This window comes from Streptomyces sp. NPDC101160 (assembly GCF_044768205.1).
GTDB lineage: Bacteria > Actinomycetota > Actinomycetes > Streptomycetales > Streptomycetaceae > Streptomyces.
Window position 1 is genome coordinate 576,608 of the sequence record NZ_JBIWPJ010000003.1, and the last position, 55,471, is coordinate 632,078.

Annotated in this window: 52 protein-coding genes and 3 pseudogenes (1 of these 55 only partly in view); 23 read left to right on the forward strand and 32 right to left on the reverse strand. The window is 73.4% G+C overall.

Going from position 1 to position 55,471, the window contains the following annotated elements; all coding sequences use genetic code 11:
* Positions 1–128: 128 nt before the first annotated feature.
* The 3 genes from ACIRSU_RS12095 to ACIRSU_RS12105 form a co-directional block, all read right to left on the reverse strand.
* Positions 129–1,142: an NADP-dependent oxidoreductase gene (locus ACIRSU_RS12095; RefSeq protein ID WP_403791151.1), complete on the reverse strand. Its 1,014-nt coding sequence runs from the start codon at positions 1,140–1,142 to the stop codon at positions 129–131.
* A gap of 81 nt (positions 1,143–1,223) precedes the next feature.
* Positions 1,224–1,865 carry a TetR/AcrR family transcriptional regulator gene (locus tag ACIRSU_RS12100; RefSeq protein ID WP_403791152.1) on the reverse strand — a complete coding sequence of 214 codons (642 nt, stop codon included), beginning with the start codon at positions 1,863–1,865 and terminating at the stop codon, positions 1,224–1,226.
* A 2-nt stretch (positions 1,866–1,867) separates the two neighbouring features.
* Complete coding sequence (locus ACIRSU_RS12105) at positions 1,868–2,563, reverse strand: type 1 glutamine amidotransferase domain-containing protein (RefSeq protein ID WP_403791154.1); 696 nt, start codon at positions 2,561–2,563, stop codon at positions 1,868–1,870.
* Between the two features lie 186 nt (positions 2,564–2,749).
* On the opposite strand from ACIRSU_RS12105, the gene ACIRSU_RS12110 reads away from it, so the two are divergent.
* Complete coding sequence (locus tag ACIRSU_RS12110) at positions 2,750–3,724, forward strand: LysR family transcriptional regulator (protein WP_403791156.1); 975 nt, start codon at positions 2,750–2,752, stop codon at positions 3,722–3,724.
* A gap of 126 nt (positions 3,725–3,850) precedes the next feature.
* Positions 3,851–4,936: a chitinase gene (locus ACIRSU_RS12115; protein WP_403791158.1), complete on the forward strand. Its 1,086-nt coding sequence runs from the start codon at positions 3,851–3,853 to the stop codon at positions 4,934–4,936.
* Between the two features lie 53 nt (positions 4,937–4,989).
* On the opposite strand, the gene ACIRSU_RS12120 is transcribed toward ACIRSU_RS12115, so the two are convergent.
* From ACIRSU_RS12120 to ACIRSU_RS12150, 7 genes and pseudogenes are all read right to left on the reverse strand, one after another.
* Positions 4,990–5,415, reverse strand: a complete 426-nt coding sequence (locus tag ACIRSU_RS12120; RefSeq protein WP_403791496.1) for an NPCBM/NEW2 domain-containing protein — start codon at positions 5,413–5,415, stop codon at positions 4,990–4,992.
* A gap of 30 nt (positions 5,416–5,445) precedes the next feature.
* A pseudogene (locus ACIRSU_RS12125) lies at positions 5,446–7,071 on the reverse strand (NPCBM/NEW2 domain-containing protein); the annotation flags it as partial.
* A gap of 157 nt (positions 7,072–7,228) precedes the next feature.
* Entirely contained in the window at positions 7,229–8,272 is a 1,044-nt protein-coding gene (locus ACIRSU_RS12130; RefSeq protein WP_403791159.1) for an ABC transporter permease, read from the reverse strand.
* Positions 8,269–9,954 (reverse strand): sugar ABC transporter ATP-binding protein, encoded by a 1,686-nt coding sequence (locus ACIRSU_RS12135; RefSeq protein WP_403791160.1) that lies wholly within the window; start codon positions 9,952–9,954, stop codon positions 8,269–8,271. Before ACIRSU_RS12135 ends, ACIRSU_RS12130 begins: the two co-directional genes overlap by 4 nt.
* 46 nt (positions 9,955–10,000) lie before the next feature.
* A complete protein-coding gene (locus tag ACIRSU_RS12140; protein WP_403791162.1) occupies positions 10,001–11,047 on the reverse strand; it encodes a substrate-binding domain-containing protein in 1,047 nt (348 codons plus the stop codon).
* A 302-nt stretch (positions 11,048–11,349) separates the two neighbouring features.
* Positions 11,350–12,417, reverse strand: a complete 1,068-nt coding sequence (locus ACIRSU_RS12145; RefSeq protein ID WP_403791163.1) for a PhlD — start codon at positions 12,415–12,417, stop codon at positions 11,350–11,352.
* A 75-nt stretch (positions 12,418–12,492) separates the two neighbouring features.
* A complete protein-coding gene (locus ACIRSU_RS12150; RefSeq protein WP_403791165.1) occupies positions 12,493–13,209 on the reverse strand; it encodes an XRE family transcriptional regulator in 717 nt (238 codons plus the stop codon).
* Positions 13,210–13,524: 315 nt separating this feature from the next.
* Between ACIRSU_RS12150 and ACIRSU_RS12155 the strand changes: the two genes are divergently transcribed.
* From ACIRSU_RS12155 to ACIRSU_RS12165, 3 genes are all read left to right on the forward strand, one after another.
* Positions 13,525–14,055: a hypothetical protein gene (locus ACIRSU_RS12155; protein WP_403791166.1), complete on the forward strand. Its 531-nt coding sequence runs from the start codon at positions 13,525–13,527 to the stop codon at positions 14,053–14,055.
* 108 nt (positions 14,056–14,163) lie between these two features.
* Positions 14,164–14,526 (forward strand): MerR family transcriptional regulator, encoded by a 363-nt coding sequence (locus ACIRSU_RS12160; protein WP_403791168.1) that lies wholly within the window; start codon positions 14,164–14,166, stop codon positions 14,524–14,526.
* A gap of 182 nt (positions 14,527–14,708) precedes the next feature.
* On the forward strand, positions 14,709–15,545 hold the full coding sequence (locus ACIRSU_RS12165) for a DUF4389 domain-containing protein (RefSeq protein WP_403791170.1): 837 nt from the start codon (positions 14,709–14,711) through the stop codon (positions 15,543–15,545).
* Between the two features lie 39 nt (positions 15,546–15,584).
* Here the strand turns inward: ACIRSU_RS12165 and ACIRSU_RS12170 are convergent, their stop codons facing one another.
* Positions 15,585–17,279: a mucoidy inhibitor MuiA family protein gene (locus tag ACIRSU_RS12170; RefSeq protein ID WP_403791172.1), complete on the reverse strand. Its 1,695-nt coding sequence runs from the start codon at positions 17,277–17,279 to the stop codon at positions 15,585–15,587.
* A 6-nt stretch (positions 17,280–17,285) separates the two neighbouring features.
* Positions 17,286–19,373, reverse strand: a complete 2,088-nt coding sequence (locus ACIRSU_RS12175) for a DUF4139 domain-containing protein (RefSeq protein WP_403791174.1) — start codon at positions 19,371–19,373, stop codon at positions 17,286–17,288.
* Positions 19,374–19,460: 87 nt separating this feature from the next.
* Between ACIRSU_RS12175 and ACIRSU_RS12180 the strand changes: the two genes are divergently transcribed.
* The 6 genes from ACIRSU_RS12180 (at position 19,461) to ACIRSU_RS12205 (ending at position 25,149) form a co-directional block, all read left to right on the forward strand.
* Positions 19,461–19,814 (forward strand): MmcQ/YjbR family DNA-binding protein, encoded by a 354-nt coding sequence (locus tag ACIRSU_RS12180; protein ID WP_403791176.1) that lies wholly within the window; start codon positions 19,461–19,463, stop codon positions 19,812–19,814.
* Positions 19,815–19,952: 138 nt separating this feature from the next.
* Positions 19,953–20,636, forward strand: a complete 684-nt coding sequence (locus ACIRSU_RS12185; protein WP_403791178.1) for a TetR/AcrR family transcriptional regulator — start codon at positions 19,953–19,955, stop codon at positions 20,634–20,636.
* A gap of 99 nt (positions 20,637–20,735) precedes the next feature.
* Positions 20,736–22,103, forward strand: a complete 1,368-nt coding sequence (locus tag ACIRSU_RS12190) for a GH1 family beta-glucosidase (RefSeq protein WP_403791180.1) — start codon at positions 20,736–20,738, stop codon at positions 22,101–22,103.
* A gap of 113 nt (positions 22,104–22,216) precedes the next feature.
* Complete coding sequence (locus tag ACIRSU_RS12195) at positions 22,217–23,470, forward strand: MFS transporter (protein WP_403791497.1); 1,254 nt, start codon at positions 22,217–22,219, stop codon at positions 23,468–23,470.
* Between the two features lie 24 nt (positions 23,471–23,494).
* The gene (locus ACIRSU_RS12200; RefSeq protein WP_403791181.1) at positions 23,495–24,166 is read left to right on the forward strand and encodes a hypothetical protein; all 672 of its coding nucleotides are present in this window, start codon (positions 23,495–23,497) and stop codon (positions 24,164–24,166) included.
* Between the two features lie 155 nt (positions 24,167–24,321).
* Positions 24,322–25,149 carry a DUF1826 domain-containing protein gene (locus ACIRSU_RS12205; protein ID WP_403791183.1) on the forward strand — a complete coding sequence of 276 codons (828 nt, stop codon included), beginning with the start codon at positions 24,322–24,324 and terminating at the stop codon, positions 25,147–25,149.
* Here the strand turns inward: ACIRSU_RS12205 and ACIRSU_RS12210 are convergent.
* On the reverse strand, positions 25,085–26,026 hold the full coding sequence (locus tag ACIRSU_RS12210) for a hypothetical protein (protein WP_403791185.1): 942 nt from the start codon (positions 26,024–26,026) through the stop codon (positions 25,085–25,087). The two genes, ACIRSU_RS12205 and ACIRSU_RS12210, sit on opposite strands and share 65 nt — an antisense overlap.
* A 104-nt stretch (positions 26,027–26,130) precedes the next feature.
* Between ACIRSU_RS12210 and ACIRSU_RS12215 the strand changes: the two genes are divergently transcribed.
* On the forward strand, positions 26,131–27,492 hold the full coding sequence (locus tag ACIRSU_RS12215) for a 2OG-Fe(II) oxygenase (RefSeq protein WP_403791187.1): 1,362 nt from the start codon (positions 26,131–26,133) through the stop codon (positions 27,490–27,492).
* The gene (locus ACIRSU_RS12220; protein ID WP_403791189.1) at positions 27,489–29,792 is read left to right on the forward strand and encodes a sulfotransferase; all 2,304 of its coding nucleotides are present in this window, start codon (positions 27,489–27,491) and stop codon (positions 29,790–29,792) included. The genes ACIRSU_RS12215 and ACIRSU_RS12220 overlap by 4 nt, the downstream gene beginning before the upstream one ends.
* Before the next feature lie 17 nt (positions 29,793–29,809).
* Here ACIRSU_RS12220 and ACIRSU_RS12225 read toward each other — a convergent pair whose 3' ends face one another.
* Both ACIRSU_RS12225 and ACIRSU_RS12230 read right to left on the reverse strand, forming a co-directional pair.
* Positions 29,810–30,700 carry an aspartyl/asparaginyl beta-hydroxylase domain-containing protein gene (locus ACIRSU_RS12225; protein WP_403791191.1) on the reverse strand — a complete coding sequence of 297 codons (891 nt, stop codon included), beginning with the start codon at positions 30,698–30,700 and terminating at the stop codon, positions 29,810–29,812.
* Entirely contained in the window at positions 30,697–31,461 is a 765-nt protein-coding gene (locus ACIRSU_RS12230) for a polysaccharide pyruvyl transferase family protein (protein WP_403791194.1), read from the reverse strand. Before ACIRSU_RS12230 ends, ACIRSU_RS12225 begins: the two co-directional genes overlap by 4 nt.
* A 120-nt stretch (positions 31,462–31,581) precedes the next feature.
* On the opposite strand from ACIRSU_RS12230, the gene ACIRSU_RS12235 reads away from it, so the two are divergent.
* Both ACIRSU_RS12235 and ACIRSU_RS12240 read left to right on the forward strand, forming a co-directional pair.
* Positions 31,582–32,295, forward strand: coding sequence for a hypothetical protein (locus ACIRSU_RS12235; RefSeq protein WP_403791195.1), 714 nt, complete (start codon positions 31,582–31,584; stop codon positions 32,293–32,295).
* A gap of 71 nt (positions 32,296–32,366) precedes the next feature.
* On the forward strand, positions 32,367–35,741 hold the full coding sequence (locus tag ACIRSU_RS12240) for a pyruvate carboxylase (protein ID WP_403791197.1): 3,375 nt from the start codon (positions 32,367–32,369) through the stop codon (positions 35,739–35,741).
* 117 nt (positions 35,742–35,858) lie between these two features.
* Here the strand turns inward: ACIRSU_RS12240 and ACIRSU_RS12245 are convergent, their stop codons facing one another.
* The 4 genes from ACIRSU_RS12245 to ACIRSU_RS12260 form a co-directional block, all read right to left on the reverse strand.
* Entirely contained in the window at positions 35,859–36,536 is a 678-nt protein-coding gene (locus tag ACIRSU_RS12245) for a class I SAM-dependent methyltransferase (RefSeq protein ID WP_403791198.1), read from the reverse strand.
* A gap of 66 nt (positions 36,537–36,602) precedes the next feature.
* Positions 36,603–37,571 carry an MBL fold metallo-hydrolase gene (locus ACIRSU_RS12250; protein WP_403791201.1) on the reverse strand — a complete coding sequence of 323 codons (969 nt, stop codon included), beginning with the start codon at positions 37,569–37,571 and terminating at the stop codon, positions 36,603–36,605.
* Complete coding sequence (locus ACIRSU_RS12255; protein WP_403791203.1) at positions 37,568–37,690, reverse strand: hypothetical protein; 123 nt, start codon at positions 37,688–37,690, stop codon at positions 37,568–37,570. Before ACIRSU_RS12255 ends, ACIRSU_RS12250 begins: the two co-directional genes overlap by 4 nt.
* A 50-nt stretch (positions 37,691–37,740) precedes the next feature.
* Positions 37,741–38,421: a LysE family translocator gene (locus ACIRSU_RS12260; RefSeq protein ID WP_403791205.1), complete on the reverse strand. Its 681-nt coding sequence runs from the start codon at positions 38,419–38,421 to the stop codon at positions 37,741–37,743.
* A 113-nt stretch (positions 38,422–38,534) separates the two neighbouring features.
* Here ACIRSU_RS12260 and ACIRSU_RS12265 point away from each other — a divergent pair, with 113 nt between their 5' ends.
* The gene (locus ACIRSU_RS12265) at positions 38,535–38,987 is read left to right on the forward strand and encodes an Lrp/AsnC family transcriptional regulator (RefSeq protein ID WP_403791206.1); all 453 of its coding nucleotides are present in this window, start codon (positions 38,535–38,537) and stop codon (positions 38,985–38,987) included.
* A 56-nt stretch (positions 38,988–39,043) separates the two neighbouring features.
* Here the strand turns inward: ACIRSU_RS12265 and ACIRSU_RS12270 are convergent.
* From ACIRSU_RS12270 to ACIRSU_RS12290, 5 genes and pseudogenes are all read right to left on the reverse strand, one after another.
* Positions 39,044–39,545 (reverse strand): annotated as a pseudogene (locus ACIRSU_RS12270) (DUF6596 domain-containing protein); the annotation flags it as partial.
* Positions 39,546–39,551: 6 nt separating this feature from the next.
* Positions 39,552–40,238, reverse strand: coding sequence for a GNAT family N-acetyltransferase (locus tag ACIRSU_RS12275; RefSeq protein WP_403791208.1), 687 nt, complete (start codon positions 40,236–40,238; stop codon positions 39,552–39,554).
* Between the two features lie 11 nt (positions 40,239–40,249).
* The gene (locus tag ACIRSU_RS12280; RefSeq protein ID WP_403791210.1) at positions 40,250–40,999 is read right to left on the reverse strand and encodes a 2OG-Fe dioxygenase family protein; all 750 of its coding nucleotides are present in this window, start codon (positions 40,997–40,999) and stop codon (positions 40,250–40,252) included.
* A gap of 4 nt (positions 41,000–41,003) precedes the next feature.
* Positions 41,004–41,513 carry a hypothetical protein gene (locus ACIRSU_RS12285; RefSeq protein WP_403791212.1) on the reverse strand — a complete coding sequence of 170 codons (510 nt, stop codon included), beginning with the start codon at positions 41,511–41,513 and terminating at the stop codon, positions 41,004–41,006.
* 103 nt (positions 41,514–41,616) lie between these two features.
* Complete coding sequence (locus ACIRSU_RS12290) at positions 41,617–43,029, reverse strand: glutamine synthetase (protein ID WP_403791214.1); 1,413 nt, start codon at positions 43,027–43,029, stop codon at positions 41,617–41,619.
* A 337-nt stretch (positions 43,030–43,366) separates the two neighbouring features.
* Here ACIRSU_RS12290 and ACIRSU_RS12295 point away from each other — a divergent pair, with 337 nt between their 5' ends.
* Both ACIRSU_RS12295 and ACIRSU_RS12300 read left to right on the forward strand, forming a co-directional pair.
* Positions 43,367–43,801 carry a hypothetical protein gene (locus ACIRSU_RS12295; protein WP_403791217.1) on the forward strand — a complete coding sequence of 145 codons (435 nt, stop codon included), beginning with the start codon at positions 43,367–43,369 and terminating at the stop codon, positions 43,799–43,801.
* Positions 43,802–43,919: 118 nt separating this feature from the next.
* Positions 43,920–44,591 carry a DUF6766 family protein gene (locus ACIRSU_RS12300; protein ID WP_403791219.1) on the forward strand — a complete coding sequence of 224 codons (672 nt, stop codon included), beginning with the start codon at positions 43,920–43,922 and terminating at the stop codon, positions 44,589–44,591.
* A 46-nt stretch (positions 44,592–44,637) separates the two neighbouring features.
* Here the strand turns inward: ACIRSU_RS12300 and ACIRSU_RS12305 are convergent, their stop codons facing one another.
* Both ACIRSU_RS12305 and ACIRSU_RS12310 read right to left on the reverse strand, forming a co-directional pair.
* A complete protein-coding gene (locus tag ACIRSU_RS12305) occupies positions 44,638–45,564 on the reverse strand; it encodes a hypothetical protein (protein ID WP_403791221.1) in 927 nt (308 codons plus the stop codon).
* Positions 45,565–45,673: 109 nt separating this feature from the next.
* Positions 45,674–46,072: a hypothetical protein gene (locus ACIRSU_RS12310; protein ID WP_403791223.1), complete on the reverse strand. Its 399-nt coding sequence runs from the start codon at positions 46,070–46,072 to the stop codon at positions 45,674–45,676.
* 135 nt (positions 46,073–46,207) lie between these two features.
* Between ACIRSU_RS12310 and ACIRSU_RS12315 the strand changes: the two genes are divergently transcribed.
* Positions 46,208–46,855, forward strand: a complete 648-nt coding sequence (locus ACIRSU_RS12315) for an HAD family hydrolase (protein ID WP_403791225.1) — start codon at positions 46,208–46,210, stop codon at positions 46,853–46,855.
* A 39-nt stretch (positions 46,856–46,894) separates the two neighbouring features.
* Here ACIRSU_RS12315 and ACIRSU_RS12320 read toward each other — a convergent pair whose 3' ends face one another.
* The 4 genes from ACIRSU_RS12320 to ACIRSU_RS12335 all read right to left on the reverse strand — a co-directional run bounded on the left by ACIRSU_RS12320 (position 46,895) and on the right by ACIRSU_RS12335 (position 50,223).
* The gene (locus tag ACIRSU_RS12320; protein ID WP_403791511.1) at positions 46,895–47,020 is read right to left on the reverse strand and encodes a hypothetical protein; all 126 of its coding nucleotides are present in this window, start codon (positions 47,018–47,020) and stop codon (positions 46,895–46,897) included.
* Positions 47,021–47,066: 46 nt separating this feature from the next.
* Positions 47,067–47,711 carry a dihydrofolate reductase family protein gene (locus ACIRSU_RS12325; RefSeq protein ID WP_403791227.1) on the reverse strand — a complete coding sequence of 215 codons (645 nt, stop codon included), beginning with the start codon at positions 47,709–47,711 and terminating at the stop codon, positions 47,067–47,069.
* Between the two features lie 201 nt (positions 47,712–47,912).
* Positions 47,913–49,166: a DUF2254 family protein gene (locus ACIRSU_RS12330; protein WP_403791228.1), complete on the reverse strand. Its 1,254-nt coding sequence runs from the start codon at positions 49,164–49,166 to the stop codon at positions 47,913–47,915.
* A gap of 196 nt (positions 49,167–49,362) precedes the next feature.
* A complete protein-coding gene (locus tag ACIRSU_RS12335; protein WP_403791230.1) occupies positions 49,363–50,223 on the reverse strand; it encodes a universal stress protein in 861 nt (286 codons plus the stop codon).
* A gap of 260 nt (positions 50,224–50,483) precedes the next feature.
* On the opposite strand from ACIRSU_RS12335, the pseudogene ACIRSU_RS12340 reads away from it, so the two are divergent.
* Both ACIRSU_RS12340 and ACIRSU_RS12345 read left to right on the forward strand, forming a co-directional pair.
* Positions 50,484–50,597, forward strand: a pseudogene (locus ACIRSU_RS12340) (DNA-binding protein); the annotation flags it as partial.
* A gap of 316 nt (positions 50,598–50,913) precedes the next feature.
* The gene (locus ACIRSU_RS12345; RefSeq protein WP_403791232.1) at positions 50,914–51,825 is read left to right on the forward strand and encodes a universal stress protein; all 912 of its coding nucleotides are present in this window, start codon (positions 50,914–50,916) and stop codon (positions 51,823–51,825) included.
* Between the two features lie 193 nt (positions 51,826–52,018).
* Here ACIRSU_RS12345 and ACIRSU_RS12350 read toward each other — a convergent pair whose 3' ends face one another.
* On the reverse strand, positions 52,019–52,471 hold the full coding sequence (locus ACIRSU_RS12350) for an iron chaperone (RefSeq protein ID WP_403791234.1): 453 nt from the start codon (positions 52,469–52,471) through the stop codon (positions 52,019–52,021).
* A 278-nt stretch (positions 52,472–52,749) separates the two neighbouring features.
* On the opposite strand from ACIRSU_RS12350, the gene ACIRSU_RS12355 reads away from it, so the two are divergent.
* Positions 52,750–53,694: a universal stress protein gene (locus ACIRSU_RS12355; protein ID WP_403791236.1), complete on the forward strand. Its 945-nt coding sequence runs from the start codon at positions 52,750–52,752 to the stop codon at positions 53,692–53,694.
* A 15-nt stretch (positions 53,695–53,709) separates the two neighbouring features.
* Here the strand turns inward: ACIRSU_RS12355 and ACIRSU_RS12360 are convergent, their stop codons facing one another.
* The gene (locus ACIRSU_RS12360) at positions 53,710–54,078 is read right to left on the reverse strand and encodes a DUF3040 domain-containing protein (RefSeq protein WP_403791238.1); all 369 of its coding nucleotides are present in this window, start codon (positions 54,076–54,078) and stop codon (positions 53,710–53,712) included.
* A gap of 220 nt (positions 54,079–54,298) precedes the next feature.
* Between ACIRSU_RS12360 and ACIRSU_RS12365 the strand changes: the two genes are divergently transcribed.
* Positions 54,299–55,471: the 5' portion of a SpoIIE family protein phosphatase gene (locus tag ACIRSU_RS12365; protein ID WP_403791499.1), read on the forward strand. It continues 897 nt past the right edge of the window; 1,173 of the gene's 2,070 nt are visible here — the first part of the coding sequence; it begins with the start codon at positions 54,299–54,301; its stop codon lies beyond the right edge, outside the window.

Here is a 55,471-nt window from a genome sequence, read left to right on the forward strand (position 1 = left end):
TGGGGTTTGGGGGGGGGCGTGTGGGGGGCAGGGGCCCCTTTGGTGTGGCCGGGGGGGGGGGTTGCGGGGGGGGGGTTTGGGGGGGGGGGGGCCCCCCCCCCCGCGGGGGGCCCCCCCCACGAAGGCGTCTAGTGGTGCGCGAGGCGGACGAGCATCTTGCCCGTGTTGCCGCCGCGCATCATCGACTGGAAGGCGTCGAGCGTGTTCTCGATGCCGTCGACGACCGTCTGGTCGGCGACCAGCGAGCCGTCCTTCAGCCAGCCGCCCGCCTGCTTGGCGTAGTCGGGCACCAGGTGCAGGTGGTCGCCCACGTTCATGCCGCGCAGGGTGATGCGCTTGCCGATGGCGAGCGGCAGGTTCGCCGGGCCGGGCGGCAGTTCCGTCGCGTTGTACGCGGAGATGGCGCCGACCAGGCCGATCCGGCCGTTCAGGTTCATCGCCGCGAGGGCCGCGTCCAGGTGCTCGCCGCCCACATTGTCGAGGTAGACGTCGATGCCCTCGGGCGCGGCGGCCGCGAGCTGACCGGCGACGTCGCCCGCGCGGTAGTCGAGCGCCGCGTCGTAGCCGTACTGCTCCACCAGCCGGCCGGCCTTCTCGGCCCCGCCCGCCGAACCGATCACCTTCGAGGCGCCCAGCTTGCGGGCGAACTGACCGGCCACCGAGCCGACCGCGCCCGCCGCCCCGGACACGAAGACGACATCGCCCTCGCGCACCGGCGCGATCTCCGTCAGCGTGGCCCACGCGGTCAGACCCGTGGTGCCGAGCACGCCCAGGTACGCCTCGGCGGGCGCGAGCGCGGTGTCGACGAGCTGCACAGCGGCGGCGTCCACGAGGGCGTACTCCCGCCAGCCGAGGAAGTGCGTGACGGTGGCCCCGACCGGCACCTCCGGCGCCTGCGAGGCGACGACGGTGCCGACGGCCGTGCCCGTCATGGTCTCGCCGAGCTCGAACTGCGGGATGTAGGACTTGCCCTCGTTCATCCGGCCGCGCATGTACGGGTCGACGGAGAGGAAGTCGTTGCGGACGACGACCTGACCGGGGCCCGGGTCGGGCACGGTGGTGGTCACGAAGGCGAAGTCGGTGGACCGGGGCTCGCCGACGGGCCGGGCGACGAGCTGCCATTCACGGCTGGAAAAAGGCATGACAAAGCTCCACGTAAGAGGGGGAGGAAGGAGGGAGGAGGAAAGGAAAGGAGGTGGGGGAACGGAAAGGAGGGGGCGGACTCAGGGGGCGGTCGGCAACGGTGCCGTTTCCCGCCCCGGCTCCGGTGTCTGCACCGGCTCCGGCTCCGGAATCTGCACCGGTACGCCCAGCAGCCCCGCGAGCAGCGCGTCCGTCGCCGGGGCGAAGAGCGCCCGGCTGTCCGTCGTCGCGGCCTCGGCCACCGACTCCAGTCCGAGGACGAGCGCCAGGGCGATGTCCGCCGCCTGGGCGGGCTCGACGCCCGCGGTGGTGCCGGCCTCGGCGAACAGCTCGGTGAGCAGGCTCCGCAGATCGGTCGTGAACGAGGCGCAGATCCCGGTGAAGAGCCGGGCCTTGGCGTCCACCAGTTCGGCGGTGTGCGGGGAGGGGCCGCTCAGCTCGGCGACGAGGTCGAGCTTGGCGGCGAGGACGCCGCGGATCCGTACGGTGTACGAGGCGTCACGGTCGGCCGCCGCCTGCCGGGCCCGCTCCAGGGCGCGGGCGTGCAGCCGGGCGGCGAGGCGGCGGAAGGCGTCGTCCTTGTTGCGCACGTACTGGTAGACGGCGGACCGGGACACGCCCATGGTGGCGGCGATGTCGTCCATCGTGGTGCGCCGTACGCCGTACCGGGTCAGGCAGTCGTAGGCGGCGTCGAGGACCTCGTCGAGCCGGTCGGTACCCATGGTCAGGCCAGCTTCTTGAGCAGCTCGGCGGCGAGCGGGGTGGAGGAGGCCGGGTTCTGGCCGGTGACGAGGTTGCGGTCGACGACCACGTTCGGCGCCCACGGCTCGCCGACGCGGACATCGACGCCGGCCTCGACGAGCCGGGTCTCGAGCAGCCACTTCGCCTTGTCGGCGAAGCCCGCCTGGGTCTCCTCGGCGTTGCTGAAGGCAGCCACCCGGTACCCGGCGAAGGCGTTGCCGCCGTCCGCCTCGACCGCCGCGAGCAGCGCGGCCGGCGCGTGGCAGACGACACCGAGCGGCTTGCCCGACGCCAGCGTGTCGATCAGGAGGCGCCCGGAGACGGCGTCGACGGCGAGGTCCTCCATGGGGCCGTGGCCGCCGGGGTAGAAGACGGCGTCGTAGTCGTCGAGCCGCACGTCCTCGAGCCGGACCGGGCGGCGGAGCTCGGCCATCGCGTCGAGGGTCGCGGCGATCCGGTCGGCACCCTCCTGCCCGCCGTTCACCTCGGGCGCCAGACTGCCCCGGTCGACGGTCGGGACGACGCCGCCGGGCGTGGCGACGGTGATCTCGTGACCGGCGGCCGTGAACGCCTCGTACGGCGCGGCGGCCTCCTCGGCCCAGAAGCCGGTGGGGTGCTCGGTGCCGTCGGCGAGGGTCCAGTGGTCGACGCCGGTCATCACGAAAAGGATCTTCGACATGCGTGTCTCTCCAGGCTGACGCAGTGGGGTTCTGACACCGCGGACGCAGATCGTCAGTGCGGCGATGTCCTCGACCGTAGGAGGCAGGACCCATCCGAATCCAATAGGCTCGGACATATGGCAGATAGGAAATCCGATGGCACGGCGGGAATGCCGACAGGTGTGCCGACAGATGTGCCGGCCGGTATGCCCGGGGGAGGACCGGCAGCAGCGGCCGCGGGAGCGCCGACGGGCGTGCCGGCGGCCCCCGCGCACGGTCCCGGACTGCCCGACCTGAACCTGCTGCGCACCTTCCTCGCCGTCTACCGGGCCGGATCCTTCACCACCGGCGCCCGTATGCTCGGCCTCTCCCAGCCCACGGTCACCACCCAGATCCGCACCCTGGAGAGCCGGCTCGGCCGGGAGCTGTTCGAGCGTCTGCCGCGCGGCGTCGCCCCGACCCCCTTCGCCGACGAGCTGGCCGGCCGTGTCGTGGAGCCGCTTGACGCGCTCGGCGCGGTCCACGGCCCCGGCGGGCTGCTCGGCGCGGGCGAGGCGGAGCCCGTGCACATCGCCGGCCCGGCCGAGTACCTCTCGCACTGCGTCCTGCCCACCCTCGCCGGTCTCGTCGACAAGGGCGTACGGCTCCGCGTCACCTTCGGCCTCACCGACGACCTCCTGGAGGCGCTACGGTCCGGTCGCCACGACCTCGTGGTGGCGACCGTCCGCCCCCGGGGCCGTAACCTCGCCTCCGTCCCGCTCGCCGACGAGGAGTTCGTCCTGGTCGCCGCACCGGCGTGGGCCGAACGCCTCAGCGCGCGCGTCGCCACCGACGGGGCCGCCGCCCTGCACGGCGTGCCCCTCGTCTCGTACGCCGAGGACCTGCCCATCCTGCGCCGCTACTGGCGGCACGTCTTCGGCACCCGCCTCGCGGCCACCCCCGCGGTCACCGTCCCCGACCTGCGCGCGGTCCTCGCCGCCGTCGTCGGCGGCGCCGGGGCCAGCGTCCTGCCGCGCTATCTCTGCGCGGCCGAGCTGGCCTCCGGGGCCCTGGTCCTGCTGTACCAGCCCGAGGACCCGCCGATCAACACCGGCTTCCTCGTCCAGCGCCCCGGCTCCGCCACCAACCCGCACGTGGCCGTCGTGCGCGACCACCTGATCCGCGTGTCACACGAGGCGTGAGACCTGGGGCGTGAGAGTCGAGGTGGGGGGCCCGGCGCACAGTATTGACGAAAGGTATGGACCAATCTACGGTCTGCGGGAGCGCGCGCCATGCCCAGGACCACCCCCACGTCCCAAGGAGCACGCATGCCCGGCCGTCGAACCGCACGCGCCCTTTTATCGACCCTCGCCGCCCTGCTCGCCGCCGCCGCGCTCACCGCTCCCGCCCGGGCCGCCGGCTCCGTCCCCGCCGGAACCGCCGGCACGGCCTCCGCCGACACCTGCGCCCTCAAACCGCGGCCCGCCGGCAAGGTCCTCCAGGGATACTGGGAGAACTGGGACGGCGCCGCCAACGGCGTCCACCCGCCCTTCGGATGGGCCCCCATCGACGACCCGCGCTTCGCCGCCCACGGCTACAACGTGGTCAACGCCGCCTTCCCGGTGATCCGTTCCGACGGCACGGTCCTGTGGGAGGACGGCATGGACAGCACCGTCCGCGTCGCCACCCCCGCCGAGATGTGCCGCGCCAAGGCGGCGGGTGCCACGATCCTCATGTCGATCGGCGGCGCCGCCGCGGGCATCGACCTGAGCTCGCGCGCGGTGGCCGACCGGTTCGTCGAGACGATCGTGCCGATCCTGCGGACGTACAACTTCGACGGCATCGACATCGACATCGAGACCGGCCTGGTCGGCAGCGGCAGCATCACCACCCTGTCCGCCTCGCAGGCCAACCTCGTGCACATCATCGACGGCATCCTCGCCCGCATGCCCGCCGGCTTCGGCCTGACCATGGCGCCCGAGACCGCCTACGTCACCGGCGGCAGCGTGGCGTACGGATCGATCTGGGGCGCCTACCTGCCGATCGTCAAGAAGTACGCCGACAACGGACGCCTGTGGTGGCTCAACATGCAGTACTACAACGGCAGCATGTACGGCTGCTCCGGCGACTCGTACTCCGCCGGAACCGTCGCCGGGTTCGTCGCCCAGACCGACTGCCTGAACAAGGGCCTCGTCGTCCAGGGCACCACGATCCGGGTGCCGTACGACAAGCAGGTCCCCGGCCTGCCCGCGCAACCCGGTGCGGGCGGCGGCCACATGGCGCCCTCGGCCGTCGCCCAGGCGTGGAACCACTACGCCGGGTCCCTCAAGGGCCTGATGACCTGGTCGGCCAACTGGGACGGCGCCAAGGGCTGGACCTTCGGTGACAACGTGAAGGCCCTCCAGGGCCGGTAGCCGGTCCCGGCAGGCCGGCGCCGAGTGCGCGCCGGCCTGCCGGGCCGTCTCGATCAGACGCAGGTGAGGGTGGGGCCGCCCCAGTCGGCGTGGTCGTAGGTGTTGCCGTCGCCGGCGTCGGCGACCTGGAGCGTGAGCTCGTAGGCACCGGTGAGCGGGGCGTCGAGGTGGGCGGCGGCCGCGCTGCCGGTCAGGGTGGCGCTCTCGGCCACCTTCACACCGTCCGCGTACACCCGGAAGACCACCGAGCCGCTGTTGCCGACCTCGTCGTCGACGCCCACGTCGGTGCTCAGGCCGGTGCAGGAGCCGCCCAGGTAGTACGTGACGGTGGCGGCGGCGTGGGTGCCGAGGCCCTTGGCGTACTGCGTGCCGCCGATGGTCAGGGTGCGCCCGTCGCCGGCCGCCTGCTCGCCGTTGCTGCGGTCGCGCTCGGCCGGACCCCAGCCGTTGGCGGCACTCGTCCACGCGAGGTCGCTCAGGGCGTGGCGGCCGGCCGACGGGCCGTCACCGCAGGCGAGACGCGCACCCGCCCAGTCGGCGTGGTCGTAGTTCTTGCCGTCCCCGGCGTCGGTGACCACCAGCCGCAGGTCGTTCGTACCGGTGAGGTCGACGCTGAGGCGCTTCGCGGGATCGCTGCCCCGCAGCACCCCGCTGTCGGCGGCCAGGCTCTGGTCGCGGTACACCTGGAAGACCACCGAGCCGCTGTTGCCGACCTCGTCGTCGACGCCGACGTCCACGGTGAGGTTCCGGCACGTCCCGCCCAGGTGGTAGCGGACGTCGGAGGAGGCATGGACGCCCAGGCCCCTGGCGTACGCGGTGCCGCCGACGGTCAGGGCGCGCCCGTCGCCCGAGCCGCTCTCGCCGTTGCTCCTGTTGCGCTCCACCGGGCCCCAGCCGTTGGTGGCGGAGGTCCACGCCAGGTCACCGAGCTGGTACACGCCCGCGGGCAGCGCGACCGGCGCGCTCGGGGTCACCCGGTACATCACCGTGCCGTGCGGCGGCACCGAGGCGCTGACCGCGCCGGTCGTGGTGGTGGTCTGCCCGGACCACAGGTCCTTGAGCGTGTACGAGGGCGCGCCGCCGATCCCGGCGGCCTCCGCGGTGGTGGCGACGGTCCGGGCCAGGCTGGTCTCGTTGGTGAGCGTGATCGCGCGGCTGCCGTCGGCGAGCGGCTTGCTCATGACGACCAGGCCGCCGCTGCTGGACAGCACGGTGCCCTGCACGCCCAGCGGGTCCTGGTCGACCGCGATCACGTCGGTGTTCTTCAGGATCGCCAGCGTCGCCGCACTCGCGGTCCGCAGGTCGCTGCCGATCAGCAGCGGCGCGGACATCTCGGCCCAGAGGCTGAAGTGGGTGCGGTACTCGGTGTCGGTCATGCCGCCGTTGCCGACCTCCAGCATGTCCGGGTCGTTCCAGCCGCCGGGCCCGGCGTACGGGGCGAGCGGCTGGTTGGCGTGCGCGATGCCGATCATGCTGGACCAGGAGTCGGTGATGTCTCCGGTGGTGCGCCAGGAGTTGCCGACGTCCTGCGCCCAGGTCCACGGCTGGTTCTGGCCCCATTCGCAGATGCTGTAGAGGATGGGGCGGCCGGTGGCCTTCAGCGCGTCGCCCATCGCCCGGTAGCGCTGCCGGGCGTCGACACCCTGGTTGTTGCAGTTGTCGTACTTGAGGTAGTCGACGCCCCAGGAAGCCCAGAGGTTGGCGTCCTGCTGCTCGTGGCCGAGTCCGCCGGGGAAGCCGAGGGTGTCGCAGGTCTTGGTGCCGGCACTGGAGTAGAGGCCGAACTTCAGGCCCTTGGCGTGGACGTAGTCGGCCAGCGCCTTGATCCCGTGCGGGAAGCGGACCGGGTCGGGCACCAGGTTGCCGGAGGCGTCGCGGTTCGGCAGGGCCCAGCAGTCGTCGAGGTTGACGTACTGGTAGCCGGCGTCCTTGAGCCCCTGGGTGACGAAGATGTCCGCGATGCCCTTGACCATCGACTCGTTGAACTCCGCCCGGCAGTGGGTGGAGTTCCAGTTGTTGAAGCCCATGGCGGGAGTGCGGGCCAGTGTGTTCTCCACGGCCGCCGCCGGTGGCGCGGCGGCCAGTTGGAGGCCGGCGGCGGCCGTGGCGGCGAGGGCGCCACCGCCGAACAGCATGGCCAGTGTGGTGGTCGTCGCGGTGAGGACGTGCCTGATGCCGCGTCCGGTCCCGCGTGTGGAGGGAGTCAAATGAGCTCTCCTGTCTGGGAGGTTGATCGGCCGACAAGGAGGTGCAGGTGCAGGTAAAGGAACAGGAGCAGGAGCAGGAGCGGAGCTACGCGGGCAGGCCGACGGCGCGGCCGCGGTGGCGGCGCTGCTGGATGACGACGGCGGTCACCAGGAGCAGCCCCTGGGCGACGTTCTGCCAGAAGGTGTTGATGCCCTGGACGGTGAGCCCGTTCTGCAGGGCGCCGAGCAGGGCGACCGCGAGCAGGGTGCCGCCGATGGTGCCCTTGCCGCCCTTGAGGGCGCAGCCGCCGAGCGCGGCCGCGGTGATCGACTGGAGTTCCAGGCCCTCGCTGCCGGAGACCGGCTGCCCGGAGCCGGTGCGCGCGGTGAGCAGCACACCGGCGAGGGCGGCGACGGTGCCGGTCAGCGCGTACGCCGAGATCAGGTACTTGTTGAGGTTGATGCCGGCCAGCCGGGCGGCGGTGTCGTTGCCGCCGAGCGCGTAGATGTTGCGGCCGATGTCGGTGTACGTGAGCAGGACGTGCACCGCGGCCGCGACCAGCGCCAGGATCCAGACCATGGTCGGCAGCCCGGCGATCCTTCCCCGGCTGAGGAAGACGAACACGGGGTCACCGAGCACGTAGCCCTGCGCCCGTCCGTCGGAGACCAGCTGGGCGAGTCCCTTGTACGCGGCGAGGCCGGCCAGCGTGGCGATCGTGGGGTTGACCCTGCCGTGGATGATCACGACGCCGTTGAGCAGGCCGACGGCGGCGCCCCCGAGCAGGGCGGCGCCGATGCCGAGCGGGGCGCTGGAGCCGGTGGCGGTGAAGACCATCGCGCTGATGACGGAGGCGAGGCCGGCCTGGGAGCCGACGGAGATGTCGAGGCCGCCGCAGATGATGACGACGGTCTGTACGACGGCGAGCAGCCCGGCGATGGTGGCCGCCTCGCCGATCACCCGGATGTTGTCCCAGCCGAGGAAGTTGGGGTCGAGCGTGCCGAACAGGGCGACCACGACGACGAGGGCGCCGAGGAGTCCGACGTTCTGCCCGCCGATCGAGGCGAGGAGTGCGCGCGGGCCGCGCGGGCGCGGCTCGGGTCCGGTCCCGCTCGGCTGGCGCTGGGTGCTCGGGGCGGTGGCGGCGCTCATCGGGCGGCTCCCGTCGCGGTGGTCGGGTCGGTCGGGGTGGTTGGGGCGGTCGGAGTGGTCGGGGCCGCCGGACTGGTCGAAGCGGTCGGACTGGTCGGTGCGGCCGGTGCGGGGGAGCCGGTCGGAGCGCACGCGTCGGGGTCCGTGCCGGCGCCGCCCTGGGGTGCGGCGGTGAGGTCGTCGGCCATGGCGAGGGCGAGGATCGCCTCCTCGGAGGCCTCGGACCGGCCGAGTTCGCCGGTGATGCGGCCGTTCTGCAGCACGAGGACGCGGTCGGCGAGGCCGAGGACCTCGGGCAGTTCGGAGGAGACCACCAGGATGGCCACGCCCTCGCGGGCCAGGTCGGCGATGATCTGGTAGATCTCCGCCTTGGCACCGATGTCCACGCCACGGGTGGGCTCGTCGAGGATCAGCAGCGCGGGCCTGCGGGCCAGCCAGCGGGCGAGCACGACCTTCTGCTGGTTGCCGCCGGAAAGGGCGTGGACCTCGGTCTCGACGGAGGGTGCGCGCACCCGCAGCCGGTCGGCGAACTCCTGGGCGAGGGCGCGCTCCCCGGACTTGCTGACGAAGCGCCGGCGGCGCAGCCGGCCGAGGCTGACCAGCGCGGTGTTGTCGCGGATGGTGCGGTGCAGGAACAGGGCCTGGGCCTTGCGCTCCTCCGGGGCCAGACCGATGCCGGCGGCGACGGCGTCGCGCGGGCTGCGCAGGTCGAGACGTCTGCCGTCGAGCGTCACGGTGCCGGAGCGGATCGGGGTGTCCCCGGCGAGGGCGAGGGCGAGTTCGGAGCGGCCGGCGCCGATCAGTCCGGCCAGGGCGACCACCTCCCCGGCCCGGACCTGCAGCGTGATGTCGCGTACGTCGTCGGTGGTGAGGCCGCGGACGTCGAGCACGACGCGGTCGGTGGCGACCTCCTGTCGGGCGAACAGGCCGGCCAGGTCGCGGCCGACCATCAGGCGCACGACCTCCGCCTCGGTGGTGGCGGAGGCGTCGACGACGCCCGCGACCCGGCCGTCGCGCAGGACGGCGATGCGGTCGGCGAGGCGGAAGATCTCCTTCATCCGGTGCGACACGTAGACGACGGCGACGCCCTGGTCGCGCAGCCGCCCGATCAGGGTGAACAGGGCCTCGGTCTCGTGCTCGGAGAGGGAGGAGGTCGGCTCGTCGAAGGCGATCGCGCGGGGCGGGGTGCCGCCGGTGAAGGCGCGGAGGATCTCCACCAACTGGCGCTGGGCGGCGGTCAGCCGGGAGCCGGGCAGGTCGGGGTCGAGGACCTTGGCGAAGCCGAGCGCCGCCAGGTCGGCGGTGATCCGGCGGCGCAGTTCGGCCCGGTCGAGGCGGCGCCCGGCGCGGCGGGGCAGCGAGCCGGCGTACACGTTCTCGGCGACGGAGACGTGCGGGATGATCTCCGGCTCCTGCGGGATGATCCGGATCCCGGCCCGGCGCGCGTCGATCGGCGAGGCGAGGTCGAGCGGCGTCCCGTCCAGCAGGACCCGCCCCCGGCTCGGCCGGTGGTCGCCGGTCAGGATGCGCAGGAGGGTGGACTTGCCGGCGCCGTTCTCGCCCATCAGGGCGGTGACCTGGCCGGGCGGGAAGTGCAGGGTGACGTCCTGGAGCGCGTGGACGGCGCCGAAGTGCTTGGAGACGTTCTCGGCGGACAGGCCGGCGGGTGCGGTGCTGGTCATGGGACCTCACTCACGCGTGGCGGGGCGGGACGGGAGCCGGGGCGCGTCAGCTGCAGGAGACGCCGGCCGCCTGCCAGCTCGCGGCGTCGACCATCTTGGTCGGGGCGAACGCCTCGGCGGGGAAGTCCTTGCCGTTCTTGAGGCGGTCGTACATGGTCTGGACGGCGAGCGCGCCGACGTCCTTGCCGTTGATGAACAGCGCCGCCTTCATGCCGGACGGCTTGCCCGACTGCCAGTCCTTGCAGGCGAGGTAGGCGCCGAGGCCGACGCCGATGATGTCGTTCGCGCCGACGCCCGCGTTCTGCAGGGCGGTGACACCGCCCTGGACGTTCTCGTCGTTGCAGCCCCAGACGACCCAGTGCCTGACTCCCGGGTTGGCGGTGAGGGTGGCCGCGACCTTGTCCTGGGCACCGGTCGGGGTGTTGTCGGTGGCGACGTCGATGTTCTGGACGGTGGCACCGGCGGCCGAGGCGAACGCAGCCTTCGCCGCCTTGACCCGGTCGCCGCAGACGGTGACGTCCTGCTTCCAGGTGGAGACGGTCCGGGTGTCGGCCGCGTTCCAGCCGGCCTTGGTGAACTCCGCGGCGGCCCGCTTGCCGACCTCGCCGCCCATCTGCTCGCCGCTGAAGCCGATCCGCGGCACCAGATCGCCCTTCGCACAGGACGCGGGTGCCGGGCCGGTGGTGCAGATCTGGTCGTCGGAGGTGAGCAGGGCGACCTTGGCGTCCCGGGCGGCCTGGACGACCTGTGGTCCGACCGCGGGGTCGGGGACGACGACGATCAGGCCGTTGCTCTTCTGCGCGATCGCGGACTGGACCTCGCTGACGGTCTTGTTGGCGTCGTTGCCGAGGTTGACCACCTTCAGGTCGACCCCGAGCTCGGCCGCCTTCGCCTTCGCGCCGGCTGCCTCGCCGATGAAGTACTCCTGGTCGCCCTGCTTCTGAAGGTACGTCAGGGAGATCTTGCCCTCCACCGTGCGGACGTCACCGGACGAGCCGGACGGCGCCTGCCCGCTCGAACACGCGGTGAGACCGAGGGCGGCGACGAGAACCGTGGCGGCGACGGGGGCGAGGCGGGAGCGCGGGGTGGGCATGTGGGGGCTCCTGGGGGTGGGAAGTGACCTGCGAGTGCGACACAATCGACCAGAATCACGCGCAATCAAACGTTGCGGATCACAGGAAACGCGGTGATCATGTAACCGTCAATCCCCTGCGCTCAAATAGGCTCAAGTAGCGTGGCGGCAGGGGAAGTTGAGGCCCCCGTGCGACGACGCGGCGGTACACCACGCCGACGGCGTGGTGTCCGGTGTCGGGCGTCGGATGCTGCCAGGCGGCGGGCGGCGGGCGGCGGGCGGCGGGCGTCGGACGCCGGGCGTCGGACGCCGGACGCCGGGCGTCAGGCGGCGGGGTGGTGCCAGCGCCCGTACGCCGCGGCCAGGATGAAACCGGGGCCGAAGCCGACGAGCAGGCCCTCGCTGTCGTGCGCCGGAGGGGCGTCGAACGTCCGGGCCAGCACGTCGAGGACGGCCGAGCCCCCGAGGTTTCCGCACTCCGCGAGGCTCGTCCAGGAGTGTGTGAGGTCGCCCGTCGTCTTGTCGGGATCGAGTCCGAGGCCGGCGGCGGCGTCGAGGATGATGCGGGGCCCGCCGGGGTGCACCACGACGAAATCGGTCGGCCGCCCGTCCAGCCACTTGTGGATCTCCGGGAGGGAGTCGCTCAGCGCGCGGGTGGCGGCGTCGGTGGAGTCGAAGTGCAGCCCCTCGGCCGTCAGCCGCCCCTTGTAGCGGCTGATGCTCTCCGGCAGCACGTACTGGAACGTGTCGCTGATCTCCATGCTCGGGCCGTCCCACCGCGGGGTGTCCGACACGACCACGGCACCGGAGCCGTCCCCGAACAGCACCTTGTAGATCATGGACTCACGGCTGGTGTCGACATGGTTGTACGTCGCCGCCGACAGGCATTCGGCGACGACGATCAGCACGTTCGCGCCGGGATGCGCCCTGATGTCGTCCCGCGCGTACACGATCGCCTGGGCGCCGCCCGCGCAGCCGACGCTGGCCATCGGGATCCGCCGTACGTCGGCCCGCAGCCCGAGTTCGCACACGAGCGACACGTCGAGCGAGGGCACCGCCCACGAGGTCGTGTGACTGGTGATGACACAGTCCACGTCCTCGGGCGCGAGCCCGGCGTTCGCCAGGGCCTGGCGGCCCGACGCGACGGCGAGCCGCAGCGCGTCCTCGAACGCCGCGCCGTTGCGCTCCTCGATCGGCGCGGTGCCGGACACCGTCGGCGCGGACAGCGGACGCGTGAAGTACCGCTTCTCCACGGTCGTCGCCCGGGCGATCCGCAGATAGGCCTCCAGCCGGGGCAGCTCGGGGTGGGCGGCACGGATGTCCGCGCACAGCTCGTCGGTGGTGACCAGGTTCGGTGGCAGGGCTATGGCAGGGCGGGCTATGTGAGCCACGGCTGAGACTCCTCGGGTCGGGATAGGGGAAAACGTACGTGATGGGTGCCGGTTGTTCCCCCGTCCGGTACCGCCTCAGGACCTCAGCGGCGCCGACAGCACCGGATGCCGCTCGGCGAGCGACCTGCCCGGCGTGTAGACCAGCAGCATGACCCGCGAACCGGGCGAGGTGACCGGCTCGGCCACGCACGTCGTCACCCAGCCGGGACCGTGCACGGCATGGTGGATCGGCCGCTCGGACCCGTCCGGGTACGGGATCGGCGCGGTCGCCGCCTCCCGGTAGATCGGCCCCGCGACCGCGTCCGCCAGAACCTCCGCCTCGATCCGCGCCAGCGTCCCGTTGTCCGGCCGCATCTCCCTGGCGTGCCGCAACTGGGGCATCACCAGGGGCGCCCACCGGCTCTCCCAGTCGGTCAGCACCTCCGTACGCGCCTCCTCGTCGAGCAGCATCCACCGCATCGTGTTCGCCGGCGCCTCACCGCGCGGGAACAGGCGCCGGTAGTCCTCGTTGTGCGCCAGCACGTTCCACTCGGCGTCGGTCACATACGCCATCGCCCCGTTGATCCGCTCCATCACGCCCCGCCACACCCCGGGCACCGTCATCCCGGAGTCCTCGTGCAGGGCATACGGCGGGTTCTCCCGCCGTGCCAGCCGCCACAGGATCGTCCACTCCTGCTCGTTGAGCCGCAGCGCCTTCGCCACGGCGGTCAGGAACTCGTTCGACACCTTGGCCAGCTGCCCGTTCTCGAACCGGTTGTACGTACCGGGCGCACGGTGCAGCAGACAGTCCATCTGCTCCTGACTCAACCCGACGGCCCGGCGCCCACGCCCGGACACCCGCCGCGGAAACCCGGCGGATTCGGGACTTATGGCCGCGCGGCGTTCCTGGAGGAGCCCTTTCAGCGAGAGCCGATTGCTGTCGGCGAGTTGCACGTTCACACCTGTCGTTCGAGCGGGGAGGGAAGTGCAAGTAGAGCACTGCGCCCGGAACGAGTGCCGGGGCGGGGTGTGGGAACTTTCCGTCCGCTTGTCGCGTTGCCGAAGGTGACCTGATCGTTTGAAGTGCGGGACGGCGGCGCTGCCGCCGTCGGGGGAAGTGGGCAACACATGGCCATGGTGGGCCTGTTCTGGATCGTCGAGGGCGATGTGTACGTGGGCGCGAAGCCGTCCGGGCACGCCCCCGGCGTGCGGCTGACCTCCGAGGGGGTCGTGGGGCTCGGCGACGGGCAGTCCGGCCTGCATCTGTGGGAGGACGTGCGGGCCCTGACGGTGGGGGGAGTGCCCGTGACGTCGCTGATGCGGCAGGTCGGCGCCGTCGCGGAGGTGGCCCTGGTGACGGTGAAGGAGCTGGCCCTGCCCATGGGGATGGGCCCGGAGGTCGAGGCGCCTCCGCTGATGACGGTGTGCGTGGACGCGGCCGACGGCGAGTACGAGTTGGGGGCCTACGCCGCCGCGGCCGTCGGCTACACCCAGACCGAGGCCGACCTCTCCCGCGCGCTGCTGTCCCGGCTCACCGAGGGCGCCGCGACGATGCAGACGACGCTGGCGGCGATGTCGGAGTGGGGCCGCGCGTGGGAGGGCGGGTCGGCGCCCAGGAAGGCCGAGCGGGAGGAGCTGCTGCGGGGCTGGCTCGGCTAGGACCGGTTTCCGGGCGTACGGCCCGGCCGGTACGGCTCCCCGCCAGTGCTCGTGCCGCTGCCGGTGCGGCCGGACCCGTACCGCTCTCGACGAAACGAGGATGGTCATATGCGCATCGGCGAACTTGCCCGGCTGACGGACACCCCTCCGCGCCTCCTGCGCTACTACGAGGAGCAGGGCCTGCTCACTCCGCGCCGCGAGGCGAACGGCTACCGCGAGTACGACGAGAGCCTCGTCGACCGCGTGCTGCAGATCCGCGGGCTCCTCGACGCGGGGTTGCCCACGCGGATCATCAAGCAGATCCTGCCCTGCCTGGACAGCCCGCGGAAGATCCACTTCGCCGACGCCACGCCCGAGATGATCGCCACCCTGGAGTGCGAGACCGAACGGATGGAACGCCGGATCCGTTGCCTGACCCGCAACCGCGACGCCGTCCTGGAGTACCTGGCGGCGGTCAAGGAGCTCGCCTGACGAGGGGCCGGTACGAGTCCGGTCCCGGGTGGCGGCGCAGGCCGGGACCGGGCCCGCGGTAACCCCTGTGGCCCCGGTGGCGGTGCGGCGGCCGTGCCGCCGCGCCACGATCGAGGTGCACGGGCGCAGCGGGGGAGCACCGGGCGAACACCGGGACACGCGGGACACGGAGGAGGCAGCCGATGGCAGCAGGATGGGAACCCCGGCCTCCGGAGTACACCGACGAGGACGAGTTCCGGCCGCCCCTCGACATCCCCCCGCCGGGGCGGCAGCGCCGCTGGACGGTGCTGCTGCGCTGGCTGCTGCTCCTGCCGCAGTTCGTCGTGGTCGTCGTCCTTTCCATCGCCGCGTTCTTCGTCACCGTGGCGGGCTGGTTCAGCGCCCTGGTCCTGGGCCGTCTGCCCGACGCGATCGGGTCGTTCCTCGGCTCGGTGCTCGCCTACCAGACCCGGGTCCTGGCGAGCTCCGCACTGCTCGTCGACCGCTATCCGCCGTTCGCCTTCGACGCACCCGACTACCCGGTCCGCATCGAGCTCCGCGGCACCCCGCTCAACCGCCTCGCCGTGCTGTTCCGGCTGTTCCTGATGATCCCGGCACAGATCGTCAGCGGCCTCGCGCAGTCCGGCTGGTTCGCGGTCGGCTGGGTGTTCTGGCTGATCGGGATCGTCCTGGGGCGCCTCCCCGAGCCCGTCTTCGGCGCGACGGCGGCCGTCGTCCGCTACCGGATGCGGCTGTCGGCGTACGCGATGATGCTGACGCCGGTCTACCCCAAGGGCATCCTGGGCGACGAGGCCACCGCCCCCGCCCCGGCCCCCGCCCCGGTCCCGGCCCCCGCCTCGGCTGCCGCCGCGCCCGAGCAGCGCTCCGCCACGCGCCCGCTGCTCCTGGACACCCCGGCGAAGATCCTGGTCTGGCTCTTCCTCCTGCTGGGGCTCATCGGCCAGATCACGTCCGGGACGGTCGACTACGACGACCACGACGACGACCACCACCCGAACGCGGCCGTGACGGCCCGCTGACCCGCAGGGCCCCGCGGCCGGTGGACCTCTGCCATCCGCTCAGATCCCGCTGACCTTCGCCTTCGCCGCGATCTCGTACGCCAGGGTCACCGTCCGCCGGCCGCCCGGCGCGAGCGCCACGTCCCAGCGGACGATGCCGTCGGCGTCGACCGCGTCGGGCACCGGCGAACAGAGGTCCTTCAGGAGGCGTACCTCCACGGCCGCCACCTCGGAGACCGGGATCCGCTCCCGTACGGCGATCACGCGGTCGCCTTGTTCGCCGGGCGCCGAGAACCGGGACAGGTGCAGCCGTACCGTACGGGTGACGACGGTCCGCTGGGACAGGCCCGCGGTGTCGCGCGACTCCTCGGCGCGGCGGACCACCCGGTGGTCGTCGCGACTGCCGAAGGCGAGCTCGACGGGGGCGCCGGGAGGAGTGAAGTCCAGGGTGCCGCGGCCGCTGAAGCCGTGGTCGCGCACCAGGTCGACCGGCCCGGCGAGCAGCGCGTGGCCCGACTGGTTGTCGAACCGTACGACCTGGGTGACCAGCGGCGACAGCTCCGGCGCGCACGCGTACTCGCTGCGCGCGGGCGTGGTGAAGGCGGAGAGCCGCACCCGGTGGGCACGCCCGTCCGAGGGCACGGAGACGGGCGCGGGCGATTGCAGCACGCGCGTCTCGCCGCCGTCGTCCACGCCCGGCAGGCCGAGCACCGGCAGCGGGCCGAGGTCCGCGGTCCGCTCCTCACGCAGTTCGACGTCGACGGTACGGCGCTCCGCCGCCGTACGGTCCTTGAGGGTCAGCCGGTCCTCGACGAGCCGCGGCGGCTCACCGGCCAGCGCCGAGCGGGCCGTCGACAGCGTCAGGCGTACGTCCGACCAGTCCTCGCCCGTCCGCTGCCAGACCACCGCGTCGGTCTCCAGCGTCAGTGCCTCCCCGTCGAGGACGGCACGGTAGGCGGGCCGCCACAGCGCGCACGGCGTGAGGTGGGTCAGCCGCAGCCGGGCGGGTCCGGCCGCCGCGGCGCGGACGGTCAGCTCGACATGTCCGAGCAGCTCGGCGGGTTCCTCCTCGGCGGCTTCCAGGGCGCGCTCGGTGTCCGCGTGCTCCTCGCCCAGCGCCACGAGCCGGGCCTCGACGGCGCGGAGCCGCTCGGCGTACGTGTCGCGCTCCTCGTCCACCCGGTCCAGCTCGTGGGCCCAGCGCGCCGTGTCGGTCTCACCGGCCCCGGCGCCCTCGCCGATCTCCCGCAGCAGATCGGCGGCGAGCCGGCCGAGCAGCTCCAGCCGGGTCCGCAAGCGGTCGCGTCGCCCTTCGAGCGCGAACCGCTCCTCCGTCAGGGCGTGCAGACGCCGGCGCAGCGCGGAGTCCTCGTCGGCGTCCGGCAGCGGACCGCGCGGAGCCCAGGTGCGCACGATCCGGACGTCGAGCACGGCGGCGGGGTGATCGGCGGTCAGTTCCGCGTGCAGCGTACGGTCGACGGCCAGCGCGCCGACCGGCCCGAGCCGCAGCCGCTGCACCCCCTCACGCAGGTCGAGGACGGCGGCGCGCTCGATGTGCGCGCGGTCCTCCAGACAGGTGACGGCGGTGACGGGCAGCGCGACGGGGCCGGCCGGGGTGACCGATGCGATCGGGCCGAGCGGGCCGGCCGGGTCGTCCGGGCGGACGGTGCCGGCCGGGTCGGCAGGGCGGATCCGGTCGACCGGGCCGAGCGGGCCGGCCGGGTCGTCCGGCGTGGGCGTGTGCATCGTGGACATGAAGGCTCAGCTCCTGCGGTTGCCGTCGACGAGGGCCTTGCCGGCCGGGATGCGGATCTCGTAGCCGCCTTCGAGGGCGGTGGTGCCGCCGGCGGGCAGGTCCACCCGCCAGACGCGGGTGCCCGGGGCGTACTGCTCGGGCCCGGCCCCGTCGTCGGGCGCCGCCCAGCCGGCCCGTTCCTCGATCCGTACGTCCGGTTCGGACGTGACCGGCACCCGCTCGCGCACCTCCACGGTGACCGGCCGCGGCAGCCGGTTGGCCAGCTCCACATGGAGGCGGTGGTCGAGGACGGTCGTGTTGTTGCGCAGACCCGCGGCCGACTCGTTCATGTGCGTACGGCGGACCACCCGGATGCCCTCGGCGGGCCCGAGCCCCACCCGCCGCGCTCCGCCGGGCGCCAGCGTGGGCAGCGCGGCGGTCAGCAGGAAGTCGTCGTCGACGGTGACCTCCACCGGGCCGGCGAGCAGCGCCTGGTCGGAGGCGTTGGACAGCACGAGCGTCGCGTACACGGTCGGCTCCACGGACGGCACGCACAGGTACTCGGTACGCAGACCGACCGCGATCTCGCCCACGGTGACCGTGTGCCAGGTGCCGTCCGACGGGATGTCCGCGCGGGCGGCGGCGTCGAAACGGTGGTCGAAGGAACCCGCCGACTCCCGCGGCCGTACGGCGTGTCCGGGCAGCGGCAGGGCCGCCACCGTCTCGGCGCGCCGCCGGAACTCGGCCGCCACCGGGTCGAACGGCGCACCGGGAAACAGCCGGCCGCGGCGGGTCCCCGGCTCGTCCGGGCCGCACAGTTCGAGGGCGGCGTAGTCCAGCTCGGCGCCGCTCGGCTGTGGCGGACCGGCCGGCGGCGGCGCGGCGGGGGCCGGGGCAGGGGCCGCGACGGGGGTCGGTCCTGCCGGCGGCGGGGGAGCCGCGCCGGGAGCCGCCGGGCCGAAGGGAGCGGCGCGGTACGCACTGCCGGGCGCGGGTGGCCCGCCGTACCCCTGCGGCACCGGTGCCGATACCGGTACGGGTGCGGCTGCGGGTACAGGTGCCTGCGCGGCCAACGGCGGCGGAGGCGGGGGCGGCGGGGGCGGGACGGGCATGGCGGGGCCACCCGCGGCACCGCCGACGGACACCGGCGCGGCGGCGGCCGCACCCGGGCGGCCGCGGCCCAACGGGCGGGGGCCCTGCGCGTCGTACGCCGTGAACAGATCGGCGAGCCCCGCCGGCGGCTCCCGCCAGCCGGCCGGCGCCGGAGCGGGCTGACTGCGCCCGATCCGCAGCGAGCCGAGCCTGGGCAGGTCGGTGCGGCGCCGCAGGTCGGCGGTGGCGAACGCGACGCGCACGCCCGTCCAGTCCTCGCCGGTCCGCTGGGCGACCGACGCGCGCAGCACCAGACGGCCGCTGCCGTCGCCCTGACGGTGGCTCAGACGGTAGGCCGGCACCCAGACCGCGCCCGGCACGCCGTACTCGACCTCCAGCTCCACCTCTTCGCCCGCCGTCCCGGCCAGGGTGAGCACCGCGCAGACGGTGGCGTCGACGTGTGCGGACGGCGCGTCGGTCGAGGCGCGGGCGAGCCGGTCCTCGGCGACGCCCAGTTCGTGCTCGGTGCGTCGCAGCGCCTCCTCCAGCTCGGCCAGCCGGGCGTGCAGGGCCGCCAGCCGCTCGTCGACGAAGTCCGCGAGCTCCAGCCACGCCTCGACGGGCGTACGCCGGTGCGGATCCTCGCGCTTGCGGCCCGGCGGCACCGGCCGCAGCCCGCCGACCTCCTCGATCAGCCCCAACTGGCGGTCCCTGCGGGCCCGCGCCGCCGCGCACGCGTCACGCAGCCGCTCCACCTCACGCCGTCCCGCGCCGTCCCGTTCACCGCCGCCCGGTCCGGCCTCCACCTCCACCCGCGCCTCGGTGACCCGCGCCCCCGATCCGCCGAGCACCCGCGCCCGCAGCGAGCCGGGATCCAGCGCCCGCGGCAGCCCCGCGACCCGCACCCGCTGTCCGTCAGCCGGTACGACACCGCGCGCGAGGCGCCGGCACAACGCGCCCTGCGCGTACACCACCACCGCGTCCAGGACCGAATCCCACCGCCGCGCCGACTCCACCGTCATCTCCCCGTCCCGCCGCCGTGTCCGTGCCGATCCCACCCTATGCCGCCACGGCGCGTCGATGTCAGTGGCCCGTCGTACGGTCTGACCATGAGCACCTCCGACGAAGTCCGCGCGCTCGCGCTCGCCCTGCCCGAGACGACCGAGAAGGAGGCCTGGTCCATGCCCACGTTCCGCGTCGCCGGCAAGATGTTCCTGACCCTCCCCGAGAACGAGACCTCGATGGCGGTCCGCTGCCCCAAGGAAGAACGCGACGAACTGGTCCTCGCCGAGCCGGACAAGTTCTGGATCGCCGACCACGAGGCCGCCTTCGCCTGGGTACGGGTACGCCTGGCCGCCGTCGACGACGCGGACGAACTCCGCGCGATCGTCCTCGACTCCTGGCAACAGGCCGCCCCGCCCCGCTTGCTGAGGGAGCACCCGGACCTCACGCCGCCGGCGTAGTGCGGGCCGGGCTCGTGCTCTACGAAGACCTGAGCGAGTACGACGGGCGCAGGCGGGCCGGGCGCCCCGGAGGCAACCCCGGGGGTGTGTCCGCGGTCGCGTGTTACGTTCGCGGCATCGGACGACCGGGAGCGTGTGGTGACGGAAGCGACGAGTCCGCGGGCGAAGCCCAGTGCCGAGCCCGAGCCCGAGGCCAGGCCCCGGCGGCGGAGGCAGCCGCAGCAGGCGCGGAGCCGGGCTCGGGTCGAGGCGATTCTCGGTGCGGCCGACCGGATCCTGGCGCGCGAGGGGTACGACGCGCTGACGATGCGGCGGGTCGCCGAGGAGGCGGGGGCGCCGGTCGGGAGTATCTATCAGTTCTATCCGGACAAGGGCGCTGTCGTGGACGCGCTCGGTCAGCAGTATCTGGAAGGGTTCCGGACGGCCGTCGACGGGCTCGTCGAGCAAGCCGTCAGGGGTGAACTGACCGACCTGGTGGGCACGGTGGTCGACGTCTACGCGGAGCTCTTCCGGTCCCAGCCGGGCGGCATGGCGCTGTGGGCCGGGCGGCATCTCAGCCCCGAGCTGGCCCGGGCCGACGAGGCCAGCAACGCGCTCGTCGCCGAGGGCCTGGAGCGCATCGTCGAGCAGCTGACCGGCGGGCCCGGCGGGGAGCCGGTGCGGCGGGCGGCGCGGATGGTGGTGTGGGCGGCCAACGCCGTCCTGCACGAGGTGTTCAAGAACGACGGCGAGCCTGACCTGGAGACCGTGGACGAGCTCAAGCGGATGCTGAACTCCTACTGGGAGGACCTGCGCGGCCGACTGGCGACCGCGGGCGGCTGAGGGCCGCCGAGCCCCGTCGGGCCGGCGCCCTCGCACCCATAGAACGTGAACAGTTGTTCATGTTATGGTGCGGCCCGCCCCGGACGGAAGGCTGCGCCCATGACCACCGGCTCCACCGAACCGACCCGACTCCCGCGATTCCCCGCCGACTTCGTCTGGGGCGCCTCCACCGCCGCCTACCAGATCGAGGGCGCCGCCGACGAGGACGGCAAGGGCGCCTCGATCTGGGACACCTTCGTCCGCCGCCCCGGCGCCGTCCGGGACGGGCACACCGGCGACACCGCCTGCGACCACTACCACCGGTTCGACGAGGACGTCGCACTGATGCGGCGGCTCGGCCTCGACGCGTACCGCTTCTCGCTCTCCTGGCCGCGCATCCTGCCGACCGGCTCGGGCAAGGTCGAGCCGCGCGGCCTCGACTTCTACGACCGCCTCGTCGACGCACTGCTCCACGCCGGGATCGAACCGACCCCGACCCTCTTCCACTGGGACCTGCCGCAGGCGCTCGAGGACGAGGGCGGCTGGCTGAACCGTGAGACCGCCCACCGGTTCGGCGAGTACGCTGCCGTGGCCGCCGAGCGGCTCGGTGACCGGGTCAAACGGTGGATCACCCTGAACGAGCCCTTCGTGCACATGTCGTTCGGCTACGGCTTCGGCGTCCACGCCCCGGGCCGCGCCCTGATGCTGGACGCCCTGCCCGTCGCGCACCACCAGCTCCTCGCCCACGGCCTCGCGACCGCGGCGCTGCGGGCCGCGGTGCCGGACGTGCAGGTGCTGGTCGCCAACAACTGCACGCCCGTCCGCCTCCGCTCCGACGCGCGGTCGGACGAGGACCGCGCCGCGGCCTCGGCGTACGACATCCTGCACAACCGTCTCTTCAACGACCCGGTCCTGACCGGGAGTTACCCCGACCTGTCGGCGTACGGGACGGCCGACCCGACCTGGGGAGGGGTGATCCGCGACGGCGACCTCGCCACCATCGCCACCCCGCTCGACGGCCTCGGCGTCAACTACTACAACCCGACCTGGGTCACCGCCCCCGTCGACCCGGCCGCCGGGCTGCCCTTCGACCTCGCCGAGCCGGAACAGGCGTACCCGCGCACCGCGTTCGGCTGGCCGGTCGTCCCCGACGGACTCACGGAACTGCTCACGGGCCTCAAGGCCCGCTACGGCGACGCGCTCCCGCCGGTATGGATCACAGAGAACGGCTGCTCGCAGCCCTCCGGGACCCAGGACCAGGCACGGATCGACTACCTCGCGGGACACATCGACGCGATCGCCGGGGCCATGGCCCGAGGTGTCGACGTGCGCGGCTACTTCACCTGGTCGCTGCTCGACAACTTCGAATGGGCCGAGGGCTACCACCAGAGGTTCGGGCTGGTCGAGGTCGACTTCGCCACCCAACTGCGCACACCCCGGGCGAGTTTCGAGTGGTACCGCAATCTGATCGCCGCCCAGCGGCCCTGACCGACGGAGTCACCATGGCCCACGCCCTCGCGGGGGACCCGGCGGATCCGGCGGGCTCGACGGGCTCGGCCGACTCGTCGGGCTCGGCGGATCAGACGGACTCGGTGGACCGGATGGACTCGGCCCGCGAAGACGGTGCCGCCGTCTTCGCCGAGCCCGGTCTTCCGGTCACACCCGGCTGGACGGCAGGCCTCTCGCTGGCCACGCTCGCCGTCTTCATGGCCTTCATGACGCCCATCCAGATTCTCCTGCCGCTCCAACTGGAGCACATCGACCCGCACGACAAGAACGCCGCGCTCTCGCTCGTCACCGGCCTCGGCGCACTCGTCGCGGTGGTGGCCAATCCGCTCGCCGGCGCCTGGTCGGACCGGACCACGAGCCGCTTCGGCCGCCGCAGGCCCTGGATCCTCGGCGGCGCCCTCGCCGGGGCGGCGGGCCTGGCGGTCACCGCCGCGCAGCACACCGTCGCCGGGGTCGCCGTCGGCTGGTGCCTCGCGCAGGCCGGCCTGAACGCGATGCTCGCCGGCGTCACCACCCCCGTCGCCGACCGCGTGCCCCTCGCCCAGCGCGCGCAGGTCTCCGGCTGGACCGGCCTCATGCAGTCCTTCGGCCTGGTCCTCGGCGCGCTGATCACCGCCCTGCTGATCACCGGCGTGCGCTCCGGCTACGCCACCCTCGCCGTGCTCACCGTCGCCCTCGCCCTCCCGTTCGTGCTGCGCCACGGCGAGCCCGCGCTGCCCCGCGAGCTGCGCCCCGCCTTCGACGCCCGCGCCTTCGCCCGCTCGTTCTGGGTCAGCCCCCGCCGGCACCCCGACTTCGGCTGGGCCTGGCTCACCCGCTTCATGATCAACCTCGGCAACGCCCTCGGCACCCTCTACCTCTTCTACTTCCTCGCCGACGCCGTCCACTACGGCGACCCGGGCACCGGCGTGCTGATCCTCACCGTGGTCTACACGCTCTGCGCCGCGGCCACGGCGATCCCCGTCGGCGTCCTCTCGGACCGGGCCGGCCGCCGCAAGACCTTCGTCGTCGCCTGCTCCCTGGTCATGGCCGCCGCCGCGCTGCTGCTCGCCCTGCTCCACACCTGGCCGTCCGCCCTCGCCGCCGCGGCGGTCCTGGGCGCCGGCTACGGGATCTACCTCGCCGTCGACCAGGCCCTGGTCACCCAGGTCCTGCCGGAGGCCGCGGACCGCGCCAAGGACCTGGGCGTCATCAACATCGCCAACTCCGGCCCCCAGGTCCTCGCTCCCGCCCTCGCCTCCCCGCTCATCGCCCACCTCGGCGGCTACACCGGCCTCTACACCGCGGCCGCCCTGGTCACCCTCGCCGGCGGTCTCCTCGTCCGCCGCATCCGCGGGGTCGCCTGAGCCGGGGCGGCTAAGGTGATGATCATGGAATCCACCGTCCACGCTCTCGCGCATCGCCCGCTGACCGCCGCAGCCGTCGCCGAGTTCCTGGGGCTGCCGGCCGCCCCGCCGGTTCCCGAAGACGCGGACGCCGTCGAGGAGGAGGCGCGGCGGCGGGGATGGGAGTGGGAGGACGGGCTGGTCTGCGAGTCCTACCGCACCGCCCACGGGCATGTGATGTGCAGCGACGTGTTCAGCCCGTTCGGTGACCCGGACGCCCGCGCCTTCCTCGTCTTCGGCGAGCTGTACCCGGTCGACCCGCACGACGAGCGCATGGCCAACGGACCATGGCTCAACGGCCTGCTCGACGCCTGGGAGAAGCAGCCCGGCTGGACCGGCCGCCGGCCCTGCACCGAGCAGGACTGCGAGAACGTCCTCGCCCAAGCCGCCCAGGTCGTCAGCGCCCATCTCGGCGCGCCTCCCGAGCGCACGGTGCTGTCCTCGGCGGCCGTCGCGGCCGGCCCGGACCTGACCCAGCGCATCTGGCGCACCGCCACCCACGCCGTCGTCCTGGGCCCGGCCGCCGACAACGGACCGTACGGCTACCTCACCCACCTCCAACTGTCGTGCACCCCGCTCACCGCCGGGCCCGAACTGCCGCCCGCCGACGACGAGGACGGCCTGGTCGCCTGGATCACCGCACACGTCGACTGGTGACCACGACGCGGTGACGGGACGGTGTCGGGCATGCGCCGCTCGGACGCCGTGCCGCCGCCGTGCCGCGGCCCGCGTCTCGGCCGAACGGGTTCTCGCGCTCCCGGCCCCGCCTGTCGGGCCGGGATCCGGTCCGGGCCGCGACTACGGTCCCGTCCGTGGTCCCCATCGACGAGGAGACGTTTCCCGGCGGTGTCCTCCGCGGGGAGACGGCGCAGGACATCGCACGACTGTCGGACCCCGGCCCGACCGCCGTGATCCTGGCCCGGGACGAACGTCCGGGCTGGCTGGACGAGTTGGCCGAGCTGGTCGTCGCGCGGCGGCTCGTCATCGCCCGTACGACACTGACCGCCGTCTCCCGCGACGAGTTCGCCGACTGGGCCCGCACGGCCCTGGCCCGTACGGACGGGGCGGTCGCCCGTGCGCTGCTCGACGACATGGCGGGGATCGTGGAGCAGGTGATGGCCACGACGCGGGTGCGGCGCGTGATGGTCCGGGTGTTCACGGAGGCACCCACCCGCCGCTGCGGGTTCCACGTCGACACGGTTCCGCCGCAGGCGCCCACGACCGGTGCCGTACGGGTCTACAACGGGCCGACGACCGAGTACGTGGCGTGCGACGACGTCCTGAGCATGAAGGACTTCTACGCCTATCTGTCCCGCCGGGAGCGGATCGCGCGGGAGGCGGGGGCCGGGGCTTGCGGTTCCTGCGACGGTACGGCGGCCGGTACGGCGTCCGGGCCGCTGGTCGCCATGGACGAGACGCCGTCGTTCCTGCGGCCGCAGGCCGCTGTGCACCGGGTGCCGCCGGACGCGACCGTCTACTTCCGGCACATCGACGTGCGACGGCACTGGTCGCCGCATCCCGTGACGGACGCGTGGATCCACCGGTCGCCCATGGCGGGCCCGCCACGGCTGGTCCTCAACGTGTCCCCGGCGCAGCGGATCGCGGCAGGTCCCGGTCGGGGGCCAGCAGCACATGGCTGAGGGCCGGCAGCGAGGGGTCGAGGGCGCGCAGCAGCCGGAAGACACGGGCGCCCGCGCGGGCCGGCCCGTGATGGGCCATGAACCAGGACCGCGGCCGGCCCGTGCCGCCCATCGCCTCAAGCACGGCGGGCACCACGTCGTCCTCTCCGTCGAAGAAGACCCCGGTGAACGGGTTGACGTACTGCCAGCCGCCGAGGATCGCCCGGTTGACGACGACGGGCACGTCCAGGCAGAGCGCCTCGGCGAGCACCCTCGGCGACGCGTCGAGAACGGCCGGTACGAACAGGCAACGCGCGGCCGAGATCACGGCGAGCAGCAGGGGCCACTCCAGCGGCCCTGTCAGCGTGACGCCGGGCGGCGGCTCCGCACCGGGCGGGGCGTCGACGACCAGGATCCGCAGGCCGGTCTCCTCGGCCAGCCGGCGCAGGCAGCGGGCGGCGAGCGGCCAGTTCTTGGCCCGCTGGCGCCAGGGCTCCGCACCCGACACGTGAACCACGTCCGCGACCGGTTCCGGCGACAGCGCCCCCGGGGCCGGGCCGAGGCCGACGCGGCGCGGGTCGACGCGCAGCGGGTCGGTGAAGTCGGACTCGCTCACCAGGAGCCGCGGCCCGTTCGGCGGCAGGAAGCGGTCCGGGTCCCGGAAGCAGTGCAGCCACGCCTCGCAGAGCAGCCCGTAGTCGCGCTCGTCACGGAACTCCGCCCCCGGGAAACCCAGGTAGCTCGTGGCACCGACGAAGCGACAGCCCTCGCCGGCGAGCCGGCTCAGGCGCGCGTGCTGGGCGTGTGTGACGACGGGAGCCCGGACCACCACCCATGGCAGCGCCTCGCCACCCGGCCCGGTCACCCGCAGAAACGGCGCCCCCGAGGCGAGGTCCACCCGTCGTCCTTCCACACAGGCCGCACGGGCCTCACCAGCCGCACAGGCCACGCCGGCCAGGCCGGCCCCGCCGGAACCGACACAGCGACACGACAGGAGAGGCCATGACCCAGCCCATCAGACGCGACTTCTACACGGATCGCAACGGCGCCACGCGGATCGAGATCTTCGACGAGCTCAGTGACGCCGCGAAGGCCGCCCTGTACGCCTTCTTCCGGCGGACGGGCGCACCGCACCTGATGGAGGAGGTGGTCCTGCCGCAGTTCTACGACGGCGATTCGCAGATCTTCGCCGCGGTCCGCGACCGGCCGTGGCCGCCGTGGGGCCTCGGCGCGCGCAACATCGTCGCGGTCCTGCAGACGCACCTCGTCTCCGACGGATGCTGGGGGCTGAGCCCGGTGCACGTCGCCGACGAGGACCTGACGAACACGGGGCTGCACGCCGCCCTGTACAAGGAGGCGCTCGAGACACTGGCCGTCGACCCCGGCGCCCAGGTGCACTACCTCGTCGCCGAGGAATCGAGGCTCGTGGACCTGGCCATGCGCCGCGCCGGCTTCGAGCGCACGGAGGACGTCTTCCTCACCGAGGCGGCGCGCTATCTGACGTACCGCGCACCGGCCCGCGAACTGCTGAAGAACCTGGGCCTGGCCGGCGCCGACTCGGTCGACGTCCTCGCGGGTGCGGTCGACGACGACGTGTACGAGCGCAACGCGGCCTTCCACGGGACGGTCTACATGGGATCGCGGGCGGAGTGGACGGTGGACCGGGTCTCCGTCGCGTCGGAGATCGCCCGACTGGTGCGCGGCGGCCATTACAGCAAGCCGGCGGGCGTGCCGACGGGCACCGGACGGTACGAGAGGGACGTGATCGACGAGGTCGCCCAAGGCGTACGGGAGTTCCTCACCGCCGCGGAGCAGGACGACCTCCTCCGGTACGTCCTCGACCGGGAGTCCGAGTTCAAGGCGGCCACGATCCAGCCGCGCGGGCCGGGCTCGGCGGTGGTGGACGAGCGCGTCCGCAGCAGCTCCGTCCTCCACGATCTCGGCGGATTCAAGGCACTGTTCACGGAGCGCATCAAGGAGCAGCTGGAGGCGGTGCGTTCCCGTCTCGGCTTCCCGGCGTTCCCGCTGGGTCCCATCGAGCTCCAGGTGACGGCCAACGGCGACCGCGACTACTTCGGCATGCACCGTGACAGCGACGACGGGGACACCCGCGAGCTCACGTTCGTCTACTTCTTCTCCACCGAGCCGCGCCAGTTCTCCGGCGGGGAGCTGCGGGTCTTCGAGACGGTCGTCGAGGACGGGCGGATCGTCCCCACGGACCGCAGCCAGACGATCGTGCCGCGCGCGAACCTCGCCGTCTTCTTCCCGAGCCGGCACGACCACGAGGTGCTGCCGGTCCGCGTGCCGAGCAAGGCGTTCGCCGACAGCCGCTTCAGCGTGACCGGCTGGATCCACCGGGCGTGAGCGGCCGACCGGACGGGCGGGGCGAGGTCACGGCCTGGTCCGTGGTGGGCCACGTGGCGCTCCCGTCCGGCACGGCGAGACGGGCCGCGCGCGAGACCCACCACGGCCCCTTCCCCGACGTGCCGGAGCTGCTGGCCCGCGCCGTGCGGGCCGACGCCCGAGGAGTGCGCGCCCGCTACCTCTTCGCCTCGGCGGCTGCGGCCGCGGAGTTCTCCGCGTGCTCCGCGAGCCGGGACACCGCGCTGACCCGGCTGGGAACACCGGTCACCGGACCGGTACGAGCCGTCCCGGCGGCCTCGTTCCCGGCGGCTTCGTTCCCGGCGGCTTCGTTCCCGGCGGCTTCGTTCCCGGCGGCTTCGTTCCCGGCGGCTTCGTTCCCGACGCCCCCGTTCCCGGCGGCTGCGCTCCCCGCCGCCTCGTTCCAGGCGGCCTCGTTCCAGGCGGCCGCGCTCCCCGCCGACCCGCTCGTGGCGCCCGTCATCATCGTCTCCCCGCCCCGTTCGGGCAGTACCGCGCTGTTCGACGCCCTGGCCCGCAACCCCGCCGTGTGGACGGTCGGTGGCGAGAGCGAAGGGGTGATCGAGGGCGTGCCCGGGCTTCATCCGGCGGCCCGCGGCTACGCCTCGCACGCGCTGGACGCCCAGGACGCCGTGGCCTGGGGAGGGGCCGTGCGGGCCGGGTTCCTGGCCGAACTGCGCGACGGAGGAGGAGGCCGAAGTCCCGGGAACGGCGGTCCTGGGGCCCAGCCGCCGCCCCGGCTCCTGGAGAAGACCCCGGAGAACAGCCTGCGGCTTCCCTTCCTGCTGCGGCTGTTCCCGGATGCCACCGTCGTCCATCTGCGCCGCGACGCCCGTGACACGGTGGCCAGCATGGTGCGGGCCTGGACCCATCCGGGCTTCGTCAACATCCCTGACCTGCCCGGCTGGCCACATCGGGCCTGGCACCTGCTGCTGCCACCCGGCTGGCGCGGCTGGGCCGGCGAGGACCTCGCGCGGATCGCGGCCCGGCAGTGGGCCGCCGCCGTGGAGGCGATCCTCGACGCCCGCGACCTCTGGCCCGCCGGCCGTTGGGTGGACGTCGACTACGCCGAGCTGCGCGGCGCACCCGCCCGTACGCTGCGGTGGCTGGAGTCGGTCCTGGGCCTGCCCGCCGGGGCCCAGGGCCGGGACCTTCCGCTGTCGGCCACGACGATCAGCCCGCCGCGCCCCGGCAAGTGGCGCACCACACCCGGCTTCGACCCGGCGGCGCTCGACGCAGTGACGCACACCCTGCGCCGCCTCACGAACGGACGCACCACGATGCCCCAGAGATCCCGGACGGCCCGCCCCACCCCCGCCTCCTCCCCGGAGGCTCCCCGCCAAAGCCACTCCTTCGCCTGCTGGCTTCACGAGACGGACCCCGGCGAACTCCCGGACCTCCTCGGTGACGGCGAGGGCGACGGAGACCGCACGGTGCTCGATCCGGCGGTGGTGCTCCAGACAGGCGTCACCATCCCCCTGGGCATGGCGCGCCGGACCCGCTTCCGCGACCGCTTCCTGCCCGGCCGCCCGATCCTGTGGACCGACGAGCCCGAGACCGGCGCCCTCGTCCCGTACTGGGTGCGGTTCGAGGACTTCTGGGCGCTGCGCGGGCTCACCCCCGGCCGCCCCCTGCCGCCCGGCTTCCCGGACGCGCTGCGCGCCGCCCTCGCCGGAGCCGGTGCGCTCGGGACGGCGGAGACGCGCGTGCGGCGGACGGCGCGGGCCGAGGCGGTTCAGGCCGAAGCCGCCGAGGAGTTCGCGCGCACGGACGTCTGCGGGATGGGTCGCCTCGTACGCCCCGGGCACCGCGAGGCGCTGCTCGACTACTACGAGCGGCTCATCGCGGAGGGCTCGTGGCCGCTCGGCGACGCGCAGGTGAAGGGCCGCTACGGCTGGTTCAACGAGTCGTTGTCGCGCTTCTTCCACCATCAGTTCGGCGCCCTGGTGGGCCGCCTCGCCGGCCGGCCGGTGCGTCCGTCGTACGCCTACGTCTCCGCGTACCGCGGCGGCGCCGTCCTCGACCGGCACGTCGACCGCGAGCAGTGCGAGTACACGGTGTCCCTGCTGCTCGGGGAGTCCGGACCGGGAATCCCGGGCGGCTGGCCGCTGCTCCTCGACAGCGCCCACGGACGGCTGTCCCTGGTGCAACGCCCCGGCGAGGCCGTGCTCTTCAGGGGCACCCAGGTGCCGCATTCGCGCCCGCCCCTCCCGGACGGGAGCACCCACACCTCCCTGTTGTTCCACTACGTCCCGGCCGAGTTCTCCAGGACCCTGTACTGAAGCGGCTGCTGACCCGGCTACTGCGGGTCGAGGAGGCCGACATGCCGGGCCTCGGCCTCTCCGACCTGCGGCGCGATCCGCTCCCAGCGGGTGACCGTGCGCCGGCCCGTCGGCCGCACCGCCCGTGCCGGGGTACGGCTGAAGCCGTCGGGCACCGCTCCCGTACCGAACATCACCTCCGCCGCAGCGGCGGTCACCAGCATGTCCCACACGAGGTGGACGCGGTCCGTCGCCCCGGTGTTCGCGGCCGCGTGCACACAGCCGTGGTTGACGAGGTAGACGGTTCCGGCCTCCAGATGGTGCATGTCGCCGTCGAGCAGCAGCGTGGCCTCCGGGCCGGTGACCAGCGGCAGATGGAAGCGGGCCCGCACGCCCACGGTCCCGGTCCGCGACCGCACCACGCTGTGCTCCTCGTGCGGTTCGAGGGCGGCACCCGGACCGAGCACGTTGACCCGGAAGTTGACCAGGTGCGGCAGCGCCCCGGCGAGCGCGGACAGGGCGGGGTACCGCGTGCGGTCGTGGAAGCGTTTGCCGAAGCAGGACAGGTCGTGGTCCCGGGAGAAGTCGTCGCAGCGGCCCGACGCGTTGAGCAGACTGAACTGCTCCACCCGGCCGCGCGGACCGGCCCAGGCCGTCACATGGCCCGGGGTGCCCGCCAGCGATGGGGCGTGCACCGCGCGCAGCCGTTCCACCTCCGCGACCAGCCTCCGGAGCGTCGGTGCGTCGGCCGAGAACAGCCGCAGGCAACGGATGCCGGGGCGGTGGTAGTTCGCGTCCCGGATGCCGCGCAGGACGGGCAGCGGATCCGGAGCGCCGCCGTGCTCCGCGCCATGATCCCGGCTGTGCTCCCCACCGTGGTTCGCGCGGTGCTCCCCGCCTTCGTTAATGCCGCCGTCGCGGTCGGTCATCTGAAGGGACACCTCTCAAGCAGCAGGTCCAGGTCGGGGAGGTCCGACGGGAGCGTCGCGAAATCGCCCAGCGCGACCGGATCGAGGCCCGCGCCGACGGGGCCGACGGACACCGGAGGCGGTACCGGCACTCCGACGGAGAGGAAGTAGTCGTGGAACTTGCTGTCGTCGCCGCTGGGCAGGTCACGGAACCTGATCCAGACGGCGGGGATCCCGTAGGCATGGCTGAGGACGATGCCGTGGAGGCTCGACGAGGCGACCAGGCGGGCACCCGTCAACTGCTCCACGACGTCCTCGACGCCGCCCTGCACGTCGACGAGCCGCCAGCGCTCCGGAACGCCGAGCCGGGCCCGGGCCTTGTCCGCGAAGTGCGGGACGACCGCGAGCCGGCCGCCCGCCCGGACGGGACGCCGCGGCAGGAACCTCGGCACGAGCAGCCCCGGGTCGCCGTAGACCGGGGGACACACCGCGCCCGAGCGCAGGGCCGCCTCCCGGGTGAGGGGCCCCCGGACGGCGAGCAGTTCGGCCCCGGGATCCACGTACTCGCCGGCCTCCATCACTCCGGCTCCCCACACCACGCAGCCCGGTCCCGCGAGCGCGACCACGCTGCCCGTGACGAAGTGTTTGCGGCCGGGCGCGTGCGGAGCGACCCATCGGGCCGGGGCGCCGGAGATCCTGCGGATCAGCCACGGAGTGAGCCGGTCACCGACGTTGCCCTGGCTGGGCGCCCGGCACCAGAAGGCGGGTACGGTCTCGGACACGTCGGTCACTGTAACCAGCGGACCGCCCTGTTCATCCGTACCTACCACCGGGATGTCACCTGGCTGAGGTACGCCCTGGCGGCCATCGAGCGGTGGTGCCACGGCTTCTCGGAGGTGGTCGTGGTCACGCCGCGCACCGGCTCGGGCGCCGTGCGCCGGGCGGTCGGCGGCGACGTACGGCTGACGGTCTGTCCGGACTACCGGGACGACTACCTGGGGCAGCAGGTGAGCAAGCTCCACGCGGACGAGTTCACCGACGCCGACCTGATCTGCCACGTCGACTCGGACGTCGTCTTCACCCGCCCCGTCTCGCCCGCCGACCTGCTCGACGCCGGCCTGCCGTGGATCGTCCGCCGGGCGGTCTCCCTGCTCGGCCGGCACCGGCCCTGGCTCGCCCCGACGGAGGAGTTCCTGGGCCGTCCGGTCGCCTACGACTTCATGCAGCAGCCGCCCTTCACCTATCCGCGGTGGCTCTACCCGGAAGTGCGCGCCCTGTCCCTGGCGCGTCACGGAATCCCGCTGGACCGCTACGTGGCGGGCCGGCCGCCGCGGGGCTTCTCCGAGTTCAACGTCCTGGGCGCACACGCCTATGCCGCTCATCGCGCCGAGTTCGCCTGGTACGACGCCGACGCGCACACGGACACGTACCCGGACACGGGCACGGACGCGGCGCGCGTACCGCGGCTGTGCCGGTGGTACTGGAGCAGGGGAGGTATCGACGCGGCCCTGCGTCGCGAACTCGAGGAAATTACCGGTGGGTACGCCCGTGCCGCCACGCCGGACCACAGTCTGCGCCACTCGGGGCGTTCGGGGCTCGATGATCCATGTCACTGAGCCGGGACCTTCAGACGGGCGACGGACAGCCCTTAGCGTGACGGAAACGAGGCAGCGGTGAAGGGAGCAGAATGTTCCGCAAGGTGCTGGTGGCCAACCGCGGGGAGATCGCGATTCGCGCGTTCCGCGCCGGCTACGAACTGGGGGCGCGCACCGTCGCCGTCTTCCCGCACGAGGACCGCAACTCGCTGCACCGGCTGAAGGCCGACGAGGCGTACGAGATCGGGGAGGCCGGGCACCCGGTGCGGGCGTACCTCTCCGTGCCGGAGATCATCCGGGCGGCCCGCCTGGCCGGCGCCGACGCGGTCTACCCGGGCTACGGCTTCCTGTCCGAGAACCCGGAACTCGCGCGCGCGTGCGAGGAGGCGGGCATCACCTTCGTCGGCCCGGACGTGCGCACCCTGGAACTGACCGGCAACAAGGCGCGCGCCGTGGCCGCCGCCCGCGCCGCCGGCGTACCCGTGCTCGGCTCCTCGGCCCCCTCCACCGACGTGGACGAACTGGTCGCCGCCGCCGAGCACATCGGCTTCCCCGTCTTCGTCAAGGCCGTCGCCGGCGGTGGCGGCCGAGGCATGCGGCGGGTCGAGGACCCGGCGACGCTGCGCGAGTCGATCGAGGCGGCGGCGCGTGAGGCCGAGTCCGCCTTCGGCGACGCCACCGTCTTCCTGGAGAAGGCCGTCGTCGACCCCCGTCACATCGAGGTGCAGATCCTCGCCGACGGCGAGGGAAACGTCATCCATCTGTACGAGCGCGACTGTTCCGTGCAGCGCCGCCACCAGAAGGTGATCGAACTCGCGCCCGCCCCGAACCTCGACCCGGCAGTCCGGCAGCGCATCTGCGACGACGCCGTGCGGTTCGCCCGCCGGATCGGCTACCGCAACGCGGGCACCGTGGAGTTCCTCCTCGACCGCGACGGCAACCACGTCTTCATCGAGATGAACCCGCGCATCCAGGTCGAGCACACGGTGACCGAGGAGGTCACCGACATCGACCTGGTGCAGTCCCAGCTGCGCATCGCCGCCGGCGAGACGCTCGCGGACCTCGGCCTGACGCAGGAGTCCGTCGTGCTGCGCGGCGCCGCGCTGCAGTGCCGCATCACCACCGAGGACCCGGCCAACGGCTTCCGCCCCGACACCGGCATGATCAGCGCCTACCGCTCGCCGGGCGGCTCCGGCATCCGGCTCGACGGCGGCACGACCCACGCCGGCACGGAGGTCAGCGCCCACTTCGACTCGATGCTGGTCAAGCTGACCTGCCGGGGCCGGGACTTCGGGGCCGCCGTCGGCCGGGCCCGGCGCGCGGTCGCCGAGTTCCGCATCCGGGGCGTGTCCACCAACATCCCCTTCCTCCAGGCCGTGCTCGACGACCCGGACTTCCAGGCCGGTCACGTCACGACCGCCTTCATCGAGCAGCGGCCGCACCTGCTCACCGCCCGCCACTCGGCCGACCGCGGCACGAAGCTGCTCACGTACCTCGCCGACGTCACCGTGAACAAGCCGCACGGCCCGCGGCCCGAACTGATCCACCCGACCACCAAGCTCCCCCGGCTGCCCGCCGGCGCGCCGCCGGCGGGCTCGAAGCAGCGCCTCGCCGAGCTCGGCCCGGAGGGCTTCGCACGCGGCCTGCGCGAGTCGCCGACCATCGGCGTCACCGACACCACCTTCCGCGACGCCCACCAGTCGCTCCTCGCCACCCGGGTCCGCACCAAGGACCTGCTCGCCGTCGCCCCGGCCGTCGCGCACACCATGCCGCAGCTGCTCTCCCTGGAATGCTGGGGCGGCGCCACCTACGACGTCGCGCTGCGCTTCCTCGCCGAGGACCCCTGGGAGCGCCTCGCCGCGCTGCGCGAAGCCGTACCGAACATCTGCCTGCAGATGCTGCTGCGCGGCCGCAACACCGTCGGCTACACCCCGTACCCGACCGAGGTGACCGACGCCTTCGTGCAGGAGGCCGCCGCCACCGGCATCGACATCTTCCGGATCTTCGACGCGCTCAACGACGTCGACCGGATGCGGCCCGCCATCGACGCCGTACGGGAGACCGGGACGGCCGTCGCCGAGGTCGCGCTCTGCTACACGTCCGACCTCTCCGACCCGGCGGAGAAGCTCTACACCCTCGACTACTACCTGCGGCTCGCCGAGCGGATCGTCGCCGCGGGCGCCCATGTGCTCGCGGTCAAGGACATGGCCGGACTGCTGCGCGCCCCCGCCGCGGCCACGCTGGTCTCGGCGCTGCGCAGGGAGTTCGACCTGCCGGTGCACCTGCACACCCACGACACCGCGGGCGGCCAGCTCGCCACCTACCTCGCGGCGATCCAGGCCGGCGCGGACGCGGTGGACGGCGCCGTGGCCTCCATGGCCGGCACCACCTCGCAGCCCTCGCTGTCGGCGATCGTCGCCGCGACCGACCACTCCGACCGGCCCACCGGGCTCGACCTGCAGGCGGTCGGCGACCTGGAGCCGTACTGGGAGAGCGTCCGCAGGATCTACGCCCCCTTCGAGGCCGGCCTCGACTCGCCGACCGGGCGCGTCTACCACCACGAGATCCCCGGCGGACAGCTCTCCAACCTGCGCACCCAGGCCGTCGCACTCGGCCTCGGCGACCGCTTCGAGGACGTCGAGTCGACCTACGCCGCCGCCGACCGGATGCTGGGCCGGCTCGTGAAGGTCACGCCGTCGTCGAAGGTGGTCGGCGACCTGGCGCTGCACCTCGTGGGCGCCGGGGTGGCGCCCGAGGACTTCGAGGCGGAGCCGAACCGGTACGACATCCCCGACTCCGTCGTCGGCTTCCTCCACGGCGAACTGGGCACCCCGCCCGGCGGCTGGCCGGAACCCTTCCGCACCAAGGCCCTGCAGGGCCGGGCCGGCCCCAAGCCCATCCAGGAGCTGACGGCGGAGGACCGCGAGGGCCTCGCCGAGAACCGGCGCGCCACGCTGAACCGGCTCCTCTTCCCCGGCCCGACGAAGGCGTTCGAGGCACATCGTCAGGCGTACGGCGACACCAGCGTGCTCGACAGCAAGGACTTCTTCTACGGGCTGCGCCCCGGCAAGGAGTACGCCGTCGACTTCGGGCCCGGCGTACGGCTCCTCATCGAGCTGGAGGCCATCGGCGAGGCCGACGAGCGCGGCATGCGCACCGTCATGTCCACGCTGAACGGCCAGCTGCGGCCCATCCAGGTACGCGACAAAGCGGCGGCCGCCGACCTCCCGGTGACCGAGAAGGCCGACCGCTCCGACCCCGGCCATGTCGCCGCGCCGTTCGCGGGCGTGGTCACGCTCGCGGTCGCCGAGGGCGACGAGGTGGAGGCCGGCGCGACGGTGGCCACCATCGAGGCGATGAAGATGGAAGCCTCGATCACGGCCCCGAAGAGCGGACGGGTGGCACGCCTCGCCATCGCCCGGATCCAGCAGGTGGAAGGGGGCGACCTCCTCGTAGAGCTCGCCTGACAGGCCTGGGACGGGCGGTCGCCACGGCGGCGGCCACAACGCCGACCTGGCCGAGCGTCCCGAGCGGTTGCGGCACCCGGCCTCCCGAAACCGGGCGCCGCGGACCGTGGGCACGCTCTAGTCGCGGCGGGCCAGCAAGTGGGCGTCGAGGAAGCCCCGTTCGGAGGCCGGGTCGTGGACCAGCCGGGCGAACGGGACGAGGCCGGCGTCCGTCAGCAGCTCGGCGAACCGGTCCACCGGCCAGCAGTAGGCCGGCGTCACCTTGTGGTCGAAGCGAACCGGCTCGGAGCCGGCGGTCCCGTCGCTCCCGTCGGTTCCGCCGGTCCCGTCGGTTCCGAAGAAGGAGACGAGGAGCAGGCCCCCCGGTGCCAGGACGCGCACCTGCTCGGCGAGCAGCGCGGGCAGTTCGCCGGGCGGGGTGTGGATCATCGAGTAGTGCGCCAGCACGCCGCCGAGCGCGCCGTCCTCGACCGGCAAGGCCTCCATCCGCGCCTCGTCGAACTCCAGCGCCGGATGGGCCCGCCGGGCGTGGGCGACCATGCCGGGGGAGAGGTCGATGCCGAAGGCGTCGAGACCCAGGTCGTGCAGCATGGCCGTCAGATGTCCGGGCCCGCACCCGACGTCCGCTGTCCGCAGGTTCCCGTTCCCGCGCACCAGCTCGGCGAAGGTGCCGATGATGGCCCGCGCGAACGGCCGCGTCTCCAGCCGGTCGGAGAACATCGACGCGTACAACTCGACGACCCCGTCGTACGCCGCCCTGGTCTGTTCCTGGTGTTCCGCCTGGTGCTCCGCCACGGAAGGACGCTAACACCCGTGCGTGCTCGCCCGGTTGTCCGCCCCCGCCCCCACGTGGGCCTCACCTCACGGCCACGCACGCGGAAAGGGCACCCGCAGCGACTCCGGTGCCGTCGGCCCGTGTTCGGCGGCCGCGTGCAGACGTCCCTCGCGCAGGACGACCGCGCCGCTGCCGAGCATCGTCGTGACCAGTTCGTCCGCGAGCGCCTCGGGAGTCCTGCCCAGGAGCCGGGCCGCGTCGGTCAGCCACGCCCGCGCGTGCAGATACGGCTCGACCTCGCCGGCCGGGATCCCGCCGCGGATCATCAGGGCGAACGCGAAGATCCGCCGCGCCCCGTACCAGACGGCGCCGTGCGGATCGTCGACGAGCCGCCGGGCCCGGCGCAGCGCGGCGGCGAAGGCCGGTTCCGGATCGGCGGGGACCGGGCCGTGGGAGGGCAGGATCACGCGCGGGGCGAGGTCGGCCATGCGCTTCAGGGAGGCGAGCGCGGTGGCGGCGGCCTCGGGGCCGTCGAGGGCGAGGTTCACCCAGCCCACGTCGTAGTCCGACAGCGCGTCCCCGACCACGAGCAGCCGCTCCTCCGGCTGCCACAGTGCCAGATGGCCCGGCGTGTGCCCGGGCGTGCGGACGACCTCCCAGTCGGCGTCGCCGAGCCTGAGGACCTGGCCGTCGTCGAGCGGGATGTCGACGGTGTACGGGGCGACGGGCTGGTCGAGGTATTCGGCGGCGCAGCAGCCGGGATCCCGCCGCGCGATCGACTCCGCCTCCGGCGCCCCGGCCGCGACGGCGGCGCCGCGCGCCTGGAGGAGGGCGTTGCCGCCGACGTGGTCGGAGTGCCAGTGCGTGTTGACGACCAGCTCGACGCCACCGGCCCGCTCGCGGACCCAGTCGGCGGTGACTGCCGCGCTGCCGACGAAGCCGCTGTCGACCAGGGCCGGTTGCCGCCCGTGCAGCAGCAGCGTGTTGGCGTCGGGGAAGGGCCGCTGCCACCACGTCGCCCAGGACGGCAGCGCGGGGGAGGGGCGCGGGCTCACAGCGCGGGACCGTTCACGCGGATCAGCGTCCGCCGGCCGGTCGCGACGAGCGTCCGCTCGCCGCCGCCACCGTCCGGGCCGCCGCCCTCGACTCCGTACACCTGCGTCGGGTCGTCCACGTGCTCTCCTTCGTCCGCGTACGGGTGGGGCCGGGTGAGGCGGGGCGAGGTCAGCCGGCCAGGCGTTCCACGAGCAGGAAGCCGCCGATGACGATCATCATGGCACCGGAGGCGCGGGTGACGGCCCGGGCGGCCGAAGGCCGGGTCTTCAGCACGGTGCGCGCCAGGACGCCGACGCCGAGGTAGACCACGGCGCAGGCCGTCATGTGCAGTGTGCCGAGCAGCCCGGTCTGCGCGGCGACCGGCCAGCCGCCCGACGTGTGGATGAACTGCGGGAAGAGTGAGAAGTACAGGAGCAGCGCCTTCGGGTTGAGGCCGCTGATCCCCATGCCCCTGAGCATGAGCCGCGCACGGGAAGCCCCGGCGGCACCGGTAGCCGCGGCGGCCTCGGTGGATCCCGAGGCCGAGGCGGCGCCCGTCGCGCCGATCGCCTCCTCGGCTGCCGTCGGTACGGCCGGGTGTCGCAGCACGCCCCAGCCCAGCCACACCAGGTACGCGGCCCCGGCGACGGTGAGCACCGTCAGTACGGACGGCGAGCTCGCCACGATCATCACCAGGCCCGCGACGGCGAGCAGCGTGTACCCGGCGTAGCCGGCGACCAGCCCGGCGACCGCCGGGACCACGGACCGCTCCCGCAGTCCGGCGGAGATCGCGTACGCCCAGTCCGCGCCGGGCGTGAACACCAGCAGCAGATCCACGGCCAGGAAGGCTGCCAGTGTCGTCGTGTCCATCGATGGTTCCCTCTCACGTTCCTTGCGTCCGAGAGGGAAGGCTAGGCGGGATATGCCCGAAAGTGTTTGCGTTCTTACCCCATGATCGCGTTCTCTGAGGGAGAATCTTCTCCATGGATGCCCTTGACCGGAAGATTCTTACCGAGCTGCAGCTGGACGGCCGTCTGACGGTCACCGAACTGGCCGCCCGCGTACAGCTCAGCGTCTCGCCCTGCCACCGCCGCCTGCGCGACCTCGAACGCGAGGGCGCCATCCGCGGCTACCGCGCGGTCGTCGACCCCGCCGCCATCGGCCTGAACTTCGAGGCGCTCGTCTTCGCCACCCTGCGCTGGGAGTCCCCCGAGACCGTCACCGCCTTCGAGGAGGCCGTCACCGGGATCCCGCACGTCATTCAGGCCCAGCGCCTCTTCGGCGAACCCGACTACCTGCTGCGCGTCGCCACCACGGACCTCGTCGCCTACCAGCACCTCTACGACCAGCAGCTCGCCAAACTGCCCGGCGTCCAGCGCCTGACCTCCACCCTGGTCATGAAGAACGTGATCGACGAGCGGCCGCTGCCGGAGTAGAGCCGGAGCGGGGCCGGCGTGGAGCCGGAACAGCCGGTACGGGACCGGCACCCAGTCGTCTCCGAGGCCGTCGGCGCGTCGGCGTGCAGCGCCGCGACGGCCGCCTGCGCCTGGTACTCGCCCAGCCGGTCGCGGACCAGGGCCGCCTGCAGGAGCCCGATGCCCTCGGCGATCGCCTCGGTGTCCCACCGGCTACGGTCCTGCTCGGCGAGCGGCACGAGGCTGCCGTCGGGCGCGGTCCGGCCGGCCCGCCGGGCGTGGTGGAGCAGCAGGAGCGCGAGCAGCCCCGTCACCTCGGGGTGGTCGACGGCGGCCGCGAGCTGCCGGGGCAGCAGGATGGCCTCGGCGGCCAGGTCGATCTCACCGGAGTAGCCCTCGTTGAAGACGAGACAGAGGACGCGCAGCACGGTGGAGACGTCACCCGGCCGGTCCAGGCGCACTCCGGCGACCGTGCGCTTGGCCCGGCTGCTCCTCCCCCGACCTTCGGCCGGGCGTCCCCAGGGCCATCGTGGTCTCCGGCACCAGGTACGCCTGCGCGATCTGCCGCGCAGGCCCTCCGTCGGTTCAGGCCGGGCGGGTGGTGCAGAGGGTGGGCTCGTTCGGGCCGTGCTGGTACCAGACGGAGTCGATGATCCTTCCGTCGGGAAGGGTGTGCCGGGCCGGGCCGTCGCAGGGGAGGAAGCCGGCGGTGGTCAGGGCTTGGCGGCAGTGGTCGTTCGACTTCTCGGTGGCGGCCCGTACGAGCTCCAGGCCCAGGTGGTCGTGGGCGAACCGGGCCGTCGCCCGGGCGAGTTCGGTGCCCAGGCCCTGGCGCCTGTACGCGGGGGCGATCTGGAGGCCGATGGTCGTCTCGTCCAGCGTGACCGAGCTCATCCCCACCGCGCGGCCGGTCACCGCGTCGACGGCCAACAGCGCGTGCCCCGGGTTGTCGTCGGCGGGCACGAGCCGTCGGGCCAGGCGCCGGCGTACGGGGGCGCGGAAGGAGCGCAGGCGTTCGGCGCGGTTGTCGTCGTCGATGCCGAGGAGGTGCTCGGCCACCCGGCTGCCGATGACGCTTTCGGCGGGCCAGCCGAGCCATCGCTGCGCCTCCGTGTCGGCGGCGACCGCCTCGCCGATCGCCGCGTCCAGATGATCCCGGGGCGTGCGCAGCACCAGTCGCGCGGTGCGCAGGACGTGGTAGCCGCCATCACACCGGTCGGGCACGAGAGGCGTGCGGCGTGCGGCCCTGTGCCACAGCGTCGATATCTTCACGACCGGGGACTTTACTGCCGGCGGGCGGTGAAGCTCATCAGCAGCATGTCCCGGTGGCCCGGACCCTGTCGCGGGCCCTGTCCGAGCGGGCTCACGTCGTGCAGGACGCGGGCGTCCTCCGCGTACAGGCTGTCCAGCGGGGCGGTGAAGGTGCGCTCGGTGAGGGGTGGGGAGGTCGGGGACGCGGGGTCCGCGCCGTAGACGGTGGTGCGGCCGCCCGTGACGTTGTGGCGGGCGATGTGGTGCAGTGCGATGTAGTCGAATCCGTCGCGGTGCCGGCCCTCGGGCGAGGGCAGGCCGGGCGAGCCGGGGCGCGCCGTGACGCGTACGAGATGGGCGTCGACCTCCCAGGCGGGAGGGGCCGTGGGCCCCGCGCAGGTGTCGAAGACGGACGCGTTGTGGTGGAGCAGGGCGAGGAAGAAGGGGTCGGACGCCTCGGCGTCCCGGAACGGGGCCAGCTCGCGCACCATCCCGCCGATGAGGGGGTTCGCCTCGGCGGTCTGGTGGTATCCGGTGCCGTGGATCCGGCTCAACCGCCCTTCCATGAGGAGGAACTTGGCGTGCCGGCGGCGCCGGTACGTCGCCCCGCCCGGAAGGTAGGCGTCCAGGGGAAGGTTCTCCCAGGCGGCGCGGAAGGCCGCGAAGGCCCGCTCCGCCGCCTCGTCCAGCCGGAACTCCGCGCCCTCGACCAGGCGATAGCCGCGCGCGGTGATCGCCCCCACCAGGTTCACGTCGTCCGCCACTGTCACGCCGAGTCGCACGGCCTCACGCCCCTTCGCGTGATCGCTGCTGCTGATGATGCTGCTGCTGCGGGAAGGTGATGCCTGCGAACTCGCCCTGGGCGAAGTAGAGATCCGTGATCGTGGGATGCCAGGCCAGATGGCCGAGGTGGTAGTCGCGCAGCACCGGGCTGAGCGCGAACATCGAGCCGACGTAGTCGGCCCAGGCCTGCCGGTCCACGTCCGATATCCCCTCACGCCGGTGCCAGATCCATTCGAAGACGTCGAGCATCAGCTCGGCGACCGCCTGCACCCGGTGGTAGGACGCGTCGTCCTCGCTGAGCGTCTTGCCGTTGTAGAAGTACGGGCGGACGTGCGGGTACTCGACGAACACCAGGTCCAACTGCATGAACAGGTCGGTTCCCGCGTGGTACGAGCTCGCCTCGTGGCTCTTCGTCGCCGTCTGGTGGCTCTTCATGGAGGCGTAGTACGCGAGCCAGGAAGCGGCGACGGAGATGACGACGGCGAGCGCGGCGATGTAGTCGGATGGTTGCATGGGACCCCCGTCTGGCTGCGTCCGGCCGCAAGGATGACCAAGCGGCCCGCGCTCTGCCAGGGCGCACGATGAGCGCATCGAGGGCGCACGGAGGCTACGGGGGTCAGTACCGCTCGCGCGTGGCCTCGACGATCTCCTCGGGCGTGCGCCCGGCGAACAACTCGCTCTCGCCCCTCCGTACGGCCAGCACGGCGTCCATCAGCCGGTCGCCCATGGCCCTGCGCAGCCGGGCGTTCCCGCGGAGGTGCTCGGTCGCCTCGGCCAGGCTGCCCGGCAGGCGTCGTACGCCCTGGGCGGCGAGAGCGGTGGGCTCGGCGCGCGCCGGGTCGCCCACGTACTCCGGCGGCAGCCGCAGACCCGCCTCGACACCGCCCAGCCCGGCCGCGATGACCGCGCCCACCAGGAGGTACGGGTTCGCCGCCTGGTCGAAGCACTTGAGCTCGGCGTTGGCGGCCTCGGCCCGCTCGTCCGCCATCCCGGTGATGAAGCGCAGCGCCGCCTCCCGGTTCTCCCGCCCCCAGCATTGGTACGCGCCGGCCCAGTTCCCGGGGACCAGCCGCAGATAGCTCGCCGGGCTCGGGCAGCCGACGGCCGTGAGCGCGGGCAGGGCCGCGAGGATCCCGGCGAGGAACGCCTCGCCCTGCGCGCTCATGCCGTGCGGCCCGTCGCCGCCCTGCAGCAGGTTGCGCCCCTCGCGCCAGAGGCTGAGGTGGAGATGGCCGCCGTTGCCGGCACCGTCCACCGTGGTGAGGGGCGCGAAGGAGGGGGCCAGACCGTGGTGCAGGGACACGGCACGCAGCGTGTGGCGGACCAGTACGGCGCTGTCCGCCGCCCCGACGGGGTCCTCCGCCGCGGTGGACACCTCGTACTGCCCCGTCTCGTACTCGGGATGGACCTGCAGCACGTCGACGCCCTGCGCGGTGAGAGCGTCCACGACGTCGAGCAGGTACGGCCCGGCGCCGACGAGCCGCGTGAGCCCGTACGCGGGCCCGGGGCCGGAACGGGAGCCGCCCGGGGAACCACCCGACGAACTGCCCGGGGAACCACCCGGGGAGCCGTCCGGGGAGCCACCCGTGGAGCCGTTCTCCGCCGTGACCGTCCACTCCGTCTCGAAGCCCATCCGCAGCCGCAGCCCCGACTCCTCGGCCGTCCGCACCATCCGCGCCGCGAACGTCCGGTGACACCCCGGGTACGGCGCCCCGTCCTGCCCGTACCGGTCGGCGGGCGCCCACGCCCACCCCGGCTGCGCGGCGAGCGGCACCAGCCGCGCGAGGTCGGGCATCAGCCGCAGATCGCCGACCGGGCCGCCGTGCGTCTCGTCGACCACCCGCGTGTCGTCGACGAGGTACGAGTCGAACACGGGTGCCATGCCGACGCCCCACCGCGCGGCGTGCCCCAGCCGCCGCACCGGCACGGCCTTGACCCGGCTGATCCCGGCACTGTCCACCCACCCGAGCGCGACGAGCCGCACCCCCGCCTGCTCGAGCTCCCGCACCGTCCCGGCCAAAGCCTCCATGCCCCGCATGGTCCAGCAGATCGGCCCGGTGCGACAGATCGCCACGCGCCGGCCGGCGGAGTCCGAGCTGTGACCTGGGGTCACCGCGTTACGTCTGTCTTCTCTCCACGCCTCGGGAGTTCGCGCTCGCGCTCATCCTCACCGAGGCCGGCCGCGCCGCCTCGTCGCTCACTCCGCCTCGTCGCTCACTCCGCCTCGTCGCTCACTCCGCCTCGTCGCTCACTCCGCCTGGTCGTGGTCGTCGAGGCCGAGGAGCCGCCGCCCGATCGAGTGACGCCTGTCGCGCATTCGGCCGACCGGCTCCGTCCGCCGGTCGCCGTCCGGGCAGGGTGGGGCCGTGGTGACGATCCTCTCGACCCTGCGGCCGCGGGCAGCCCGGGCCCTGACCGGCGCCCTGCTCGCCGCTGCCCTCCTGTGCGGATGCGGCGCCTCGGCGGCCCGCGAGGACGGCGCCACGGATGCCGGCCTGAAGTTCGCGGCGGCGCTGGCGGCCGGAGACTACCGGGCCGGCTGCGAGCTGCTCGCCCCCGGCACCCGCGACCAGGTCGAGGAGGAGGGCAAGGGGCCCTGCGGCCCGGCCCTGCACTCGCTCGGCCTGCCGCGCCCGGGCGCGGCGCGCGACGTACAGGTCTACGGCCGCCAGGCGCTGCTGCGGATGGAGCGGGACACGCTGTTCCTCTCGCAGTTCGACCGCGGCTGGAAGGTCACCGCGGCCGGCTGTGTCGCCGGCTCGGAAGACGAGCCGTACCAGTGCTCCCTGAAGGGATCCTGACCATGAGGACAGTGTTTGCCACCTGCGTCCTGACCATCCTGGGCGGGCTCTGCTACTTCACCGTGATCGGAGCGCTGCACCGGTGACGGCGGAGCGCGGCGCCGGCCGGAAGGAGCACATGTCCTTCTGGCGCGCCAACAGCCTGTCCCTGGCGTTCGGGACGGCCTTCCTGATCGTCCTCGCCGCGCAGGCGGTCTCCGGCCGGGCGGAGTTCAACGAGCAGCTCGCCGTCCAGGGGCTCCAGCAGATCGGCCTCGGCGACTACCTCATGTCGTCCGACTTCGCGGTCGACGTCACCGAGAACTGGCAGTCCGAGTTCCTGCAGTTCTTCCTCTACATCTTCGGGACCGTCCACCTCCTCCAGCGGGGCTCGCCGGAGTCGAAACCCCTGGACAACGCGGGCGTCGAGTCCGAGCGCGAGCAGCGGATGGGCGAGCACGCCCGGCCCGAGTCGCCCCGCTGGGCGGGTACGAAGGACTGGCGGCAGGCCCTCTACTCCCGCTCGCTCGGCCTCACCATGGCCGTCTTCTTCGTGTTTTCCTGGTTCGCCCAGTCCGTCTCCGGCGTCTCCGCCTACAACGACACGCGGCTGCGCCAGCTCCAGGCTCCGATCGACTGGAGCGCCTACCTCGCCTCCGCCGACTTCTGGAACCGTTCGCTGCAGAACTGGCAGTCCGAACTCCTGGCGGTGTGCGCCATGGCCATTCTCTCCGTCTACCTCCGCCAGCGCGGTTCCCCGGAATCCAAGCCCGTCGGCTCGGCCCACTCCGCCACGGGCGTCGAGGGCTGATCCGCGAGGGCTGATCCGCGAGGGCTGATCCGCGAGGGCTGTGCGGTCAGAGCGCCGGGAAGGAGATCCGGACGGAGTAGCGCCGCTCCAGCTCGTGAATCTTCGCGGGCAGGGCGGTGTTCAGCGCCGCGATCTCCTCGCGGTGATCGGCGCGGAAGCGTGCCGCGAGGGGCTTGCGCAGCTCGGAGCGGACGTCCTCGACCGGCTTCATGCAGACCGCGTACGCGCCGGCCAGGGCGTGCTCGCCGGCGGTGTCGCCCGCCTGCAGTCGCTGGTCGACGAGCGCGAAGAAGGCGTTCTCGTCCCGCGCTTCGACCTTGTGCCCGGCCAGGCACGGGCCGAAGCCCCGGAGGGCGGCGACGACCCGGGGGTGGTTGCGCAGCGACGACTCCTCCTGGAACCACTGGCCCTGCACCTTCAGGTACAGCGAGCGCAGGCCCTGGTCCACGGCCATGCCCGTCTGCATGCAGCGCTCCTGGACCTCCTGCCCGGCGCCTCCCTCGGCGGGGCGGTCCTTCGAGCTGTCGGCCGCGCCGGGGACGATCACGCCGTTGAAGCCGTTGCGCGCGATGAACGGCAGGTCGGGGATGTCGGAGAAGCGCACGAAGGCCGGCGGCTCGTGCGGCGGAGCGGGCGTCTTCCGCTCGGTCAGGCACCCCCGTACGGCCGTGTCCGCGGCCAGCCGCCCGAAGGCGTCGAGCCCCTGCGTCCAGCGGGTCTGCACGCCCGTCGTCGGAAGCACCATGTCCGCGACGTCCGCGGGCATGGCGGAGGTGACCGGAACCGTGACGGTGGGGGAGGGGCGCTGTGCACGCCCGTCCTGCGCCGGGGCGGCGGTCGTGCCGGACGACCCGGTCGATTCGTCCGGGCCGGTCGTGCCGGAACAGGCGGTCAGACCGGCCAGGACACCGGCCGCGACGAGGAGCGGCGCCGTCAGGGCGGCCGCGCGCGAGAGCGGGTTGCGGCGGGGCATCGTCCCCGAACCTCCGTTGTGCGTGTGCGTGTGGGGCCTGCGTGTGCGTCGTGCGGTGCCCGGCCGCCTTGCGGACGGCCGGGCACGCGACGATGTACGACCGGGAAGGTCAGTGGGCGACCTGCACGGCGCTGCCGTAGGTGTTGTACGCCGAGACGCCGAAGTAGCGGCCCGTGGTCAGGTCGGAGATCAGGATGTACTGGTTCACCGAGTAGCTGCCGTTCGGGATCCACTGGTACGGGCGCGAGGCCCACGTCCACGAACCCGAGGAGTTGACGTACTGCGCGCGGTACGAGTCGCCGCTGGCGCCACCGGACGCCCACGCCTCGGTCACCTGCACGTCGTGGCAGCCGCTGCCGGACTTCTGCACGACGCTGTACGTGCCCCAGTGACCCGCGGTCAGCCAGTCCCGCTGGCAGCCGTCCGCCGCCGAAGCGGTCGGAGCGAACGCCACCAGGGAGGTGGCGACGACACCGGCGACGGCCAGCGCGGCCTTCAGCTTCTTCATGAGGAGTTCCCCTTCTTGCCGAGAATGCCGTCCTGGTCAATGTGACGGCAGACATCACTCTCGCGGCGGGACCCACCTGGCGTATTGGACGAAAGCGCGCGACCCGCGCGCCGGGAGACCTCCTATGCTGCCGGGATGATCAAGCCGATTGAACTCGTCATATTCGACTGCGACGGTGTACTGGTCGACAGCGAACGCATCGCCGCCCGCGTCCAGGTCGCCCTCGGCGCCGAACTCGGCTGGCCGCTCACCGAAGAAGAGGTCGTCGACCGCTTCATCGGCCGTTCGCACGCCGCCATCCGCGATCAGGTCGCCGCCCGGCTCGGCGAACGGACCGCCGCGATCTGGTCGGAGCGCTTCGAGGAGCGGCACCGCGAAGCCGTGGACGCCGAACTCACGCCCGTCGACGGACTGCCCGAGGCGCTCGCCGCGATCACCCTGCCGACCTGCGTGGCGTCCAGCGGCTCCCACGACAAGATGCGCCACACCCTCGGCCGCACCGGCCTCTACGCCCACTTCGACGGTCGCATCTACAGCGCCACCGAAGTCTCCCGCGGCAAGCCCGCCCCGGACCTGTTCCTGCACGCCGCCCGGCAGATGGGGGTCGATCCGGTGGCCTGCGTCGTGGTCGAGGACAGCCGCCCCGGCGTGGAGGCGGCGCGCGCCGCCGGCATGCGCGCCTTCGGCTATGCCGGCGGCCTCACTCCGGCCGAGCGGCTCGAAGGCCCTGACACCACCGTCTTCCACGACATGCGCGAACTCCCCGAGCTCGTCCGCGGGTAGTCGCCGGTCGCCGGTCCGGGTGGAGGCTCGGCCGGTGGCTCAGGCAGCGGGCTTGCCGGGCTGGTCGTGGGTGGAGCAGTGGATGCCACCGCTGCCGGAGGCGACCGTGCCGATCCGCACCTGCACCAGGGCGGCCCCGGGAGGCCGTTCGCCGCCCGGGGCCACCCCTGGGGCTACTCCGAGACCGTGCTGAGGACGCCCCGAGGACCCGTCACTTCCGCCAGAACAGGTGGTGCGTCACGCCGCTCGGGCTGGGCACGACGTCCAGGTGGAACCGGTCGAGCAGTTCGTCCGGGGACTCCCACAGCCGCAGACCCGAGCCGAGCTTCACCGGCGAGACCGCCACGTGCATCGTGTCGACGAGGTCGGCGTCGAGGAACTCCCGGATGATGCTGACCCCTCCGCCGAGCCGGACGTCCTTGCCCTGCGCCGCCTCCCGTGCCTGTTCGAGGACGTCGGCCGGGTCGCCGTCGACGAAGTGGAACGTGGTGTCGGACAGTGTGAACGACGGACGCTTGTGGTGGGTCATGACGAACACGGGGGTGTGGAACGGGGGCTCGTCACCCCACCAGCCGCGCCACTCGTGGTCCTTCCAGGGCCCGCGCTGGGGCCCGAACTTGTTACGGCCCATGATCTCGGCACCGATGTTCCGGGAGAAGTCCCGCGTCATGTAGTCGTCCAGGCCCCGGCTGCCGCCCGGGTCGGTACGCATGGGCCAGCTCGCCGTGGCCCCGGCCCAGGCGAACAGCCTCTCCGGCTCGACGTGACCGAACGGCCGCTCCAGGGTCTGGTCCTCACCGGCGCCGATGCCGTCACTCGACACGTTGAAATTCTGCACTCGCAACAGCTGAGCCATGTGTTCCTCCCGCGTTCTGTCGGACAACAATGGTGAGACCGCCCGGGCAGCGAAAACTCATCGGCGCGCAGGCGACCGGCCGGAATCCGGGCCGGGAGGACCGGCCCTGGCGGGCGTCACGCAGCGGCCGGTGCTTGGGGCCCGGCCCGGGCGGGCGTCACGCAGCGGCCGGTGCGCCCAGCCCCGTACACCCGTCGGAGGTCAGCGGTCGCCGGCCCCCCACAGGAACGCCGGATGCCTCCCCGAGAACTCCTGCTCCACCCATGCCAGCCGCTCGTCCAGGGAGGCCAGGCGCTCCTCCCGGGCCACCGCCTTCACGCGGACGAGCAGTTCGTGGGCGCGCTCCAGCACCATCGGCGCGTCCGAGGCCGCACGGCACAGCTCGTCGAAACCGACCCGGAGGAGCTCCTCCCAGCTCGGCAGGGACATCACCACCCGGACGGCGCCCGACTCGTCGGCGATCGACCGGGCGCCCAGGTCCGCGTCCGCGATCAGCCGGAGCAGGTCCTCGACGGCGTCCAGGACCTGGACGGCGGTCGCGGGATCGTTGACGGCGGGGGAGAGCGCGCGCAGCCCGATGTCGGACAACAGGCGGAACGCGAGGCCGGGATCCTGGTGGAACGCCCGCTCGGTGCCGGGGACCACCGCCCGGAGCACCTCCGCCTCGGGAGCGCGGCCGCCCCGCACCTCGGCCACCACGTCACCGGGGTAGACGGGCGCCCCCACCGGCACCGTGAGGACCACGACCGCTTCCGCCCGGGCCGCCGTACGCACCAGCCGCAGCACGTCGACCTGGGCGACGAGGGCGGAGCCGGCGGTCCACGCCACGGTCGACGTCACCGCGGGCAGTCGCCCCGCGGCGGCGCCGTCACGTTCGCCGCTGCCCGCGCCGCCGCCCGTCGGCGGATAGATGGCCCGCAGTACGGCACGCCCCCGTTCCCGTACGTCGGTGAGGACATGGGCGAGCTGGATGGAGCGCAGGGCGTTCAGCAGGAGTCGCCGGACCAGCACCAGAGCGCCGGCCGACAGGACCAGAGCCGTCACGGGAACGGCCACGGACGTCGTGCGCTCCGAGCCGACGGCCAGGGTCGCGGTGACCGAGAAGACCAGGACTCCGACCACGAGGGCGAAGACCCGCCACACCGAAGGATCGGACCGGAACAGCACCAGGCGGTGACTGAAGTTGCCGGCCGCCCACTGCACGACCAGGAACAACAGGGAGAAGAACAGCGTCGCGACGCTCAGCACTCCCACGCCGGCGACCTTCAGCACATCGACGGTCCGATCCGCGGTCACCCGGTACCCGCCGTCGATCGCGGGAAGCGTCAGCCCCAGCACGAGCCCCAGTGCCGCCGCGACGACCTGGGCGACCCCCGCGCGGAGCGCGCGCCGGGGCCGTACGACACGCTCGGCCGACCGGTCCGGACCGAACAGCATCCTCGGGGGGACGTCCACTGAGGTCTCCGATCACGCGCGGGGCTCGGTGAGGAAACGCTCGGCGTGCGAAGGAGCCGAGGCAAGGCGACATGCCCACCCGGGCCACGGCCCCGCCCGGGCGGCCCAGTTCCGCAGCCCGGTTCCGCGGCCCGGTTCCGACGGTCGCACCCGACCCCCTGGGGCCCGCTCCACCGGTATGCCGGGCTCGCGCGGCTCAGTCGTGCGGGACGAGTGCGACCGGCGCGAGGCTGTGGTGCAGGACCGCGTGGGCCACGCTGCCGATGTGCGCGCCGAGGACCGAGCGCCGGGTGCGCCGGCCGACGACCACGAGGGACGCCTGGTGAGCGGCGTCCACCAGCTCCACTCCGGCCGATCTGGTCACCACGCGGGAAACCGCCGTGACGCCGGAGTGCTTCGTCCGCCACGGCTTGAGGAGTTCGTCGAGCGAACGATTGATCTCGGGGGCCACGGCCGGCCGGATGTCCGGCACCATCGCGGGCCCCAGGCCCGCGGAGAGCGGAAGCTCCTGGGCGTACACCACCTGCAGACCGGCGCGCCGTCGGGCGGCCTCCTCGAAGGCGAAATCCAGCACGCTGTCGACCAGTTGGCGCAGGTCGACACCGACGACCACCGGGCCCTCCGGGGCCGGCACGCCCTGCGCCCGGACGAGGACGGCCGGGCACTCGACCCGGCCCGCGACCGTCAGACCGACCGAGCCGAGCAGGTACCCGCCCACGCTGCCGAGCGCGCGCGAGCCGAGGACCAGCAGCTCGCCCTCCCCGGCCGCCGCGACGAGGCCGGGAACCGGGCCGGAGCCGGCGGGCAGCAGCCGCGTAGTCACCGACAGACCAGGGTGGCGCCCGCGCAGCCCGTCGGCGGCGCGCGCGAGGAGTTCCTCGGCCCAGTGCTCGTCGGGCTCCCGCGACACGAAGGGCAGCAGCACCTCCGGCGACGGCTCCTCCGCGTGCACCAGATGCACCCCGGCGCCGCGCAGCAGCGCCTCGTCGGCCGCCCATTCGGCGGCGGCGTCCGCCTGCTCCGTACCGTCGAGGCCGACCACGATGCTCCGTGCCATGGCCGGTCACCTTCCTCGTATGACGCCGTCCACCACGCCGTCGGCACTCGCGCGCGAGCGAAAGCGAAAGCGAAGCGCCGGACCTCCATCATCCGGGGCGCCCCACCCCGCGGACCAGTTCTGAGCGACACCATCGCCGACGGACCCGTCGTGCTCCCCGTCCACCACGAGACCGCGCGGGAGGACGTCGTCTTCATCACCGCGCCGGACGCCGCACCGGCCCGTACGACGGCACCGAGATCGCCTTCGAGACGGACCGCCTGGACGAGGCCTTCAGCCAGGGCTGGAGCGTCCTCGTCGCGGGCCCGGTCCGCCGCGTCACCGACGAGTCCGAGGCGCGGCGGCTGCGGGAGTCGACGCACACGACCCCGTGGGCGGGGAAGGGCCGGGACACCGTCATGGTGCTCTCCCCGCGCCGGGGCAGCGGCCGGCGCATCGTCGTCGAGGTTGCTCCGGGCGCTCCGCCGGCGGCACCCGGTGCCCCCCGGAGCAGCGTGACGCAGCCGGTCCCCCGGGACCGGCGTCCGGCCCTTCGCGCGGCGGCGCGCGGGCAGAGAGGCCGACCGGGCTCGATCGGGGCCGACGGGACCCTGGCCCGGCGTCCCGCGCGGTGCCAGCGTGGAAGGTGGCGCACCTGGGGCGTCCCGAGACGCGTTCCCCGCCCTCGGGACGTACTCCCGAGGAGGAGACATGACCAGCCAGACCCTCGTCCGCCCGGAACTGGGCACCGTGATCGTCGGGGTCGACGGCTCCCCGCCCGCCCGGGAAGCCGCCCTGTGGGCCGCCGACGAGGCGCAGCGCCGCGACCGGGCCCTGTATCTCGTCCATGCCGCGGACACCGACCGGAGCAGCCTCTACTTCCCGGCGGAGGACCTCAGGACCGTACGCGAGGAGGGTCGTGAGCTGCTCCGCGAAACGGCCAGGGCGCTTCGGGACCGCCACCCCGGCCTGACCGTGGTCGAGGAACTGAGCGGACTCGAGCCGGTCGCCGGACTCACCGCCACAGCCGGCCGCCAGGGCACGATCGTGGTGGGCAGCCGGGGCCTCGGCGGGTTCGCGTCCCTGATGCTCGGTTCGGTCGGACTGGGCGTCGCCGCCCGCGCCACCGTGCCCGTGGTCGTGGTGCGCGGCGACGGCGACCGGCCGGAGGCGGGATCGGTCACCGCGGCCGTGCACGGCGCCTCCGATCTCGGCTGGCTGCCCGTCGCCGCGGCCGAGGCCCGGGCGCGCAAGGCATCACTGCGGCTGCTCAGCGTGTGGAACGTGCTCACCCACGTCGGCAGCGTCGCCACCATGCTCGACGACCTCGACGAGATCGCCCGGGCCAGGGTCCTGGAGGTGAAGGGGCTGGCCGACCTCGTCCGGCGTGCCTACCCGGAGCTGACCGTCAGCCATCACGTCGAGCCCGGCACCAGCACCCCCGGGGCTCTCGTCGAGGCCGGCGCGCACACCGACCTCCTCGTGCTGGGCGCGGAACACCACGCCCTGGGCGTCGGGCCGGCCCTCGGCCGGGTCGCCCACACCGTGCTCCACCACTCCCCCTGCCCGGTGGAGATCGTCCCGCCCGACTTCGCCGCCCGGGAAGCGCGGGAACGGACCTGAACCAACCAGTGCCCCGCGCCCGGCAGCCCGCCCGCAGGCGGCGCCCCGGGCGGTCCCCACTGGTCACGCCGCCGGCCGCGCCGCGCTCACCGGCCTCGGCCTCGCGCCCGTGGCCGGCGGGTAGCGGCACGAGGAGGCGCGGAGGCGGGGAGCCCGCGGCCGGTCACGGGGAGGGGCGGGCGCCGGCGGCGCCTCAGCTCACCGCCTGCTTCACCAGAGCGGCGATCCGCTCCTCGACCTCGGGGGTGACCTCCGTCAGGGCGAATCCGGCCGCCCACATGGTGCCCTCGTCCAGGTTCGCCTGGTCGCTGAAGCCGAGCGTGGCGTAGCGGGCCTTGAACTTCTCCGCGCTCTGGAAGAAGCAGACGACCTCGCCGTCCCGGGCGTAGGCGGGCATCCCGTACCAGAGCTTCGGCGCGAGGACCGGGGCGTTGGCCGTGACGACGGCATGGACCCGCTCGGCCATGATCCGGTCCGAGTCCTGCATCTCGGCGATCTTCGCGAGGACGTCCTGCTCGGCCAGGGCCGCCTTCTCCGCGGCGGACGCCCGGCGGGCCGCGGCCTTCGTCTCCTTGGCGTGCTCCTTCATCGCGGCCCGCTCCTCGGCCGTGAACCCCTCGTACGCGCTTTTCTCGCCGCTGGTCATGGTTCCTCCCGTGGTCGTCGTCCCGGCCGGCCGGCGGCTCCGGCCCCACCCGATCGGCGTGATCACATCTTCACCCGCCCGGCCACGGAGCCGCCTCCGTGCTGACCACGGAAAGGTGCCCACGGAATCCACGGGAACCACGGAATCCACGGAAAGCACGGGAATCGCGGGAATTCGGCACGGCACGTCCGGCGCGCGGCCGGCGTGAGAGGTGGACCATGGTGCCGTAGGCGAGAACGTGTTCGCGGGACCCGGGCCGGCAGTCCGGAGGAGGCACCATGAACAGTGAGATCCCGGAGATCCCCGCCCGGCCGGAGCTCGGCACCGTCGTCGTGGGCGTCGACGGCTCCCCGGCCGCCCGCACGGCCGTGCTCTGGGCCGCCGCGGAGGCGGACCGCCGTGGCCGCCCGCTGCGTCTCGTCCACGCCGCCGACACCGACCGCCGCGCCCTCTTCTACGCCGACGGGGAGGCGATCCAGGCCGTGCGCGAAGCCGGGCGCGACCTGCTGATCGAGACGGCGGACGCGGTCCGGGAACGCTTCCCGGGCCTCGACGTCACGAGGGAACTGAGCCGCCAGGAGCCGGTCGCCGGGCTCAAGGCGGCCGGGGGCAACCGCGGGACCATCGTGGTGGGGAGCAGGGGCCTCGGCGGCTTCGCGGCCCTCATGCTCGGCTCCGTGGGGCTGGGCGTCGCCGGGCACGCGGAGGTGCCCGTGATCGTCGTACGCCCGGACGGCGAGAGCGCCGGGACGGGCTCGGTGACGGCGGCCGTGCACGGCGCCGACGATCTCGGCTGGCTGCTCCTCGCCGCCGCCGAGGCGGACGCCCGCAAGGCCGCGCTGCGGCTCGTGAGCGTCTGGAACGTCCTCGCCCGGATCGGCAGCGCCCGGCAGCACGAGCACGAGGTGGAGGCGCTCGCGGACCGCGTCCGCGAGGTCTACCCGCAGCTGACCGTCGAGCACCGCGTGGAGACGGGCACGAGCACCCCGGGAATCCTCGTCGAGGCGAGCGGTCACACCGATCTCATCGTGATGGGCCGCGGACACCGGGCTCTCGGCGTCGGCCCGGCCCTGGGCCGGGTCGCCCACAGTCTGATCCACCACGCCCACTGCCCGGTGGAGATCGTCCCGCCGTCCTTCGTGACGCGGGCCGACGTGACGCGGGCCGACGTGACGCAGAGCGGCGAGACGCAGGACGGCGAGACGCAGGACGGCGAGACGTGAACGACACGCTCGCGGTCACGTCGCCGGGTCGGCCGATGCGGAGACTCCGAGAGCCGCCGGACCGGTATCCGCGCCGTCCGAGGGCGTGGAAGCGGCTCCCAGGAACGCGGTGAGGAGCAGTCCGAGCAGGGCGATCACCGCGAGGACGACCAGCACGACCTTCCGGCGGCTGGCCCGCGGGCGGCCGGAGCCGGCATCGGGGCTGGGACCCGGGTGGTGGCCGGGATCGGGGCCGGGGTCGAGGGCGTGGCTGCCAGGAGGCCCCAGGTCCTGCGGGAACTGCGCGTTCAGCGTCGTCATCCGCTTGTCGAGTGCGGGATCGTCCCGCACGAGACGGCGTTCGATCTCCGCAAGGGCACGCCGGTCGTCGGTGGAGTGACCCATGGCGGCCTCCTCTGCCTGACACGAGGACACGGTGGTCCTGACGATGTCCGCAGTTTCAGTGTGCCCGCGCACAGGGCATGCGGACAGTCGGGCGCGGTCGCGAGAGCGGATGTGCCGGTGCGGCGGACGCGGCATCCACGCGACGAACCGGCGGACACCTGCCCATACTGAGGAGGACGACAGCCGTCCAGGGTGCGTAGGTACCGGAATCGCGGTGGCGATGCAGCAGGTGCCCTTCGATGAAGTGACGACCAGCGCGGCCCGGGACGCGGGCGGGTGGCTGGGCGCCCTGCCGGTCGCCGTGGTGGCCACCAGCGCGGACGGGGCGATCGTCCGCTGGGACCACGCGGCGGAGGACCTGCTCGGTTACACCCCGCACGAGGTGCTCGGCCTGCACATCGCCGACCTGCTCCATCCCGGCGCCGACCGTGGCCTCGGCCGGTCGCTGTGGGAGGGTGCGGCCACCGGGCGCGGGATCATGGGCATGGTGACCGCCTGGCACAAGGAGGGGCGCCCGCTGGAGCTGGAGATCTGGGCGTGCCCGGTCCCCGCCCGGCACCGCGGCGGGACGACGGTGCTGGTGTTCGCCGCGGAGGCGGAGGCCGCGCGACGGATCCGGGGCTCGTCGGCGGTGTGGGACGGGCTGTTCTCCCGTTCCCCGGTCGGCATCGCCGTCCTCGACACCGAGCTGCGGTTCCTCCGCGTCAACCCGGCGCTCGAAGCGATGAACGGACTCCCGCAGGCCGCGCACATCGGGCGCCGCCTCGTCGAGATCCTGCCCGACGTCAACGCCGCCGACATGGAGAGCGCGATGCGCCGGGCCCTGGACGAGGGCAGACCCGTCCTGGACTCCCGCCGTACGGGCCGCACACCGGCCGACCCGGACCACGACCACGTCTGGTCGGGGTCGTACGTCCGCCTGGAGGACGCCGACGGACGCCCGATCGGGCTGGCCGCCACCCTGATCGACATCACCGCCCAGCAGCAGGCGCAGCTCGAGGCCGACGCGGGCCGGCGCCACCTCGCCCTGGTCAACGAGGCCACGCTCAAGATCGGTACCAGTCTGGACCTGGAACGCACCGCGCAGGAGCTCGCCGACGTCGCCGTACCCGACCTCGCGGACGCCGTCGCCGTCGACGTCCTGGACAGTCTGGCCACCAGCGGCGACCTCGGCGCCGGCCTGGTCGGGGGCACCACGCTGCGGCGGCTGGCCAAGGCGCCGCTGACCGGATCACCCGTCACGGCCGTCCTCGCCCCCCTGGGACGCACGCTCTCCTTTCCCGCCAACGCGCCGTACACCCGGGTGCTCGGCGCGCGCCGCCCCTTCGTCGTCTCCGAGTTCGACGAGCAGGCCATCGCCTCCGCGGCCGGCTACTCCGCCGTGCCCGCGGAG

What these genes read in the sequence shown, in the direction of transcription:
- ACIRSU_RS12135 (WP_403791160.1), bottom strand. Translation starts at nt 9,954, where the DNA reads ATGACCAGCACCGCACCCGCCGGCCTGTCCGCCGAGAACGTCTCCAAG.
- ACIRSU_RS12345 (WP_403791232.1), top strand. Translation starts at nt 50,914, where the DNA reads ATGACCAGCCAGACCCTCGTCCGCCCGGAACTGGGCACCGTGATCGTC.
- ACIRSU_RS12190 (WP_403791180.1), top strand. Translation starts at nt 20,736, where the DNA reads ATGACCACCGGCTCCACCGAACCGACCCGACTCCCGCGATTCCCCGCC.
- ACIRSU_RS12355 (WP_403791236.1), top strand. Translation starts at nt 52,750, where the DNA reads ATGAACAGTGAGATCCCGGAGATCCCCGCCCGGCCGGAGCTCGGCACC.
- ACIRSU_RS12285 (WP_403791212.1), bottom strand. Translation starts at nt 41,513, where the DNA reads ATGCAACCATCCGACTACATCGCCGCGCTCGCCGTCGTCATCTCCGTC.
- ACIRSU_RS12140 (WP_403791162.1), bottom strand. Translation starts at nt 11,047, where the DNA reads ATGCCCACCCCGCGCTCCCGCCTCGCCCCCGTCGCCGCCACGGTTCTC.
- ACIRSU_RS12150 (WP_403791165.1), bottom strand. Translation starts at nt 13,209, where the DNA reads ATGGACTGTCTGCTGCACCGTGCGCCCGGTACGTACAACCGGTTCGAG.
- ACIRSU_RS12300 (WP_403791219.1), top strand. Translation starts at nt 43,920, where the DNA reads ATGTCCTTCTGGCGCGCCAACAGCCTGTCCCTGGCGTTCGGGACGGCC.
- ACIRSU_RS12335 (WP_403791230.1), bottom strand. Translation starts at nt 50,223, where the DNA reads ATGGCACGGAGCATCGTGGTCGGCCTCGACGGTACGGAGCAGGCGGAC.
- ACIRSU_RS12110 (WP_403791156.1), top strand. Translation starts at nt 2,750, where the DNA reads ATGCCCGGGGGAGGACCGGCAGCAGCGGCCGCGGGAGCGCCGACGGGC.
- ACIRSU_RS12200 (WP_403791181.1), top strand. Translation starts at nt 23,495, where the DNA reads ATGGAATCCACCGTCCACGCTCTCGCGCATCGCCCGCTGACCGCCGCA.
- ACIRSU_RS12095 (WP_403791151.1), bottom strand. Translation starts at nt 1,142, where the DNA reads ATGCCTTTTTCCAGCCGTGAATGGCAGCTCGTCGCCCGGCCCGTCGGC.
- ACIRSU_RS12305 (WP_403791221.1), bottom strand. Translation starts at nt 45,564, where the DNA reads ATGCCCCGCCGCAACCCGCTCTCGCGCGCGGCCGCCCTGACGGCGCCG.
- ACIRSU_RS12265 (WP_403791206.1), top strand. Translation starts at nt 38,535, where the DNA reads ATGGATGCCCTTGACCGGAAGATTCTTACCGAGCTGCAGCTGGACGGC.
- ACIRSU_RS12155 (WP_403791166.1), top strand. Translation starts at nt 13,525, where the DNA reads ATGGCCATGGTGGGCCTGTTCTGGATCGTCGAGGGCGATGTGTACGTG.
- ACIRSU_RS12105 (WP_403791154.1), bottom strand. Translation starts at nt 2,563, where the DNA reads ATGTCGAAGATCCTTTTCGTGATGACCGGCGTCGACCACTGGACCCTC.
- ACIRSU_RS12215 (WP_403791187.1), top strand. Translation starts at nt 26,131, where the DNA reads ATGACCCAGCCCATCAGACGCGACTTCTACACGGATCGCAACGGCGCC.
- ACIRSU_RS12225 (WP_403791191.1), bottom strand. Translation starts at nt 30,700, where the DNA reads ATGACCGACCGCGACGGCGGCATTAACGAAGGCGGGGAGCACCGCGCG.
- ACIRSU_RS12180 (WP_403791176.1), top strand. Translation starts at nt 19,461, where the DNA reads ATGAGCACCTCCGACGAAGTCCGCGCGCTCGCGCTCGCCCTGCCCGAG.
- ACIRSU_RS12360 (WP_403791238.1), bottom strand. Translation starts at nt 54,078, where the DNA reads ATGGGTCACTCCACCGACGACCGGCGTGCCCTTGCGGAGATCGAACGC.
- ACIRSU_RS12165 (WP_403791170.1), top strand. Translation starts at nt 14,709, where the DNA reads ATGGCAGCAGGATGGGAACCCCGGCCTCCGGAGTACACCGACGAGGAC.
- ACIRSU_RS12240 (WP_403791197.1), top strand. Translation starts at nt 32,367, where the DNA reads ATGTTCCGCAAGGTGCTGGTGGCCAACCGCGGGGAGATCGCGATTCGC.
- ACIRSU_RS12350 (WP_403791234.1), bottom strand. Translation starts at nt 52,471, where the DNA reads ATGACCAGCGGCGAGAAAAGCGCGTACGAGGGGTTCACGGCCGAGGAG.
- ACIRSU_RS12310 (WP_403791223.1), bottom strand. Translation starts at nt 46,072, where the DNA reads ATGAAGAAGCTGAAGGCCGCGCTGGCCGTCGCCGGTGTCGTCGCCACC.
- ACIRSU_RS12315 (WP_403791225.1), top strand. Translation starts at nt 46,208, where the DNA reads ATGATCAAGCCGATTGAACTCGTCATATTCGACTGCGACGGTGTACTG.
- ACIRSU_RS12195 (WP_403791497.1), top strand. Translation starts at nt 22,217, where the DNA reads ATGGACTCGGCCCGCGAAGACGGTGCCGCCGTCTTCGCCGAGCCCGGT.
- ACIRSU_RS12325 (WP_403791227.1), bottom strand. Translation starts at nt 47,711, where the DNA reads ATGGCTCAGCTGTTGCGAGTGCAGAATTTCAACGTGTCGAGTGACGGC.
- ACIRSU_RS12260 (WP_403791205.1), bottom strand. Translation starts at nt 38,421, where the DNA reads ATGGACACGACGACACTGGCAGCCTTCCTGGCCGTGGATCTGCTGCTG.
- ACIRSU_RS12175 (WP_403791174.1), bottom strand. Translation starts at nt 19,373, where the DNA reads ATGACGGTGGAGTCGGCGCGGCGGTGGGATTCGGTCCTGGACGCGGTG.
- ACIRSU_RS12290 (WP_403791214.1), bottom strand. Translation starts at nt 43,029, where the DNA reads ATGGAGGCTTTGGCCGGGACGGTGCGGGAGCTCGAGCAGGCGGGGGTG.
- ACIRSU_RS12170 (WP_403791172.1), bottom strand. Translation starts at nt 17,279, where the DNA reads ATGTCCACGATGCACACGCCCACGCCGGACGACCCGGCCGGCCCGCTC.
- ACIRSU_RS12100 (WP_403791152.1), bottom strand. Translation starts at nt 1,865, where the DNA reads ATGGGTACCGACCGGCTCGACGAGGTCCTCGACGCCGCCTACGACTGC.
- ACIRSU_RS12160 (WP_403791168.1), top strand. Translation starts at nt 14,164, where the DNA reads ATGCGCATCGGCGAACTTGCCCGGCTGACGGACACCCCTCCGCGCCTC.
- ACIRSU_RS12130 (WP_403791159.1), bottom strand. Translation starts at nt 8,272, where the DNA reads ATGAGCGCCGCCACCGCCCCGAGCACCCAGCGCCAGCCGAGCGGGACC.
- ACIRSU_RS12115 (WP_403791158.1), top strand. Translation starts at nt 3,851, where the DNA reads ATGCCCGGCCGTCGAACCGCACGCGCCCTTTTATCGACCCTCGCCGCC.